Genomic DNA, 57671 nt, shown 5'->3' with positions numbered 1-57671 from the left:
GTGCGGGCCACCTCGGCGCTGCGCGAGCGGGTCGCCGGCATGCGGCACAAGCTCGGCATGATCGCCGCAGGCCCGTACGAACGCACCGAGCTGGAGGTGCTCATCCGCCTGCAGGAGGAGGCGGTGGAGCGGGTGGCGAAGGCACCGGCGCTCACCCCGATCGAGGTCTCGGACCGCGAGGATCTCATCGGCGACTGGCTGGACGAACGCGACATCGGCGACGCCTGGGACGTCGCGCCGATCTTCGTGCAGGCCGGCCTGGACGTCGCCTGGCTCGACCACGTGGCCGGCTCGGTGCCGGCGGGTGTGCTCGACGGCGCCGTGCGCTGGCTGACCTACACCGTCGAGAGCGAAATGCTCATGCGGGAGATCGAGGACTCCACCACCCGGATCTCGACCCTGGTCACCGCCGCCAAGCAGTACTCCCAGATGGACCGGGCGCCGTACCAGACCGTCGACATCCACGAGCTGCTCGACAGCACCCTGATCATGCTGGGCCGCAAGATCGGCGACGACGTCGAGATCCGCCGGGACTACGACCGCTCCCTGCCCGCGATCCCCGCCTACGCCGCCGAGCTCAACCAGGTCTGGACGAACCTGATCGACAACGCCGTCGCGGCGATGGACCACCGCGGCACGCTGACGGTGCGGACCTTCGCGGACCACGACTTCGGCGTCGTCGAGATCGGCGACTCCGGTCCCGGCATCGACCCCGCCATCCGGGACCGGATCTTCGAGCCGTTCTTCACGACGAAGGCCGTCGGCGAGGGCACCGGCCTCGGTCTGGACATCTCCTGGCGCATCGTGGTGAAGAAGCACCACGGCGACCTGCGGGTCACCTCCACCCCCGGCGACACCCGCTTCCAGGTCCGCCTCCCCCTCACCCCCACCCCCACCGCCACCGCCGCCACCGCCACCGACGGACCACCCGAGGGCCCGCCCGCCAGCCCGCCACAGTCCAAGCAGACTTGAATCCGCCCACCAAGATTTCAAGTTTCCGGCCCTAAACTGGACGCACCTACCAGGCCGCGAGCAACGCGATCGGCAAGCTGGCGGAACTCGCCATCCTTCGGGAGCGAACCGGCCGGCAGTACGGGCGGATCTTCGAGGCCCCCGAGGTGATGGCAGTCCTGCAACGTGTGACGTGATGACCCGGCCGGTCAGGGTCGGGTGGGAAGGCGCTCGGTCCGGTTGGGGCCGCGAGGGAATCGTCCGCGAGTGGGTTGGGGCGGCAGGAGGGTGCCGAGCCGGGTGTCGCTGGTCGACGTGGCCGCGTCCGCGAGCTGCTCCAGCAGGTCGGCGGCCTTCTCCTCACGGCCGGCGCGCGCGATCTCGGCCTGCAGGCGGCGCGCCCCCGTCGCATAGCGGGGGTCGGCGAGCACCTGACGGACGGCCGTGCGGATCTGCTGCGCGGTCGGCGTCTGGGTACGCAGGTCGATGCCGACACCGGACCACGCCACCCGGGTGTTGACCTCGTTCTTGTCCTCGGTGCGACCGGCGCCGACGATCGGCACGCCGTGCGAGAGCGCGAGCTGCGTCCCGCCGTAGCCGCCGTTGGTGAGGAAGACGTCGACGTGCGGCAGAAGCTCCTCGAAGGGGATGAAGCGTTCGACCCGGGCGTTGCCCGGCAGCGTCCCGAGCCCGGCCGGGTCGGCGCCGCCGGTCACGGCGACCACCAGGACGTCCGCGCCGGCGAGCGCCTCCAGTGCGGGGCGGATCAGCTGATCCGCGTCGGTCGCGACGGTGCCCTGGTTGACCAGCACGACCCGGCGGGCCGCCGTCAGTTCGGGCCACCAGGCCGGCGGCTGCCAGGCCGGGTCGGCCAGCGGGCGCGGCGGCCCGACAAAGCGCACCTGGGGCGGCAGATCCGAGACGGGATACTCGAAGCCGGGCGGGCTGAACTGCAGGTAGGTCTGGCAGACCAGCGGATACTCGAACACCATCTGGGCGGTGGGCGCCAGGCCGAGCTGCCGGCGGACGTCGTTGACCGCGGCGGTCATCGGCCGGTACACGACCCGGCGCATCAGCTGGTCGAGCGCGCGGTTGCGCAGCCGTCCGAGCGGGCCGGCGGACGGGGCGAGCCCGAGGCCGAAGGGCGCCAACTCCCGGCTCGGAAAGCCGAGCACGGTGATGCCGAACCCGGCGAACNCCGGGCCGCCGAGTTCCTGGATCAGCGCGGCGGCGAGGAAGGCGGTGTCGCCGACGATGACGTCCGCGGGTTCCCGCTCCAGCAGCGCGCGCAGATCCCGGACGTGTCCGGGCAGGGGAAGGGCGAACCCATGAACCATCTCGAACTGCAGCCTGCGCAGTCCGGTGCGCCTCTGGTGGCCGGGGAACCGCTCGTTCAGGTCGAGGACGCTGAAGTCGTTGTGGTGTTCGCTGATGGGATGAAAGGCGGCGCCGGTGGCCGTGATGGCGTCGGCGAATGCCGCACCGCCGTACCACCGGACGCTGTGGCCGCGTCCCACCAGAGCCCGGGCGACCGGGTAGGCCGGGGCGGTATGGCCTACGCCGGGAGTGGTGGCGAACAGAAAACGGGCCACGGAGGTTCACCTTTCGGATGGACCGTCAGGCGACCGGGCTCAGGCCACCGTCGAGGTTGACGGCCGTGCCGGTGATGTAGGCGGNCCGCGCGGAGAGCAGGAAGGCGACGAGGTCGGCGAACTCCTGCGCCCGGCCCACCCGGCCCAGCGGGATGTTGGAGTCGCGGCCCATCCGCGCGTAGAGCTCGTCGATCCCGATGCCCTGCGCGGCCGCAGCCCGGTCCCACTGACCGCTCTCGACCATGCCGATGAGGATCGCGTTGACCCGCACGTTGTCCGGGCCGAACTCCTTGGACAGGGCCTTGGTGAGCGCGAGCCCGGCGGCCCGGGTGACCGACGTCGGCATGGAGCCCGCCCCCGGCGTCCGGGCGGTGATCGACAGCGAGTTCACGATGCTGCCGCCGCCCGCCCGGCGCAGGTGCGGCAGCACGAGCCGGGACGCCCGGACCGCCGCGTGCAGCTTCAGGTCGAGGTCGCCCTGCCAGACCTCGTCGGTCTGGCGTTCGAACGGCCCCGCGGAGCTGGCCCCGGCGTTGTTGACCAGGGCGTCGACGGCGTCCCACCGCTCGGTGGCGGCGGCGACGAACCGTTCGAGGTCGGCCGGTTCGCGGACGTCGGCGACCACCGGCAGGACCTCCCCGCCCGCACCGCCCGCACGGCCAGCATCGCCCGCCGCCTCGGCGACCGACCGCAGCCGCGCCTCGTCCCGACCGCAGAAGGCCACCCTGGCCCCCTCGGCGGCCAGCGTCCGCACCAGGGCGGCGCCGAGGCCGTCCGAGCCGCCGGTCACCAGCACGACCCGGNCCGCAAGCTGCAGATCCATCCCGCTCCTCTGTTCGCGGCCGCCGTCCTGCCAGCCACCCCGCTGACGCCGGCCGTCCCGCTGACGCCGGCCGCCGACGAAGACCGCCGTCCCTCTGTCCCTACTGAAGGTAGTGCTCGACCTGGGAGACGCTGCCCGGCTCGGCGCCCTGCGGATCCTGGCCGGCGTCGCGCCGGGCGCGGCGGCGGCGCAGCAGATCCCAGCACTGGTCCAGCGCCTGCTCGAGGCGCTCGAGGCGCTCGTGCTCGGTCTCGGCGTCGATCTCGCCGCGGGCGCGGCGGCCCCGCAGCTCGTGCTCCTCGGCCACGAGGGCGCTGACCTGGGCGTAGATCCGCTCGTCGTCCACCCGCCCACTCAATCACGCCGACCCGAGGCCGTGGGACCGGACCACAAAGCGGACGACCTTCGCGGAACGTGATTCTCGGAATGTGAGCTGGCATACTGCTCGCGTGGAAATCGCGAGGATGCGAGCCGCGGTGTGTCATCGGCTGGGCACACCGGACGAGATCACGACCGAGCTGGTACCCAGGCCCGAACCGGGGCCTGGCGAGGCGTTGATCAGGGTACACGCGGCGGCGGTGAACCTGCCCGACGTGCTCATCGCCGCCGGCCGCTACCAGGTGCCGGTGCCGCCGCCGTTCACCCCCGGCAGCGAGTTCGCGGGCGTCGTCGTCGGCGTCGGGCCACAGGTGACGGGCGTCCGGGTCGGTGACCGGGTGGCCGGCGCGGCGATGAGCGGCGCGTTCGCCGAGTACGTCGCCGCCCCGGCGGAGTCGCTCATCCCGGTGCCGGCCGGGGTGGATCTCGCCACCGCCGCGGCGAGCTGGGTCTGCCACCTCACCGCCTACCACGCGCTGCGCTCGATCGCAGCCATCGCGCCCGGCGAGCGGCTGGTCGTGCTGGGGGCCGCCGGCGGCGTCGGGCTCGCCACGGTGGAGCTGGGCGCGCTGCTCGGCGCACGGGTGATCGCCGCGGCGTCCAGCCCGGAGAAGCTCGCGGCCTGCAAGGAGCGCGGCGCCGAGCACCTGATCGACTACGAGCGCACGCCGTTGCGCGACGCGATCCGGGCGGCGGCCGGCGGCGCGGACGTGGTCGTCGACCCCGTCGGCGGACGCTTCGCCGAGGCGGCGCTGCGCACCCTGGGCTGGGGCGGGCGGTTCATCACGGTCGGCTATGCCAGCGGGGAGATCCCGCGCATCCCCCTCAATCTGCTGCTGTTGAAGGGCATGATCGTGCGCGGCTTCGAGCTGCGCACCTTNCCCCGGTTCGAGCCGGAGCTCGCGGCGCGGGACCGGGCCGAGCTCGCCGAGCTGCTCGACACCGGCCGGGTCGCCCCGCTTATCGGCGCCCGCTTCCCGCTGGCCGACACCGGCGCCGCCCTGACCCACGTCGCCGAACGGCAGGCGATCGGAAAGGTCGTCCTGGAGATGACGGCCGGCGACGACACCGGGGACGACACCGCCGGCGAAGACCAGGACCGGCGGCCGGGGTCGGCGGGCGAGATCGATGGCTGAGGCGGCCGTCGCCGCGGCGTCCGACCAGGTTGACCGAACCGGCCAGCCCGGCCAGCCCGGCCAGCCCGGCCAGCCCGGCCCGCCCGGGGACGTCACGCAGGCGCAGGTGCGGCGGCTACTCGACGCGGGGCTCACCCTGCTGATCGATCGGGGCACCTCGGAGGCGGTGCGGGTCGCGGACATCGTCGCGGCCGCGGGACTGTCCAACAGGGCGTTCTACCGCTACTTCGCCAGCAAGGACGACCTGGTCGCCGCGATCGTGGACGACGGGATGCGGCGAGCCGAGTCCTACCTGCGGCATCTGATGGACCGGGAGACCTCGCCGGAACGCCGGCTCCGGGCGATGATCGCGGGCTTTCTCCGCCAGGCGACGGACCCCGTCATCGGCGCGGCGACGCGGGCCGTGCTGGCGCAGTCGGAGCGGTCCCGGGACGTCGCCGGCAGCGCCGCGCGGGCCGCACTGGACATGATCGCCGGACTGGCGGCCGACCCGCTGGCCGAGCTGGGCGTGGAGCGTCCGCGGGACAAGNCTCGGCTGGTCGCCATCACGCTGTCCGGTGCCGTGCAGGACGTGCTCTGGGGTCGCCACGAGCGGTCGTCGCGGGCGGAGGAGGTCGCCGCCTACTGCCTGGCCGGGGTACGGGCGCCGGTCGACGCCCGCTGAGGCCACGACCACCTCCCGTCACTGCGGAGCAGACGACCACGTTGCGTCACCATTCGCTGGTGGCGGCACCGCATGGGGGCGCGGCCGCCCGGGTATGGACAAGGCCGGGCCGCAGGGGTGGGTCGGGCCGCACGGGGTGGGTGAGGAGTCTTGGTACAGGAGCGTGCGGACCTCTTCGAGCTCCTGAACCTTGCGGTGACCGTGACGGATCTTCGCACCGGACGCCTGCGCCGGGCCAACGCGGCGGCCTGCGACCTGCTCGGCCGTTCCGAGGACGAGCTGGTCGGCACGTACTGGCAGGACGTCACGGTGCCCGAGGAGCGGGCGCTGTGGCACGAGGAGATCCACCGGCCCGGACGGCACGACCCGCCGTCCCGGCGGCTGGTCCGCCTGTGGCGCCCNGACCACAGCACCGTGCACGTCCTCGTCACCTCGGCGACGGTGCCCGGACCGGCGGGACGGCAGATCCTCAGCCAGCTTCAGGACGTCTCCGACGAGATCACCGCGAACGACCGGCTGCGCCTGATCCTGGACAACACGCCGGTGTCGATGTTCCTCGTGGACCGGTCGGGATTCGTGCTCGCCAGCGAGGGCCTCATGGACGCGACGCTGTCGCGTCTCGCCGAGCACCCCGACGTCTCGGTGTTCACGCTCTTCGAGGACCTGCCCGACGCCCTCGGCCTGCTGCAGGCCGCGCTCGCCGGGCGTCCNCTGCACCACGTCATCGAGGCGTTCGGCCGCTGCTTCGACCTGCACCTCATGCCGATCGAGGGGCCCGAGGGCGAGGTGAGCTACCTGACCTGCGTGGCGACGGACGTCACCGAACACCAGCAGGCGCTGGCCACCCTGCGGACCCGCTCGGTCGAACAGGCCATGGTGGCCGACCTGGGCCAACAGGCGCTGGAGAGCCGCGACGCCGCCTCCATGTGGACCCGCGCCGCCCGGACCCTCGCCGAACACCTCGCGGCCGGCACCGTCAGGATTCACGAACTCGACGACGCCGGCCGGCGCACCCGCACCCTCGCCGACGTCTCCCCGGACGGCGTCTCCCCCGACGGCGTCTCCGTCGACGACCCGGCCCAAGCCGGCGGCGGGGCCGACGAGGCATCGTGCCCGTCACAGATTTCTGCCGGGACCGTCATGGGCGGTCACGAGCTCGTCGTCGCGGCCGGCCGGGGTGATCGTCCGTCGGCGGTGATCGAGGTGAGCCGCCGCCCACCCGCACCGGCGTTCAGCGAGCAGGACGTGCAGTTCGTCCGCTCGGTCGGCGCCGTGCTGGGAGCGGCGGCGGTGCGCCTGCGGATGGAGGACGAGATCCGCCGTCGGTCCCTGCACGACGGGCTCACCGGGCTACCCAACCGGACGGCGCTGCTCGACCGGCTGGACCGGGCACTGCGGCGGGCGCGCGGGGACGGGACCCGCATCGGCGTGCTGTTCATCGACCTCGACGGCTTCAAGACGATCAACGACACCCTGGGCCACCAGGCCGGCGACCACCTGCTGCGACTGACGGCGGACCGGCTCGAGCACGCCGTGCGGCCCGCCGACGTCGTCGGGCGGCTCTCCGGCGACGAGTTCGCCGTGCTCTGCGAGGACGTCGACTCCCCCGCGGCCATCGAGGCGATCGCCGACCGGGTGCTCGCCACCCTGGACACCCCCTGCGTGCTGCGCGAACGCACGGTCCTGCTGTCAGCCAGCGTCGGCATCGCCCTGTCCGAGCCGGAGACCGCCGACGGCGAGGATCTGCTCAACGCCGCCGACATCGCGATGTACGCCGCGAAGCGCCGCGGGCCGGGGCGGCGGCTGGCGTTCGACGAGGTGATGCGCACCCGGCTGATGGCCCAGATCACTGAGAACGACGAGCTGCGCCGGGCCGTGACCGCCGACGAGCTGGTCATGCGCTACCAGCCGATCCAGGACCTCGACCGGCTGATGGCCGGCGCGGAGGCGCTGCCGCACTGGCGACATCCACGCCGGGGGCTGGTGCCGCCCGCACAGTTCCTGCCCGATCCCGCGCAGGTCGGCCTGCGGGTGCCGATCGACCGCTGGGCCGTGGGCCGGGCCTGCCGCGCCGCCGCCGCCGCGTGGGCGGACGGACGCCCTGACGGCACGCCGCCGCCGCTGCTGACCGTGGCCGTCTCCAGCCGCTGCCTCGTCGAGGCGCGGTTCGTTCCCGAGCTGGACGTGCTGCTGGCCGCCACCGGTGCCGACCGCCGCTACCGGCTGTGCCTCCAGATCACCGAACGGGAGGTCGCCGATGACGAGACGGCGCTGTCGGCGGCCTTCGGCGAGCTGCGCCGGCTGGGAGTCGACCTCTGCGTCGACGACTACGGGTCGGCCCGGACGATGGCCTCCGCCATGAACCGGGTGCCCTTCGGCTACATCCGGCTCAACGGGACGTTCGTCGACGGCGTCGACTCCAGCCCGGTGCGCCACGCCGCCTCGGGCGCCCTCATGCACTTCGCGCACGCGCTCGGCATCCGGGCGATGGCCGGCGACGTCGGGACGGCCTCGCAGCTGGACGCACTCCGGGCGCTGCGCTGCGACCTCTTTCTCGGCCCGGTGATCGGCCCGAGCACGGCGCGGCTGCCCCGGCTGGCCGGACGCGGGGACGCGCCGGACCTCGCCCACCGCCCCGCGCCCCCGTCGCGCGAACGGTGACGACCTCGCCCGGCGGCCGACTCCCAGCGGTGACGGCCAGCGACCACCACCCCGGCAAGGTGGTGACGATGCTGTCAGACCTGCCTCGGTCACGGGGCGCCGCGAGCAGCCCGGCGTCACCTGCTCGCCCGCCGCGACGACCGCCGCGGCACGCTGCGAGGACCTCCCACCCGACGGATCCGGCGGATCACCGGCGGCGCCGGGCCGGCGTCCGGCGGGGGCGGCCGCGCGCCGCGGCGGCCCGACGGCCTCGCCACGGCGGGCAGAACCGGACCGGGCAGCAGGTGATGGCCGTTCCGGCCGGGCGCCGGCGCATCGGCTGCCCCCAGTCCGAATCTGAGGTTCAATGAGCGATGAAACGTCTAACTTCGCACATGAGATGTACGGCCGGGTTCCGGCACGACCGGGATCACGCCGCGGACATACACCTGCAAACGGGGCCTGCCCACACCCGGCGTCACGTGACATCGTTGTTAGAAATCGAGGTAGCCTCGTATGCTTGGGTGAGACGTCGCCGCGTGCGGGCAGCCGCCCCGGCGGCGGCTGCGGTGGCCGGCATGGGCGTGCTCGCCCGGCGGCCGTCGGCCGACCGGCCCGCGGGCGAGATCCCGCCGGGGCCCGTCGGCGTTCACCTCGATCCACGTATGGGCGGCGATGTCGCTTCCGCCCGGGGCGGTGGCGCCTCATCCCCCCGGGCAGTAGAAATCAGGAAAGGCGTGGCTCCCTCCGCTCCGCGAGAGGAACACGCGCGAGCGAGGAGGTCGAGAACGTGAGCCTTGTCACCAAGCCCGGTACCCGCTACCGGTCCGCCGTCGACCAGACGGAGATCATCGTGGTGAAACCCGCGAAGGGACCGATCGATCTGCGGTGTGGCGGCCATCCGGTCGTGGCGATCGGCACCGAGGCCCCCACCGGGCTCACCCTGGACCCCGCCTTCTCCGCCGGNACGCCGCTGGGCAAGCGGTTCGCCGACACCGACACCGGCCTCGAGCTGCTGTGCACCAAGGGCGGCACCGGTTCCCTGTCCATCGGGGAGGTCATCCTCGCCCAGAAGGACGCCAAGCCCCTGCCCTCCTCTGACTGACGGGTAGCCACGATGCACCTCGGGATGCTTCTCGAAATGGCCGCGGACGGCATGGCCGACCGGGTCGCGCTCGGCCCGTTGGCCTCCGGTCTGACGTTCGCCGAGCTGGCCAGCCGGGCCCGGCGCCTGGGTGCCGCGCTCGAGGCGCGGCCGGGCGAGCGGGTCGGGCTGATCGACCTGAACTCCCCCGCGGTTCCCCTGACCCTGTTCGGCTCGGCGATCGCCGGCAAGCCGTTCGTGCCGATCAACTACCGCCTGGCGGATCCGCAGCTGCGCGCCATCGTCGCCCGCACCGCCCCGGCGACGATCATCGTGGGTGAGGGTGTCGTCGAGCGGGTCGGGCCAGTCGACGGCGTCGAGTTCCTCAGCCGGGCCGAGGCCCTGGCGCTCGCGGAGGACCCCGAGGGCAAGGAGAAGGACGNCTGGGGCGGCGACGCCGACGACATCGCCGTCCTGCTGTTCACCAGCGGCACCACGGGCGAGCCGAAGGCCGCCGTGCTGCGGCACAGCAACCTGACCGAGTACATCATCTCCACCGTCGAGTACGCCGGCTCGGCCGAGGACGAGGCCGCGATCGTCAGCGTGCCGCCATACCACATCGCGGGCATCTCGGCGGTGCTGTCGTCGACCNATTCCGGGCGCCGGGTGGTCCAGCTCGAGGCGTTCGACCCGACCGCCTGGGTCACCATCGTCCGGGAGGAGTCGATCACCCACGCGATGGTCGTCCCGACGATGCTCGGCCGCATCCTGGACATCGTGGAGGCCGACGGCCTGGGTCTGCCGTCGTTGCGCTCGCTGTCCTACGGCGGCGGCCCGATGCCCCTGCCGGTCATCGAGCGCGCGGTCGGCCTGCTGCCGAACGTCGGGTTCGTCAACGCCTACGGCCTGACCGAGACCTCCAGCACCATCGCGGTGCTGGGTCCCGACGACCACCAGGCGGCGTTCGCCAGCGACGACCCGGCGGTCCGCGCCCGGCTCGCCTCCGTCGGCAAGCCGCTGCCGACGCTCGAGGTGTCGATCCGCGACGCGGTCGGCATCGAGGTGCCCGTCGGCGAGCGCGGAGAGATCTACGTGCGCGGCGGCCAGGTGTCCGGCGAGTACCTCGGCCGGGNCACGACGCTGGACTCCGACGGCTGGTTCCCGACCCGCGACGAGGGCCACCTCGACGAGGCCGGTTACCTGTTCGTCCACGGCCGGCTCGACGACGTGATCGTGCGCGGCGGCGAGAACCTGTCGCCGGGCGAGATCGAGGCGGTGCTGCTGGAGCACCCGGGCGTGCTCGAGGCCGCGGTCGTCGGGATCCCGAACAAGGAGTGGGGCGAGCAGGTCGTCGCCGCCGTCGTCACCTCCGGTGGGGTGACGGAGGAGGACCTCAAGGCGCACGTCCGCACCCGGCTGCGCTCCAGCCGGACGCCAGACCACATCCAGTTCCGCGAGGAGCTGCCGTTCAACGAGAGCGGCAAGCTGCTGCGCCGGGTGCTTCGGACCGAGCTGTCCGAGGCCTTCACCTGATCGGTTCCGCATCGCGCGCCCGCCGGTCGGCTGCGACCGGCGGGCGCGGGACGCGGACGGGGCGCGCGGCCGCGTCCCGTCAGCTTGCGGGCCTGCCACGGACGGCCGGCCCCTCGGGCGTGCCGGGGACTGACCGCTGTTCGGTGACGCGCGCCGGCGAGGACGACGAGGCGAGGATGAGCTGATCATGACTGTCGTTCCCACCGGCCCCGGTCCCGTCGGGGAGCCGGCCCTCGGCGCCCCGTCCGCCGCCGCGGCCGCCGATGTCGCCCTGCCGCTGCAGGATGTTCTCGGGGTCCGGGAGTCCGAGCCGGACGTGTTCGTCGGTGCCCGGGGGGCGCGCGCCCGCGCCGGCATCTTCGGCGGGCAGCTCGCCGGCCAGGCACTCGCGGCGGCCCAGCAGACCGCCGAGTTCCCGGCGCACTCGCTGCACGGCTACTTCCTGCAGTCCGGCGACCCGGAGATCCCGGTGAGCTACCACGTCGAACGCCTGCGCGACGGTCGCTCGTCGGCGGTGCGCCGGGTGGTCGCCCGCCAGCAGGACCGCCGGCTGTTCGAGGTGATGGCGTCGTTCACGATCCCCCGGGACGGGCTCGACCACGCCGATCCGGCCCCGCCCGACGTGCCCGATCCCGAGTCGGTCGCCGACCTGCCCAGCCATCTCGCCGCCTGGGGTTTCGGCGGCCCGCTGCCCCCGCACTTCGCGGTGCTGGACTTCCGGCCGGTCAGTGTCGTGTCTCCGCTCGCGCCGCGGGCGTATCCCCCCAGCCAGCAGGTCTGGTTCCGGGTCAGGACCGCGCTGGGAGACGATCCCCGCGTCCACCTGCAGGCGATCACCTACGCATCCGATCTGTATCTGCTGGCCACCTCGCTGCGACCGCACGGCATCGCGTCGGCGAGCCCCGGGGTGTCGTTCGCCAGCCTCGACCACGCGATCTGGTTCCACCGCCCGTTCCGCGCCGACGAGTGGCTGCTGCACGACCAGCACTCCCCGACCGCCTCCGCCGGCCGCGGGTACTCGACCGGAAAGATCTTCCGGCGGGACGGCACCCTGGTCGCGACGACCGCCCAGCAGGGCTTCATCCGCCCGCCAGCCGGCGCCGTCGGCGAGCAGCGCCCGCCGACGCGCTAGGACTGCCCCGCGCGTCAGGCGTCCGGGCCGTCCTCGTGGTCGTCGGCGGCGGTCTCGAGTTCGTGGATCCGCGCGTAGGCGCGGTTGCGCAGCCGCAGCACCACCGTCGCCAGCAGGGCGGCGGTGACCGAAGCGGTCAGCACCCCCACCTTGACGTGATCGTCGCGGGCGCTGCCGGGCCCGAACGCCAGCTCCCCGATGAGCAGCGACACCGTGAACCCGACCCCGCCGAGCAGCGCGAGCCCGGCGACGTCGACCCAGGCCAGGCCGCGCTCGAGGCTCGCCCCGGTGAAGCGGGCGACGAACCAGGTCGTCGCGAAGATCCCGATCGCCTTGCCGACGACCAGGCCGACGACGACGCCGAGGGCGGCCCGGTCGGACAGCGCGTCGCCGAGTCCGCCGAGCCCGCCGACCGTCACCCCCGCCGAGCAGAAGGCGAACACCGGCACGGCCACGGCCGCCGACAGNGGCCGCCACCGGTGCTCGAAATGCTCCGCGAGCCCCGGTCCCGCCTGCGGTCCCCCGGCCCCCTCGCTGCGCAGCACCGGCACGGCGAAGGCGAGCAGCACCCCGGCGACCGTGGCATGCACCCCGGAGGCGTGTACGAGCGCCCAGGTGAGGACCGCGAGCGGCAGCAGCAGCCACCACGCCCGCACCCGCCGCTGCACCAGCAGCGTGAACGCCGCCAACGGGACGACGGCGGCGACCAGCGGCACCACGGACAGCTCACCCGTGTAGGCGACGGCAATGATCACGATGGCCAGCAGGTCGTCGACCACGGCGAGGGTCAACAGGAAGGTGCGCAGCGCCGTGGGCAGGCACCGGCCGACGACAGCGAGCACCGACAGGGCGAAGGCGATGTCGGTGGCGGTCGGGATCGCCCATCCCCGCAACGCCCCGCTGTGCAGGTTCAGCAGCGAGTACAGCACGGCCGGGACGGCGACTCCGCCCGCGGCGGCGGCCACCGGCACCACCGCGCGGCTCGGGTCGCGCAGGTCTCCGGCGACGAACTCACGCTTGAGTTCGAGACCGGCGACGAAGAAGAAGATCGCCAGCAGCCCGTCGGCCGCCCACTGCTGGACCGAGAGGTCCAGGTGCAGCGCCGCCGGGCCGAAGTCGGTGGCCAACAGCGAATCGTAGGTGCCCGACCAGGGTGAGTTCGCCCAGCCGAGGNCAAGGACGGTGGCGGCGAGCAGCAGCGCCCCGCTGATCGTCTCGTCGCGCAGGATCCCCGCGATCCGCCGGNTCTCCGCCCAGGAACCGCGGGCGAACAGGCGGACACGTCGCGTCTGCGGGTTCAGCACGGTCTCCCAGCGTCCCGGGTCGGGCCGATCATCGCCGACCAGACTTCCCGGCACACCATGGTCGACCGTAGCCGAGCGNCGCTCACCTGGCCGCGTGCCGCCTGGCGGCCCACCCACGCACAGCCGCCGCCCCCGCGCTGACCATCGCGAGCATCATCGGCTGCCCGCACCGCCACCAGCCGTCCTCCCCCGCACTCCCGACATCGACGCTCCCAGCACCGACCCAGCCGACCAGCGCCGTGGCCACGGCCGTGAACCCGGCCAGCCGGGCCGCGGCTCGCCCGGGCAGCATCGGCCCGATCAGCACCGCGGGCAGCGAATCGGAGCGAGTGTCCCCCAGCGGTCGCCACATTCCACGGCGAGCAGAGCGGCGACGAAGGTCGCGCCCACGGCCACGCGCAGCAGGACCGACACCGTCCCCGCCGCCGAACCGCCCGGCCCGCCGCGCACCGGCCTCACCGACCGGGTGTTCCCGCCATCGTCAGAAATGCGCCCGAATCGTTGCGCCCGTCCCGGCCGTTCCGCTCCTCCCGGCCGTTCCGCTCCCTCCGGCCGGCGAGGTTGACTGCGGGCGCCACCCCCTCCCGGTAGGCCGCACCGTCAGGTCCGTAACGGACGGGTCGGCACAGCGCCGACGCCCCGAAACGGCGCCGGTCCCGGACCTGGTCATGCCAGATCACCAGGGCGGGCAGGAGGAACATCACGGTCAACAATGCGACGGCGAGAAGTATTCGATCCCATTCGAACTCGGATTCCACCGGTTACCCCTTCGGTCGATGAGCGTCTTCCGGCGAGCAGTCTCCGAAAAGCCCGAACTCCGAGGCCGGTCCTCTGCCGCCACCGCAGCGCCACCGGGAGCCGCATCCACCGGACGGATGTCCGAAAACGCCGAAGGCGGCCAACGAGTGCGGACCAGCGGGTGCAGCGAGAACGCGTGCCAGCGGGCACGCACCACTAGCGGCCTTCCGCGCCGCCGGCGCAGGTCCGCAGGTGGGCAGGTGGGCAGCCGCCCTGCCGGCTCGCGAAACGCGACACGGCGGGTGGCCGATTTGGGGCGCGCGTCCCCGCGGCGTCAGCGCGCGGAACACCTGTCCCCGGCCAACCCGGCACTCGGCCGCGGCCCCGGGCCGATCCCAGGACGACCGGTGGCAACAAGACCGAGGTCTCGCAGACGCCGGTCGGTCGCTGCACAGGCGTCGCGAACACCAGGCAGTCGCTGCACAGGCCTCGCAAGCGCCAAACAGGCGCGCCGCGGGCTCAGCGGGCGCCGGGCGGTCCCCGGCGCGGGCCTACCTCGAGAGTGGGCGGGACGGCCGCGGCGGGCCGCGAGCGGTCCGGCGCTCGGCGGGGCCGTCGGGACGGCCGCTGCGGCGCATGGTGCGCCGCCAGCGGCCAAACCGAGGAAGGGCGAGGGCGACGGCGGCCGCGGCGAGGACGAAGGTGCTGGGATGGCCCGCCGACCAGGGCCCCGTCACCAGGGCTCGCGCATCCTGGCGGGGGGAGGTGGTCTCCGCGGGACCGACCGGGACGGCAACCGCGGTGACCGCCGGCAGCGCCCGCTCAGCCGCCTGCAGGCCCGCCGGCCGACCGCCGACGCCGGAGGTGAGGAGGCCCGTGAGCAACAGCAGCGGGGCCACCCAGGCGGCGCGCAGGCGCCGGTGCTCGAGGGTGGCCATGCGCACAGGCTAGACCAGCGGGAAGGCCCGGGCCGACCGGACCGTGAGGTGAACACCACCGCGGTCCGTCGGGGGTGTTCGCCCGGGTCGTCAGCCGGCCGGNGCCACCCGTGGAATCGACCAGGGGCCGGGTCCCCTGGAAACGGAAGCTGGCCGCCGTCGTGGCGATGCGCGTCCGCTCGAACCCGGCTGCGGCGAGCCGGTCGGGCAACCGACCTGGGTCGACCGTGACCGAGGTGTCGCCGAGGTGGATGAGGCGGAAGCCGAGGCTCGTCAGGCTGTCGCTGCCCGCGAAGACCCCGCCCGGCCGCAGCACCCGGAAGGTCTCGGCGAAGAGCTGATCCTGTTTCGCCGGTGAGGGCACGTGATGCAGCATCGTGAAGGCCACCACCGTGTCGAAGGAGCAGTCCTCCGCCGGAATCCGGGTGGCGTCACCGTGCAGGATGCGCACCCGCTCGCCGAGGCTGCCGTCGAGCAGGCGCGCCGACTTCTCGTCTATCTCCAGCGCGGTCAGCGACGGCGTGAGGTTCACGAGCACTCGGGTGGTCGCGCCGAAACCGGGCCCGAGTTCCAGCACGTCCTTTCCCAGGGAGACGTCCTCAAGCGCCTACGGGAGGAATTCTTCGCCGCCGCGTCGGCCCATCGTCCGGACGCGCACAGCTTTCGGTGCACCAGATTCATCGCCATGTTCGGACCCTAGATCCGCCCGTTCGCGACGGCCATCCACTAGCCTGCCAATGTATGTGGAGCAGCGGTCACCTTCCCGGGATCACCGACGGCCGGCTTCACGGCGGCGGCCCTGGTGCCGTCGCGATCGCGGACTTTCAGATGTCGCCGAGGCACCGATTCGNCCAGCATCGCCATCTCGTCCATCAACTGGTCTGGGCGCGTCGCGGGGTGCTGACGGTCCAGGTCGAGGCGGAGGCGTGGTTCCTGCCGCCGACGCTCGCCCTGTGGATCCCCGCCGGGCTGGCCCACCTGACACGCAGCGCGGACGACGCCTGGATGCGCAGTCCGTACTTCCTGCCCACGCGCTGCCCGATCCCCTGGTCGTCGGCGACGGTGGTCGCCGTCGGGCCGCTGCTGCGCGAACTCCTCGACCATCTCGCCGTGTCCGATCAGCACCGCCGCCCGCCGCGCCGGCTATGCGACCCCGAGCGCCTTCGTCGCCGCCTTCCGCCGCACGATCGGCGTCCCGCCCGGCGTCTACTTCGCCCACCACCCCGCCCGGCNCCACCCGCCCGGCAAACACGACGACCAGCCCACCTGACCCACGCCACCCGCATCCCCGGGGACCCGCCCTCGGGGTTCGGGGAGCTCAGCCCCACACACAACAATGAAGACGACCCGTTTCTCCGCCCAGCGCAGACGGGAGGATCTCGGGCTCTCCGGGCGAACGGCAGGAGTATTCGGTCTTTCCCCTGCGACCTCCGGTGACAGCAGCCCCGGAATGCCGCAGGGCCCCCGACCGTGAAACACGGCCGGGGGCCCTGTGCACTCTCAGGGCGGAATCGGAGGTCAGAAGCCGACGAGCTCGTAGAGGGTCGGTGAGACGCTGGCGGTGAAACCGGTGGTACCGATGTAGATCGCCTTGATCCGGTGTAGGCCTGCGGTGAGGGGGGCGGTGAACGCCGCGTGGCCGGTGTTGTCGAGGGTGGCGACGTTGCGAAGCGCGGGCCCGTCGACGAACGCGACGAGGCCGGTGGGGACGGTTGTGCCGGTGCCGGCCACGACGGTGGCGGTGAAGGTGACGGGCTGCGCCGTCGGGGCAGGGTTGCGGGTGGAGACGAGGCCGGTGGTGGTGCTGACGGGGCCCTGGACGCCGACCGGGCGGGTGATCGTGTCGGTGTCGAGGGTGACTGNGCCGTTGCGGGCCAGAATGCGGCCGTCCACGGTCACGCCGGTGGTGACGGTGATGGAGGTGAGGGCGAGGACGGTGCCCCTGAGAATGGAGTAGGTGCCAAGGGTCGCGGAGCTGCCGACCACCCAGAAGACGTTGGATGACTGGGCGCCGTTGAGGAGGGTCACATTGCTGGCGGATGCGGTTATCAGGGTGGACGCGGCCTTGAAGATGAAGACGGCGTTCGGGTCGCCCTGGGCATCGAGGGTCAGGGTTCCGGTGATGCCGAACGTGCCGGCCGGGGAATCGTACACACCGGGGGTTTCAGTGGTCCCGCCGAGTTCCACGGGAATCGTGGCGGTGGTGGGGGTCGCCGCGGCGGCGTCGTAGGCGGCAGCGAGGTCGTTCTTGGCCTGGATCGCGGCGCTGTCGGCGGCGTGAACGGTGCCGGTTACCCGGCCGGGCGGGAATCCGGTGACCGCGGTGCCCGGACTGAGCCCGAGATCGCCGTCGACGGTGGTGATGCCGGTGTTCGTGATCGTGGACCCAGCGAGAGTCGCGTAGCCGGCGGCGGTGCCGAGGTTGACCGTCGGGGTGGCCGCGTGGGCACCCGTGGCGCCGACCAGCCCGATCAGGATGGTTGTCGCGCCGACGACGGTGAGGGTCTTGGTGTACCGGGATCGGGCGGTCTTGCGGTGGGTTGTGGCTCGGTGGGTGGTAGCGCGGTGGATGGCGCCTGGGAGGCGGGTAGTCACCATGGGTTTCCTTAGGAAGGCCTACAGCATGGCCGATCTTTCGACCGCTCCGTAGCTTAGGGCATCCATATGGATACTTTAGGTAAGCTGTTGTAGTTTCCCAGTCGCCTGTCCTCGCGCGCAGCGGTCGTTCCCCGGGGTTCGCTGGCGCGCGGCCTACCGGCGTCGAACTCCACGGGGGCGATCAGGAAATGTACGCCGAAATGTCCAGGAGTCGGCTGTGACGACTCAGGTTGTCGGACCGAAATCGGCTGGTACGGGGCTGTGGGACTGTCTCCGCGAGTCTCAGCACACCCCGCGCGTCACCCGCGATCATGACTGCTTGGCCGCTGGGAAGAGTCACACCAGTTGTTGCGTATTCCGTGTCCGGCGAGCCGGCCCTGCCGGCTGTCGCGGGAACACTGCCGCGACAGCCTCGGCGCCGTCAGCGTGGTAAAGGCGATCGGCTTCCGACAGTGCCGCCGCGCAGGTCTGCCTCCCGCACCTCACCCGAGGGCTGTCCGGCGTAGGACGTGAAGCGTTTCGATCCGGGCACTTCCGCCCTGTTCAGTCTCACGAATCGTGGAGACACCGAGGTCGGCCGCTTTCCGCACGTGCTTCCTGGGTCAGGCCCCGCCGCCGGCGCAGGCTCTGGAGAGTGACGCCCGGTGCCGGCTCGTCCACCGCCGCACCCTCTTCTCGCCCCAAGCGCGAAAGGTCACCCACCCCCACTCACCCCACCCACGGGCAAGTTCGTGGGGGGGTTTCGGGGGGGCTCGGCCCCCCCGACAAAATAAAGAGGCGCCCTGTTTCTCCCCAGAAAGGGAGAAAACAAGACGCCCAAAGTCTCGTGGAGCTGAGGGGATTCGAACCCCTGACCCTCACACTGCCAGTGTGATGCGCTACCAGACTGCGCCACAGCCCCAACTGCTGTTCATTTATATCAGACCGAGTGGACCTCGGTGTGTTGCCCCCCTGGCACCGATACCGCCGCGCCTGGTGGGCTACTTCGGCAAGTGTACAGGCTCCGTGTCGGACTCCGTCGGGGCCCCCTGGCTCGGCAGGAGGGACTCGGACAGACCCGATCCGGCGACGCCGACCTTACCAGTCAGCAGCGGACCCGCGTTGTGCTCGGCGAGCCGGTACCCGCCCTCGACCTGGCGCAGGACCGACCACCGGCAGTTCGCCAGCGGCCCGAAGTGCCACCACAGCTCCGGCGGCAGGCCGAGCACGTGGCCGATCAGCGAGCGCGCCGTGCCGCCGTGCAGCACGAACACGACGAGACCCGCCGGCCCGGACGGCTGCCCTTCGGCGCGGATCTCGTCGAAGACCTCCCCGGCGCGCCGGGCGACCTCGCGGTAGGTCTCACCGCCGCCGCGGCGGACGTCGTCGCCCCGGCGCCAGGCCCGGTCCTCCTCGGGGAAGCGGTCGGCCGCCTCGGCACCGGTGAGTCCGGACCACAACCCGAGATCGATTTCGCGCAGGCGTGCGTCGGAGCGAAACGGCAGGTCGAGCCCGGCCGCGGTGTCCCGACAGCGCTGCAGATCGGACGAGACGACCAACTCCGNACGCATCGCCCGGATGATCGGGGCCACGGCGGCGACCTGGGCCCGGCCGGTGGCGTCCAGGGGCGGATCCGCATGCCCCTGGAAGCGGCCGACGTCGTTCCAGGTGGTCCGACCGTGCCGCCAGAGCAGCAGCCTCACAGGGCGTTCGCCGGGCCGCCACCGAGCGGGCCGGACGCCGAGGAGGCCCCGGCCGCCGAGGTTCCCGCCCCGGCCGCGACCCCGACGGTCGCGTCGGTGAACGGAATCACCGGGCAGTCCTTCCACAGCCGTTCCAGGGCGTAGAAGACGCGCTCTTCGTCGCGCTGGACGTNCACGACGACGTCGNCGAAGTCGAGNAGGACCCAGTGGCCCTCTCGCTCTCCCTCGCGCCGGACGGGCTTGGCCCCGAGCCGGCGCAGCTTCTCCTCCACCTCGTCGACGATGCCCTTGACCTGCCGCTCGTTGCCCGCGGAGGCGATGACGAAGCAGTCGGTGATGGCCAGCCGCTCACTCACGTCGAGGATGAGCAGGTCGTGGCCGAGCTTGTCGGCCGCCGCCTGGGCAGCGGCGAGGGCAAGTTCGACGGCTCGCGGGGAAGCGGTCACGCTGAGGGTCTCCAGGGTGGCGACGTCCGCGGGACGGCCACCACCGGTCGCCCCGCGCGCCGCCCGGGGTCGGGCGGCTTAGTCCAGCGTGACACATCCCCGCCCGGTCAGGGCAGCCATCAGGCCGGCGACGGNCCGAAAATCGTGATATTGCCGGACCACCACGGTTCGGGACGGTCCCGCACCGCGTCAGGCCGACGGCCTTCGTCGTCGTTGGCATCTACCGGCCGGGCACCGGTGGGTGCACCGGAGCGTCGGGGCCGTCGTCAGGCCGTCGTCAGGCCCTCGACTGGTAGAGGTGCCGCTTGGCGATGTAGCGCACCACGCCGTCCGGCGTGAGGTACCAGATCGGGGCGCCGCGGCCGACCCGCTGACGGATGTCGGAGGACGAGATCGCCAGCGCCGGCACCTCCAGCAGGCTCACCGAGTTCGCCGGCAGCGCGGCGTCCAGGGCGAGCTGGTAGCCGGGGCGGCTGACGCCGACGAAGTGCGCCAGCTCGAACAGCTCACGATGGTCCCGCCAGGTGAAGATCTGGGCGAGGGCGTCGGCGCCGGTGATGAAGAACAGCTCGTCGTCCGGTCGGGCTCCGCGCAGATCGCGCAGGGTGTCGATGGTGTAGGTCGCCCCACCCCGGTCGATCTCGACCCGGCTGACGGTGAACTGCGGGTTCTCCGCGGTGGCGAGGAACGTCATCAGGTAGCGGTCCTCGGGGTCCGAGACCACGCGGTGGACCTTCTGCCAGGGCTGCCCGCTCGGCACGAAGACGACCTCGTCGAGGTCGAACAGGGCGGCCACCTCGCTCGCGGCGANGAGGTGCCCGTTGTGGACGGGATCGAAGGTCCCACCCATCACGCCGAGACGCACGACGCCGACAGTAACGCCGCAGGCCCGGCACACGCGCGCGGCGCCGGGCCGGACGGGAGATGTCCCACAAAGCCCCCCACCAGAGGTGCGGTGCGCTGTGCCCGGTTCTGGGGCCCGGAGCGTGCACAGCGCACCGCAGTCGAGCCTGGGACGAACCAGCCCCGCGGGGGACGACCCGACTAGGCTGACGGCAGGCCGCCGGCCACCCCCGTCCCACCGCGAGGAGGCGCCGCCCATGCCGATCAGCCCACGCGCGGGCCAGCCCGCCGCCCCCGAGGACCTCATCGACGTCGACGCTCTGCTCGCCGCGTACCAGGACGTCCATCCCGATCCCGCGGACCCCGCTCAGCGGGTGTCGTTCGGGACCTCCGGGCACCGCGGATCGGCGCTGCGCGGCTCCTTCAACGCCGACCACATCCTCGCCACCACCCAGGCGATCTGCGACTTCCGGGCCGCGGCGGGGGTCGACGGCCCGCTGTTCCTCGGGATCGACACCCACGCCCTGTCCGCCCCCGCGCTGGCCAGCGCCCTGGAGGTGCTCGTCGCGAACGGCGTGGCAGTGCGCATCGCGCCGGACGGCGAGGCGACGCCGACCCCGGTGATCTCGCACGCCATCCTGGGGCACAACCGTGACCGTGGCGCCACCGCGGCGGGCGGGGCGTCCGGGCGCGGGCTCGCCGACGGGATCGTGGTGACGCCGTCGCACAACCCGCCGGCCGACGGCGGCTTCAAGTACAACCCGACCCACGGCGGACCGGCCGACACCGCCGTCACCAAGGTCATCCAGGACCGGGCGAACGCGCTGCTCGAAGCGGGTCTCGCCGGCGTCGCCCGGGTGCCCTACGCGCAGGCGCGGGCGGCCGCGGCGGTGCACGACTACGTCGGCGCGTACGTCGCCGACCTGGGCGACGTCGTCGACCTCGACGCGATCCGCGCCGCCGGCGTCCGCATCGGCGTCGATCCGCTCGGCGGCGCGAGCCTGGTCTACTGGNAGGCCCTCGCCGAGCGGTACAAGCTCGATCTGGACGTGGTCAACACCACCGTCGATCCGACCTTCTCGTTCATGACGACGGACTGGGACGGCAAGATCCGGATGGACCCGTCGTCGCCCTACGCGATGGCCTCCCTGCTGCGCCACGCCGGCTCCTTCGACGTGGCGGTGGCCAACGACGCCGACGCCGACCGGCACGGCATCGTCACCCCCGGCGCCGGGCTGCTGAACCCGAACCACTACCTGTCCGCGGCGATCGCCTACCTGTTCGGCCACCGCACCGGTTGGCCCGCGGGCACGGCGATCGGCAAGACCCTGGNGAGCTCCAGCATGATCGACCGGGTCGGTGCGGGCATCGGCCGCGCCGTCGTCGAGGTACCGGTCGGCTTCAAGTGGTTCGTCGACGGCCTCACCGACGGCACCCTCGGCTTCGGCGGGGAGGAGAGCGCGGGCGCGTCGTTCCTGCGCCGCGGCGGCGGGGTGTGGACGACGGACAAGGACGGCCTCATCGCCTGCCTGCTCGCCGCGGAGATGACGGCGGTGACCGGCCGCGATCCCGGGGCGCTCTACCAGGAGCTGACCGAGCTGCACGGCGCGCCGGCGTACCGGCGGGTCGACGCGCCCGCCACGGCGGCGCAGAAGAAGATCCTGGCCGCCCTCACCCCGGCGAGCCTGGCCGCGACCACGCTGGCCGGTTCCCCGGTGACCGCCGCGCTCGCACAGGCGCCCGGCAACGGCGCGGCGATCGGCGGGGNGAAGGNCGTCACCGCCGACGCCTGGTTCGCGGCCCGCCCGTCCGGCACCGAGGACGTCTACAAGATCTACGCGGAGAGCTTCCGCGGGCCGGAGCACCTCGAGGAGGTGATCACACAGGCCCAGGCGATCGTGGACGCCGCCCTCCTTCGCGGGTGACCCGGCTCCACCCCCAGGACCCCGGCGGGACCCCCAGGATCCCGGCGGGACCGCTAATGCCCGCCAAGGCCCCCGAGGTCGGCCCGCCAGGACCTCATCCGGTACCGATCCGGCAAAGGTGACCGCGCTCCCCCTCCGCGGACGACTACCGTGCAACGGTGCTCAGCGCACTCGCCGTGTGGATCCTTGGGGGGAGACCATGACGCCCACACCCGAGAACGCCCCGCCGGACAACACCTCCGCGGCCCCGCCCGGTACGGGGGACGAAGCCTCCACCGCCTTACCGCCCGCCACGGCGAAGCCGCACAACCCCGCCCTCGACGGGCTGCGGGCGATCGCCGTGNTGGCCGTCTTCGTCCATCACATGGGCCTGCTGCCGGGCGGGTACCTGGGCGTCGACCTGTTCCTCGTCCTCAGCGGCTTTCTCATCACCGGCCTGCTGCTCGCCGAACGCGACCGCACCGGCCGGATCTCGCTGCGCGCCTTCTGGGGACGGCGCGCCTTCCGGCTGCTACCCGCCTTCTACGTCTTCGCCGTCGTCGGCGTGCCGCTGGTACTGCTGCTCAAGAGCCACAGCGACCAGGTCCAGTTCCTCTGGAACGGGCTGGCCTCGGTGTTCTACGTGGCGAACATCCAGCGGACGTTCGACCCACCCGGCGGCGACTCGTGGTTCGGCCACACCTGGACGCTGTCCATGGAGGAGCAGTTCTACCTGCTCTGGCCGCTGGCGCTGGTGGTGATCTGCGGCCGTTCTCGGCTGCGGCGACGGCTGCCGACCCTGCTGATCGGCGCGATCCTGCTGGTGGTGATCTGGCGGGAGATCCTCATCGTGGACGGTCAGGAGAACCTGCGCATCTACTTCGGGCCCGACGGTCGCGTCGACTCGTTGCTGGTCGGCTGCCTGCTCGGGGTGTGGCGGCATCAGGCCGTCGCGCCCCCGGCGCTGGGCTGGAGCTCCCGCGGCCCCCGCCAGGCGGCGATCCTGCGCGACGTCGCCCGGCTGGGACCGGCGGCGCTGATGGCCCTGGTCGCCCTGTTCGTGTTCGGCCCGGACCTGCACGGCCGGCCGAACTGGCTGGCCTACGGGGGCTACACGGCGGTCGCCGCGGTCGCCGCCGTCGCGGTCCTCGCCGCGGACCAGCAGCGCCCCGCCTGGCTCGCCGGTTTCCTCAGCACCCGGGTGATGAGCTGGATCGGCCGGATCTCCTACAGCTTCTACTTGTGGCACTTCCCGGTCACCGGGACGGCCCTGGACAAGCTGATGCCCCGGGTCGGGCGGGTGCCCGCGGCGGGCGTGGCGCTCGTCATCAGCATGGGTCTGGCGAGCGCGTCGTACTACCTCGTCGAACGGCCGGTGCAACGGCGCCGGCCCGCCTGGACGAACCCGGGGACGGGCCGCGTCCCGCGCCAACGCACCGACGCGGCGCCCGCCGGCGGCGTGGGTGTCGCCGGCGTCCCCGGCGCCGTCATGCCGGCCACCGCGACCCCCACGGGCCCCGTCGGCGGCATCGCACCCGTCCCCGCCGACTGACCCCGGTCCGGCCCCGACCGGCCGCCGAACCGCGCCGCGGGACGGCCGCCGCGTCGGGCTCTGCTTATCCAGAGGGTTCCGCGCCCGATTTATCCCTCTGGATAAGCAGCCGGGACCTCGACGGCGACAGCCGGGGCTAACGGGTCAGGAGGGCAGGAGGCGCTCGATGAAGACCTGGAGCTGGTCGATGTTGCGGCACTCGACCATCTCGTCGACCAGCTCGGCGTAGACGTCGGTCGCCGAGTCGCCGGAGCCCCAGTAGGTGCGCGGCTCCGGGTTGAGCCAGTAGGAGTGCCGGGCCTGCGCGCACAGCCGCCGGAACACCGTCGCCGACGTCGGCCGGTAGTTGTTGCGCGCGTCGCCGAGGATGAGCAGCGACGTCTTCGGGCCCACCGCCTCCGGGTACTTCTCGGCGAAGACCTCGATGGCGTGGCCGTAGTCGCTGTGCCCNTCAAACCAGACCAGGTCGGCCTCGCCGGAGATCCGCGCCATCATGTCGCCGAGGTCGAGGCCGCGCAGGAAGCGGGTCACCTCGTCGGTGGTGTCGATGAAGGCGAACGCGCGAACCTTGGAGAACTGCTCGCGCAGCGCGTGGGTCAGCATCAGGGTGAAGTGGGCGAACGACGCGACCGAACCGGAGACGTCGCACAGCACGACGAGCTCGGGCTTGTGCGGCTTGTGCGGACGGTGCTTGGTGTCGACCGGCACGCCACCGGTGGCCAGCGAGGCGCGGACGGTGCGCCGGAAGTCCAGCCGGNCGGTGCGGCCGAGGCGGCGCCGCGCGGTCAGCCGGGTCGCGAGGCGGCGGGCGAGCGGGTGAACCTGCCGGCGCAGCTCGACGAGGTCACGCTGGGAGGCGCGCAGGAACTCGACCTGGTCGCTGAGCGGCTTGACCGCGCTGCGCTCGACGGCCTCGATGCCGCGCTCCTCGGCCATCCGGCGGCGCACCTCCGCGCCCACCAGCTCCTCGAACTCGCGGATCCGGTCGGTGATGGTCTGCCGGGCGGCCCGTTCGGCGAGGCCCCCGCGTTCCTGCTCGCCCAGCAGCGCCGAGAGCAGGTCGGAGATGAGCGTCTCCGCGGACATCGCGCGCAGCACCCGGTACAGGAACCAGGAGCGCCCGGCGCTGCCCCGTGCCGACCCGAACGCGCTCACCGCCTGGCGGGCGAGCTGACGCAGCGCCTCGTCGTCGCCGTCGCGCAGGGCGTCGAGCAGCTTGTCGCGCAGCGCCTGGCGCAGCGCCTCGAGCTCCTCCGGCGTCAGGTCGCCGGGATCCGGCTCGCCGTCGCCGGCCGCGCCGTCGCCGGCGGCCGCCGGGTCGTCAGCGAGGTCGTCCAGCGAGACGCCGTCACCGATGCGCGGCGGGAAGTACAGGTCGAACAGGGTGTCGAAGGCGGGCCGGTACACCGGTCGTTTGCACAGGGTCGCGGCGAACGACGCCCGCACGCCGTCGCGGTCGGCCCAGCCGAGGGCCCCGACGGCGCGGGCCGCGTCCACCGTCTCGGCGCTGCTGACCGGGACGCCGGCCCGGCGCAGGGCGGCGGTGAACTCGACGGTGCGGTCCAGCAGGTTCATGCCGGCGCCCCCTTAGTTCGCGGTGAGCTTGAGGTGGCCGATGGCGCGGGCCTGGTCGCTGGCGTGCTTGAGCACCACGCCGAGGGTGGAGGCGACGGCCGCCTCGTCGAAGGTGTCGAACCCGAGCGCGAGCACCGTCTGCGCCCAGTCGATGGTCTCGGCGATGGACGGTGCCTTCTTCAGCTCCATCGCGCGCAGCGCGCGCACGATCCGAACCAGCGACTCGGCGAGCTGCTCCGGNAGCTCCGGGACCCGGGAGAGCACGATCTCCTTCTCCCGCTCGGCCGAGGGATAGTCCAGGTTCAGGTAGAGGCAGCGCCGCTTGAGCGCCTCGGACAGCTCCCGGGTCGCGTTCGAGGTGAGGATGACGAACGGGCGCTGGGTCGCGCTGATCGTCCCGAGCTCGGGAATCGTCACCTGGAAGTCCGACAGCACCTCCAGCAGCAGGCCCTCCACCTCGACGTCGGCCTTGTCGGTCTCGTCGATGAGCAGCACCGTCGGCTCCTCGCGACGGATCGCCGTCAGCAATGGCCGGGAGAGCAGGAACTCCTCGCTGAAGATGTCGTCGTGGGCCTGCTGCCAGCCCTCCGTGCCGCCGTCGCCGGAACCGGCCTGGATGCGCAGCAGCTGCTTCTTGTAGTTCCATTCGTACAGGGCGCGGGCCTCGTCGAGGCCCTCGTAGCACTGCAGGCGGATCAGCTCGGCACCGACGGAGGTGGCCAGGGCCTTGGCGAGTTCGGTCTTGCCGACCCCCGCGGGGCCCTCCACGAGCAGCGGCTTACGCAGCCGGTCGGCAAGGAAGACCGTGGTGGCGATCGCCTCGTCCGCGAGGTATCCGGTCCCGCGGAGGCGTTCCCGCACGTCCGCGACGTCGGCGAAAGCGTGTTCCTGAAGCGACATGGCCACCTTCCGTCCCCGTGTCAAGCATCGCCACGTCCATAGTGCCAGGATGAAGCCCCAGACGGGCGACTACGCCCCGCCCGCGGCTTTGGTCCGGCCCTGACGGGCGATACCGTGCGTGCGCACCGGGGCCGCAGCACCCCCGGCCGCCGCCGGGATCGCCTNAGCTCACGAGATGACCGTCGCCGACGCCGACCCACGTCGTCGAGGTCAGCTCGGGCAGGCCCATCGGCCCCCGCGCGTGCAGCTTCTGGGTGGAGATGCCGATCTCGGCGCCCATGCCGAACCGCTCCCCGTCGGTGAACCGGGTCGAGGCGTTCACCATCACCGCGGCCGAGTCGCAGCTCGTGATGAAGCGCCGGGACGCGCCGAGCGAGCGGGTGACGATCGCCTCGGTGTGCCCACTGCCCCACCGGCGGATGTGCGCCACCGCGTCGTCGAGCGAGTCCACGACGCGCACGGCCATGTCGAGCGACAGGTACTCGGCCGCCCAGTCGTCGTCGGTGGCGGGCACGGCACGCGGGTCCACCGCGCACACGGCCTCGTCGCCGTGCACGGCGACGCCGGCGTCGTGCAGCGCGGCCAGCACCCGCGGCAGGAACCGCTGCGCCACCCCACGGTGCACCAGCAGCGTCTCCGCCGCGTTGCAGACCGAGACCCGGTGGGTCTTGGCGTTGACGGTGATCGCGAGCGCCTGGTCGAGATCGGCGTCGACGTCGACGTAGACGTGGCAGTTGCCGACCCCGGTCTCGATCACCGGCACGGTCGACTCCTCCACCACCGCCCGGATGAGCCCGGCTCCGCCGCGGGGGATGAGCACGTCGACGAGACCCCGCAGCCGCATCAGGTGCTTGACGGAATCGTGGTCGAGGCCGGGGACGAGCTGGACCACGTCGGCCGGCAGACCGCCCGCCGCGGCGACGTCGCGCAGGACCTCCACCAGAGCGGTGTTGGACCGCACCGCGGAGGCGCTGCCGCGCAGCAGCACCGCGTTGCCGCTTTTGAGACACAGGCCCGCGGCATCGACGGTGACGTTCGGTCGCGCCTCGTAGATGATCCCCACGACGCCGAGCGGGACGCGGACCTGCCGCAGCTCCATGCCGTTGGGCAGCACCCGCCCGCGCACGACCTCGCCGACCGGGTCGTCCAGCGTGGCGACCTGACGCAGACCGTCGGCCATGCCCGCCAGGCGGGCCTCGGTGAGGGTGAGCCGGTCGACCATGGCACCGGGCGTTCCCGCCGCCCTTGCCGCCGCGACGTCCTCGGCGTTGGCCGCGAGAATCCCCGCGGACCGGGCCAGGAGCGCCTCGGCCATCGCGAGCAGCACCCGGTCCTTCTCGCCGCGGCTGACCGGGGCCAGCAGGGCCGCCGCCGCCTTCGCGCGCACTGCCACGTCTCGGACAGCCTCCGCAGAGGTGATCATTTCCGGATCCTCCGTATGTGCGGGCGCCGCGGCGCAACCCACTGTCCCGAGGCTACCGGCGCCGGGCGACACTCGCGGCCGCTCGCGCCGAGCGGGTGACGATTCGGNGTTCTGGCTACCCACCGGCTCGGTGCCACGACCACGCCGGACCCCCGTGCCGAGCGGCCGCGGGCGCCTGCCTACCGTGCTCACATGCTCGCCCTGCACACCTCCGACTGGCATCTCGNCCGCGGCCTGCACGGCCACGACCTGCTGCCGGCCCAGGCCGCGTTCGTCGACCATCTCGTCGAGGTCGTCCGGGCGGAGTCCGTCGACGTGGTCCTCGTCGGCGGCGACGTGCATGACCGCGCCATCCCGCCGGTGCGCGCGCTGGAACTGTTCGACGAGGCGCTGTCCCGGCTGCGCGACGCGGGCACCCGGGTCGTGGCCATCAGCGGCAACCACGACGCCGCCCGCCGCCTGGGGGACAAGTCCGGCCTGCTCGACCCGCGGATCCGGCTCAGGACGGACCCGGCCGCGGTGGGCGTCCCCGTCGTCGTCGAGGACGGCGACGGCCCCGTGCGGATCTACGCGATCCCCTATCTGGAGCCGACGACCGCCAACGCCCTGCTGCCGGCACCGCAGGCCGGCAAGCCCACCGACGCGAACCCGGACACGGACCCGTACGGCGCAGACAGGGCCGGCGCAGACACGGCCGGCGCGGCGGCGTACTCGCAGGCCGCGACGATGCGCCGCGCGATGCGCGCCGTGCGGGCGGACCTCGCCGGCCACCCGGGCGCCCGCAGCGTCGTGCTCGCGCACGCCTGGGTCACCGGCGGCGCGGGCAGCGACAGCGAACGCGACATCTCCGTCGGCGGGGTCGGCAATGTGCCGTCGAGCCTGTTCGACGGCATCACGTACACCGCGCTCGGTCATCTGCACCGCCCCCAGGCGATCACCCCGGCCGTGCGCTACAGCGGCTCGCCGCTGGCCTTCTCCTTCTCGGAGGCCGCCGACCGCAAGACCTCCCTGCTGGTGGACATCGGCCGCGACGGGATCCGGACGGTCCGCGACGTGGAGGTGCCCACCGAACGGCGGATGGCGGTGCTGCGCGGCACCCTGCACGAGCTGCTGACCGCCGCGGCCTTCGCCGCCCACGAACGGGACTTCGTCGCGGCGGTGCTGACCGATCCGGTGCGGCCGGGTGACGCGATGGCGACGCTGCAACGGCGCTTCCCCCACGCGCTGCGCCTCGCCCACGAACCGCCGGCCGGCGCGGCCGACGAGCGCAGCTTCGGCGAACGGACCCGCGGCCGGAGCGACCTGGAGATCGCCACGGCGTTCGTGGCGCACGTGCGCAGCGATCCGTCGCCGCGGGAGCGGACGCTGCTCGCCGAGGCCCTCGACGCGGCCCGGATCGCCGAGGAGGCGGCCTGATGCGCCCCCACCGGCTGCGCCTGGCGGCGTTCGGGGCCTTCCCCGGGCAGGTCGACGTCGATGTCGACCGGGTGAGCGGCGGCGGCCTGCTGCTGCTGTGCGGCGAGACCGGCGGGGGCAAGACGACGCTGCTCGACGCGATCGGCTTCGCGCTGTTCGGCGAGGTCCCCGGCCTGCGGGGAAAGATCGCCGGCGGCCCGGACCTGCGGTCCCATCACGCCGACGCCTCGGCCCGACCGGAGGTGAGCCTGGAGTTCTCGGTCTCGGCCGGGCGCTACCGCATCACCCGCAGCCCGGCCTGGGACCGGCCCAGGCGCGGCGGCGGCACCACCCGGACCCATCCCACCGCCCGGCTGGACCGGCACACCGCCGACGGCTGGGACACCCTCGCCACCCGCCCCCAGGACGTCGGCCACGAGATCGGCCTGCTGCTGGGGATGACCCACGACCAGTTCTTCCAGGTCATCATGCTGCCGCAGGGACGATTCGCCGACTTCCTCCAGGCCGGGCACGACGACCGGGAGAAGCTGCTCAAGACCCTGTTCGGCGTCGGCCNCTTCGAGTTCACCGAGCAGTGGCTGCGCGACCGGGCCAAGACCGGCCGCGACGGGCTGGCGGTCGCCACGGCCGAGCTCGGTCGGGTGGCCGCGCGAATCGCCCAGGTCGCCGGGGTGGCCGAGCCCACCGACCCGACGCACGACCCCGGCTGGGCCACCGAGCTGGCCCGCCAGGCAGACGCGTCGGCTGCCGCGGCCGAGGCCGCGCACCGGACGGCCGGCCAGGCCCGCGCCGCCGCCGACGCCGCGCTCGCCGACGCCCGCGATCTCGTCCGCCGCATCGACCGGCGCCGGGCGCTCACGGCGCGCCGCGACGAGCTGGACGACCGCCGGGTCGCCGTCGATCGGCTCGCCGACGACGCCGACGCGGCTCGGCGGGCCGCGGTCGTCTCCCCCGCGCTGACCGAGCTGCGCCGGCGCACCGCAACCGCCCAGCAGACCCGGGCGGCCGCCGACGCCGCCCGGCAGCGCCTGGCCGAGCACCCCCCGGGCCTGCTCCCCGCCGGCACCCTCGCTGCCGGCACCCTCGCTGCCGGCACGCTGCCCGCCGGCACGCTCCCCGCCCATCAGCGCGACGATCCGAGGGAGCCCGAAGGCGTCGAGGAGCTCGCCGGCCTCATTCGGCTCGCCCACGTCGAGGTCGGCCGGCTGGAAGGTCTGACGCGGACCCTGGCGGAGGCCGAGGACGACGACGCGGCCGCGAGGGAGGCCGAGCGCGAGGCCGAGGAGCATCGGCGCGACGCCGAGGCGCTCACCGGCCGGATCGACGCGCAGCTGCCGGCGGTCCGGGCGGCGGCCGAGTCCCGGGTGGCCACGGCACGCCGCGCCGGCGCCGCGCTGCCGGCCCTGACCGAACGGGCCCGGTGGACCCGCGAACTGGCCGACGCGGTCGCCGAGCAGCACCGCGCCCGTGCCGACGCCGACGCCGCCCGCGACCGCGCCGCCGCAGCCCGGGCGCACGCCGGGGACGTGCGTCGGCAGCGCTTCGACGCAATCACCGCGGAACTCGCCGCCGCGCTCGTCGACGACACGCCCTGTCCGGTCTGCGGCGCGTGCGAACACCCCGATCCGGCGGAGGTCCGTGCCGATCATGTGAGCAAGGACGAGGAGACCGCCGCCGAGCAGGCGGCGGACCGCCTCGGCGCCGACGCGGCGGCCGCGCTGCGCGCCGCCGACCGGTGGGAGACGCAGATCCGCACGCTGCATGCCGAGCTGGCCCGCGAGCCGTCCGACTCCGTGGAACCGCCAGTCCCGCCAGTCCCGCCGGTCCCGCCGGTCCCGCCGGTCCCGCCCGGCGCAGGCGCGGACGAACCGCCCGACCCGCTGTCACAGGTCCGGCGCTTCCAGGTCGTGGAACTGCTCGACGACCGGGCGCCCGCGTCCGCACACCGGCTCGCCGAGCTCGCCGCCCGAGTGGACGACCTGGTGGCGGCCCGCACCCGGGCCACCGCGGATCTGACCCCCGCCGAGGCCGCGACGCTCGCCGTGTACGAGGAGGAGAAGGACGCCGCCGCCCGCCTGGCGGCCGCTCGGTCCAGCGAGCAGGCGGCCCGGTTGCGCGCCGCGCAGATGCGCCGGCTGGCCGCGACGAGGCTTACCGCGGTTCCCGCCGACCTGCGCGACGCCGAGGCCCTGGCGGCCCGGCTGAACGCGGTGACGACGCTCGCCGCCGACCAGGAGGCCACGCACGAGGCGGAGCTGGCGGCCGAACGGGCCCGCGCGGAGCACGTCCGGGCTGGCCTCACCGCGCTCGACCTCGTGCGCCAGGCCGGCTTCGTCGACCTGGACGACGCCGCCGCCGCCGTCCGCGACGAGCCCTGGAGACGCACCGCCGAGCAGGAGGTCCTGGAGTACCGGGAGGAGACCGCCGCGGTCGCCGCGGCGCTGGCCGGTGACGATCTCGCCGTCGACCCCGACATCACGGTGCCCCTCGCCGAGCACGCCGCGGCCGCCGAGGAGGCTCGCCAGGCACACGAGTCCGCCGTCGCGACGCTCGCGCGGGCGAGCGGGCGGGNCGCCGAGCTCGCCGCCCTCCACACCACCTTCACCGCGGATCTCACCGCGCTGGGTCCCCTGCGCGCCGAGGCCGACGAGCTGCATCAGCTCGCCGAGCTCGCCGCGGGCCGCGGCGGCAACACCGAGGGAATGCCGCTGTCGAGCTTCGTGCTCGCGGCCCGGCTGGAGGAGGTGGCGGCCGCGGCCAGCCGGCGGTTCGCCGCGATGAGCGGCGGGCGCTTCACCCTCGTCCACGACACCGAGGAGCGACGCGACCGGCGTCGACGGGCGGGGCTGGGTCTGCTCGTCGAGGACGCGTGGACGGGCCGGCGGCGCAACACCAGGACGCTGTCCGGCGGCGAGACCTTCCAGGCCGCNCTGTCGCTGGCCCTCGGCCTCGCCGACGTCGTGACCGCCGAGGCCGGCGGGCGGCGGATGGACGCGCTGTTCATCGACGAGGGCTTCGGGACGCTGGATCCCGACAGCCTGGACGAGGTGATGGGCGTGCTCGACGAGCTGCGCTCCGGCGGCCGGCTCGTCGGGGTCGTCAGCCACGTCGCCGACCTGCGCCAGCGCATCCCGAACCAGATCCAGGTCGTCAAGGGCACGAACGGCAGCCGGGTCGAGACCACCCCCTGACCCGAANCCCCCGCCCCCCGCCCCGACGGCCCGACGGCGCGACCGCGCGGACCGCGGTGCGTTCTGCGCGGTCCGCGGGCCGACACCGTCCAGAACGCACCGCAGGGGCTCGCCACGGCGGCGAGGGAACGAGGGGGCGGTAGGGACGGCGGGTACGAAGGGGCGGCGAGGAAGATCAGCGGGTCGGCAGCAGCAGGACGAGGTCGTCCCGGTGCACGATCTCCCGTTCGTAGGAGGGGCCCAGTTCGGCGGCGAGCTCGGCGGTGGACCGCCCCAGCATCGCCGGCAGCTCCGCCGCGTCGAACGCCACCAGCCCCCTGGCCACCGGGCGACCGCCCGGATCGACGAGATCGACGGGGTCGCCCGCGGAGAAGTCGCCCTCGATGCCGGTGACCCCGGCCGGCAGCAACGACGCCCGCCGCCGCACGACGGCCGCGACGGCTCCGTCGTCCAGGCGCAGCAGCCCCTCCGGCGCGGTGGCGTGCGCCAGCCACAGCAGCCGGGAGGCCCGGCGCGGGCCGGTGGGGTGGAACACCGTCCCGACCTCCTCGCCGCGCAGCACCGGCGCGGCGTTCGCCGCCGAGGTGATGATTGCGGTGACGCCGCCGGACGCGGCCATCCGGGCAGCCTCGATCTTGGTGGCCATGCCGCCGACGCCGACGCCGGCGGTACCCGTCCCGCGGGCGGTGAGCCCGGCGAGATCCGCATCCGAGCGGACCTCGCGCAGCAGGTTCGCCGGCCCGTGGCGGGGGTTGGCGTCGTAGAGGCCGTCCACGTCCGACAGCAGCACCAGCAGGTCGGCGGACACCAGGTGGGCGACGATCGCGGCGAGGCGGTCGTTGTCGCCGAAGCGGATCTCCTGGGTTGCCACCGCGTCGTTCTCGTTGACGATCGGCACGACGCCGAGCTCGAGGAGCCGGTCGAGCGCGGTCCGCGCGTTGCGGTAGTGGGTGCGGCGGATGACGTCGGTGGCGGTCAGCAGCACCTGGCCGACGCGGAAGCCCGCCCGGCCGAAGGCCGCGGCGTAGCTGTGGACCAGGGAGCTCTGCCCCACGCTGGCCGCGGCCTGCTGGGTGGCGAGGTCACGCGGCCGGCGGGCCAACCCCAGCGGGGCGAGACCGGCGGCGATCGCCCCGGAGGAGACGAGCACGAGCTGCCCCGCCCGGGGCAGCAGCGCGGACACGAGCCCCTCCAGGCGGGCGACGTCGAGTCCGCCCGCCGCCGTCGTCAGCGACGACGACCCGACCTTGACGACGACCCGTTGCGCGTCGGCCACGAACGCCCGCATGCCGACGCCTACGCGTCCGCGTCGACGGCGCCGCCCGTCCGGGCGTCGGCGCCCGAGGCGTCGATGTCGGCGTCGGCGTCGGCGTCGGACAGGCGGGCGCGCCGCGCCCGGGCCATCCGCTCGGCCCGGGTGAGCCGGACCGAGCCGCTGAGCCGGTCGTCGCTGCCCCGGGGCCCCAGGGAGGCCGTCGCGGCCACCGCGCGACCCGCGGGACGCGGCGGCGCGGCCGTCGGGACGCCCGGGCTCCGCTCCCCCGCCGCGGCGGCCTGGGCACCCGCTCCCGGCTCGTCGGCGCCGAGAAGATCCACGGCGGTGCCATCGCCGGCCAGCCCAGCGCCGCCCAGCCCGCCGCCGCTGAGGGTCGGCTCCCACTCGAAGGTGACGTCGCCGATCGTGACCTCGACGCCCGCGGTCGCGCCGAGGCGGGCGAGCTCCTTCTCCACCCCGAGCCGGGCGAGCCGGTCGGCGAGGAAGCCGATGGCCTCGTCGTTGGTGAAGTCGGTCTGGCGCACCCACCGCTGCGGCTTCGCCCCGGAGATGAGGAAACCATCGCCGTGCGACGTCACGGTGAAGTCGGGTTCGTTCACCGCCCGCGGGCGCAGGACGACGCGGGTCGCCGCGCGGCTCGGCGCCGCCGCCCGCAGCGCCGCGACCCGCTCCGCCAACGCCAGCGACAGCGCGTGCACCCCCCGCCGGGTGGCGCTGCTCACCGCGAACACGTCGAGCCCACGGGCTCGCAGATCGGCGGTGACCAGGTCGGCGAGGTCGGCGGCGTCGGGCACGTCGATCTTGTTGAGGACGACGAGCCGGGGACGGTCGGACAGATCGGCGGAGTACGCCGCGAGCTCGGCCTCGATGACGTCGAGATCGGTCAGCGGGTCGCGTCCCGGTTCGAGGGTCGCGCAGTCCAGCACGTGCACGATCAGCGAGCAGCGCTCGATGTGCCGGAGGAACTCCAGGCCCAGGCCACGCCCCTCGCTCGCGCCGGGAATGAGACCCGGGACGTCCGCCACCGTGTACGGCGGATGATCCCCCGCCCGGGCCACTCCGAGGTTGGGCACGAGGGTGGTGAAGGGGTAGTCGGCGATCTTGGGCTTGGCGGCGCTCAGCACCGACACCAGGGACGACTTCCCCGCGCTGGGGAAGCCGACGAGCGCGACGTCGGCCACCGTCTTGAGCTCCAGGACGGCGTCGAGCAACTCGCCGGGCTCGCCGAGCTCGGCGAATCCGGGGGCCTTGCGCCGGGCGGAGGCCAGCGCCGCGTTCCCCCGACCACCGCGACCGCCTCGGGCGAGGACGAACGCGCTGCCCGCCCCGACCAGGTCGATGAGCTGCTCGCCGTCGCCGGTGAGGACGACCGTGCCGTCGGGCACGGGGAGGATGAGGTCCTCCCCGTCCGCGCCGCTGCGGTTCGAGCCCTGCCCGGGCCGGCCGCGCGAGGCCCGCTGGTGCGGATGGAAGTGGAAGTCGAGCAGCGTGGTGACGCTCGGGTCCACGACGAGGCGCACGTCGCCGCCGCGGCCGCCGTCACCGCCGTCCGGACCGCCCAGCGGCTTGAACTTCTCCCGGTGGATGGAGGCACAGCCGTGGCCGCCGTCGCCGGCCGCCGCGTGCAACACCACCCGGTCGACGAAGGTCGGCATCGCTGCCCCCTCTTCCCTGGTCCGTCTCGTACGGTCCGCGTGCCGCCGTCAGCCGGCGGCCCGCCTCATCCCCGTCGTGCGTACGTACATGCCAAAACCGCGCGCACCAAACCCAGGCGGGATGATGCGCGCGGCTGTGTGCGTGGCGTCGGGGCGGCGCTGTGGTGGNGGAGCCAGGTCTGGCTCCGCCGGCCGGCATCACCGCCCGGGCAAGTCAGGCGGCGGGCGCCGCCACCTGCTCGACCACGTTCACGACGCGGCGGCCGCGCCGGTGGCCGAACTGCACGTGCCCGGCCGACAGTGCGAACAGCGTGTCGTCCTTGCCTCGGCCGACCAGCTCACCGGGGTGGAAGTGGGTGCCGCGCTGGCGGACGATGATCTCGCCGGCCTTGACGAACTGCCCACCGAAACGCTTCACGCCCAGCCGCTGGGCGTTGGAGTCCCGACCGTTGCGCGAGGAGCTCGCGCCCTTCTTATGCGCCATCTCGCTCAGGCCTTCCCGGTCTCGATGCNGGTCACCTTGAGACGCGTCAGCTTCTGGCGGTGGCCCTGACGCTTGTGGTAGCCGGTCTTGTTCTTGAACTTGTGGATCCGGATCTTCGGACCCTTGACGACGCCGACCACCTCGGCGGTCACCTCGACGGACGCAAGCGCGCCGGCTTCGTGGGTGACCGAGTCGCCGTCGACGAGCAGGAGCGCCGGAAGGTTCACGGCCGCGCCCGGCTTCCCGGAAAGGAGTTCGACGTCGACGACATCGCCGACGGCGACCCTGTGCTGCTTGCCGCCGCTGGCAACGACCGCGTACACCAGATCTCCCTGCTGTTGTTGAACCGCTGTGACCGCACGGAACCACGTTCCCCGCGGAGCTTTGGGTGCGCCCCCCGCCGCCGCCGGCCGCACAGCAGCCGTCGAGCGGCTCCTCCGGTGGGCCGGGCCCAGTCCGGATGAACGCGCGGACTCCACCTTACAGGTCATCGCCGCGGGGGTGACGATCGGGAGCCGCGCCGGTGGTCCCCGCCGACGGCCGCCCGGGGCGACGACAGACGCCGAGGCGTGCGCCAGACGCCGAGGCGGGCGCCAGCCGGCCGGGACCCGCCGAACCGCAGGCGGACCGGTCACCCCCGGTCGCGTCCCGCTGTCCCCCCGCATGCGGGCCATATCTCCGGATGACCCGGACGGGCCATGGTGGAGCCGGCCGGGGAAGGAGAAGCATGGAACGTCCACATGGCGCAGTTCCACGATGGATCGTGAGGCTTCGACGCCGCAGACAGCATCGTGGGAAGCAACGTCGCGTCGGGGGTGATGGGGATGGTCTGGCAACTGCTCGTCTGGACCGCGGGCGCCGGGACCGCCATGGCGCTCGTCGTGGNATGCCGCCCAGCGGCCGAGGCGGCCCGCCGCCACGGCTCGGTTCCCGGTACGGTGCCGGCCGCGACCGGCGCGCTGGCAGCCCTGGTCGTGGTCGGCCTGGCCCTGACGGCCTTCGCCGGTGTGCCGCCGTGGGCGGGCGCCTGCTGGCTCGTGGGGACCGCGATGGCGGCGGGATGGATCGCCCTGCGGCGTCGGGATCCGGCCGCCTGGGGGGTGCCCGCGACGCAGCCGGTGAGCGGGGATGCGGGGCAGGACGGTTCGCCGCGTCAGCGGATGAGCCCGGACCTCGCCGATCAGGACGATCTCGTCCAGTCGCTGACGATCGCGTCATACGCGTTGCAGATGGGCGACGCGGGGCGGGCCCACCAGGCCGTCGAGGTCGCGCTGTCGCGCTCCCGGGCCACCCTGGACCTGCTGATGCGCGAGAACCCGGGCCGCGGGTTCGTCCGCTCCGGCCCGGCCACGTCGCAGACTCCGGCCGGTCCGACCGCCGCCTGAGGCCGCCTCAGCCCGACCGCGCCTCCCGGTCGGCCGCCCCCCCCCCGTCCCGTCCGAAGGAATCCGGACGGGACGGGGCGACCTACCTGGGCTCGCGTGCCCGCGCCGCTCGGCGCGGCGGGCACGCGCAGTGCCTGCCGCGGCCGGTCAGGCGCCGGTGGACTCCGCCGAGGGCGGCACGGACTCCAGCGACTCGGCTGGCTTCGACACCGGACGGGACGCCCGGCGCCGCCGGCTCCGGACGGGCTTGCCGGCGGCCCCACCGCTGTCGGCGGTGGCGAGGCTGTCGGGGTCGTCGGTATTCGCGTACACAGGCGGTGTCGCGGCCCCACCACCGCTCTGTGCGAGGGGGGCCGCCGGGGCGGCCACCGTCACCGCTCCCGCGGGAACGTGGCCGTTGCCGTTCGCCGTCACGATCGGTCCGACAGCGCTGGCGTCCGCCACCGCGCCGGTGGGCGCCGACGGCGAGTCGGGGGCACCCCCGGCAGCGCCGGCCACCACGCCGGCGTCGTCGTCGCCCGCCGCGGCCGGCTGGCCGAGGTCCGCCGCCGACACGACGCCGTCTGCCACCTCGGCGGCCCCGACGGCAGCACCGACCGAGGCGGCCGCGACGAGCGCGGGGCCCCCGGCGGCACGGGTGGCGGCGCCGCGCGAGCGCCGGCCCGACCCGCCGGACCCGGATCCGACCGCGGCCGGTTCGGACTGGCCCGCGCCGGAGCCGGCGGAGGCGGCGGAGGCGGCCGGCTGGTGGGCGTGCCCGCCGCCGTTGAGGTGGATGAGCACGCCGCGGCCGTTGCAGTGCACGCACGGCTCGCTGTATGCCTCCAGCAGGCCCTGGCCCACCCGCTTGCGGGTCATCTGGACCAGCCCGAGGCTCGTCACCTCCGCGACCTGGTGGCGCGTGCGGTCGCGCCCGAGGCACTCGGTGAGCCGGCGCAGGACCAGCTCCCGGTTGCTCTCCAGGACCATGTCGATGAAGTCGATGACGATGATCCCGCCGATGTCCCGCAGCCGGAGCTGGCGGACGATCTCCTCCGCGGCCTCCAGGTTGTTCTTGGTGACGGTCTCCTCGAGGTTGCCGCCCTTGCCGGTGAACTTGCCGGTGTTGACGTCGATGACCGTCATCGCCTCGGTGCGGTCGATGACCAGCGATCCGCCCGACGGCAGCCAGACCTTGCGGTCCAGCGCCTTGGCGAGCTGCTCGTCCACCCGGTAGTCGACGAAGACGTCCCCGGACCCGGTGTAGCGGCGGATGCGCGGGCGCAGGTCGGGGGCGACGGCGTCGATGTACTCCTCGATCGTCGCGGCCTCGCCGGAGCCCTGGACGACCAACTCGGTGAAGTCCTCGTTGAAGATGTCGCGGATCACGCGCACGACGAGGTCCGGCTCGCCGTAGAGCAGCGACGGCGCGGATGCCTTCTTGGCGCGGNGCTGGATGTCCTCCCACTGCGCGGCAAGCCGTTCGATGTCACGCTCGAGCTCGGCCTCGCTGGCACCCTCGGCGGCGGTACGCACGATGACGCCGCCGTCCTCGGGTGTGATCTTCTTGAGGATGCTCTTGAGCCGCGCCCGCTCGGTGTCGGGCAGCTTGCGGCTGATGCCGGCGTTCTGCCCGTCCGGGACGTACACGAGGTAGCGCCCCGGCAGGCTGATCTGGCTGGTGAGCCGGGCGCCCTTGTGGCCGATCGGGTCCTTGGAGACCTGGACCAGGACCGACTGCCCCGACTTGAGCACCTGCTCGATCTTGNGGGGACGGCCGTCGAGCCCGGAGGCGTCGTAGTTGACCTCGCCGGCGTACAGGACGGCGTTGCGGCCCTTGCCGATGTCGACGAACGCCGCCTCCATGCTGGCCAGCACGTTCTGCACCCGGCCGAGGTAGACGTTGCCCGCGTACGACGCCGAGCTCGCCCGGGTGACGAAGTGTTCGACCAGCACGCTGTCCTCGAGGACGGCGATCTGGGTGCGGTCGCCGGCGTGGCGCACGATCATGCGACGCTCGACCGCCTCGCGGCGGGCGAGGAACTCGGCCTCGGTGACGATCGGCGGGCGGCGCCGGCCGCTGTCGCGGCCCTCACGGCGCCGCTGGCGCTTGGCCTCCAGCCGGGTCGAGCCGCTCAGGCCGCGGACCAGGTCCTCGTCCCGGCGGACCTCCCGAACGTGCACGACCGTGTTCGGCGGGTCGTCGACCACCGCCGGCTCGTCGCCGCCGGCACGCCGACGCCGCCGCCGACGCCGGCGGGAACCGCCCGCGCGATCGTCCTCGTCGTCGTCGTCGCCGTCCTCGGCGCGCTCCGCCGCCTCGCCGCCGTCCGCGGCGGCGGGCTCCAGCTCGCCGCCCCGCCCGGGACGATCGGCGGCGTCCGCGGCCGCCGCGGCGTGCGGGGCCTCGTCGGTCTCGCCGGCGCCGTCCTCGACGTCGGTCTCGGTGCCGTCCTCGTCGCCGCGGGCCCGGCCACGACCCCGCCGGCCACGCCGCCGGCGGCGGGTGGAACCCGACCCGCCGGCCTGGTCATCCTCGTCGAACTCGCCGTCCTCGTCGACGGCGGCGAGTTCCTCGACGACGGTGTCGATGTCGATGTCATCGTCGGCAGGCTCCGCCTCGACGGGCCGCTCGGCGGCGGCGGTCGGCGCCGGCTCGACGGCGGGTCCCGCCTCGTCCGCACCGACGGCGTCGGCACGCCGCCAGCGCGGCGCCTCGGCGGCCGCCGGCTCCGGCGCCTGGAAGGTCACCATCGCCACCGGACGGCGGGCCGCCGGGCGAGAGACGGGCTCGGCGGGCGGCTCGTCGCCGATGCCGGCCCAGGTCGGGGCGGTGACCCGCCGGGTCCTCGTCCGGGTGCGGGTGCCGGCCGGCGCCGATTCGGCGGCGGCCGGTTCGGGCTGCGCCGGCTCGTCCTCGGCCGGTGCCTGTCCCTCGGCGGGTGCCTGTCCCTCGGCGGGTGCAGAACCTGTGGCGGGTGTGGACACGGGAGCCGAACCGAACGGCGTGCCCGTGGCCGGGGCCTCGAAGACCCCGAGCGGCTGGACGGCGTCGACGACGGACGGCTGGACGGCGGACGGCTGGACGGCGGGCGACTCGACTGCGGGTGGCTCGGCGACGGCCGACGATCCAGCGACCGCGGACGGCTCGGCGACGGCGACCGTGGGGTTCTCCTCGGCCGAAACCTCGCTCGTCGGGACCGGGCCGGGGGGAACGTCGGCAGCCGAAGATCCGGCGACCGGCGCCTCCGCCGCCGGCGCGGAACCGGATGCGGCCTCGGGGGCGCCCTTCGCGGCCGTCGCGCGACGCCTGGTGGTCCGGGTACGGGTGGCTCGAGTCCTGGTGGGCTCCCCGCTTCCGGCCTCGGTGGGCTCGGTGGCGGCCACCGGCGCCGGTTCGGCAGCCGACGGCTCGGAGGCAGGGGCCTCGGCCGCCGCGGATTCCGTGGCAGCGCCAGGGGCGGCGGGTTCCGTCGCAGCGGCGGTGGCCTCGGCTGCGGGGGGTACGGCAGGTGCCGTCACCGGGCCGGACGTGGCCCGCCGGGCACGGGTCCGCTTGGGCTTCGGCGTGTCCTCGACAGGCGGCGTGGCCGCGGTCTCCCTGGACGGCGCTCCGGCGACAGGCAGAGCTGTCGCGTCGGCTTCGGCCACGGGTTCGGCCGGGGTCGGGATCTCCGGGGTCGGGATCTCCGCCGCGGCGACGTCACGGACGGCGCGGCGGCTGCGGGTCGCCCGGGTACGACGGGCCGGCGCGGCCGGCTCGGCACCCTCGCCGGTGACGTCACCGGCAGCGGCGCTGCCACCGGCGGGCGTGGCGGTCTCGGACGAGGCGGTGACGGCCGGCAGCGTGACGGCCGGCGACGTGACGCCAGACGACGTGGCCGGGTCGTCGGGCGGGACGGCCCCGGAGACGGCCGGCTCGGCCGTGGCAGCCACCTGCGCCTCGGTCGGGTCGGAGGTGGCCGCAACGCTCGTGTCGGCCGCCTTCGCCCGGGTCGAGCGGGTGCGCGTCGTGGAGCTGGTCCTCGTTCGCCGGCGGGCGGGCGCTGCGTCGGCGGACGCCGGCTCGCCGGGCGGTACGGCGTCGTCGCCGGAACCGGCCGCGGGGGCCGGGGAGCCGGCCGCGTCGCTGGTCACGCTCGGGGCGGCGATTGCCACGGCGCCGTCGGGAGCGGACCCGTCCGGGTGCTCGGGGGGCGGACCGGCGGCCCGCCCTGCGGCCCTGCGCCGACGCGGCGCTGGGCGAGTGGATTCGGATTCGGTCTGAGTGGTCAGATCATCGTCGGGCACGGGTTAAGAAGCCTCTCGGGCTCCCGGGCGCGCTGCCTCGTGCAGTCGCGGCCGCGCAGAAGCCAATGTCTCGGTCCGGCTAGGGTGCCACCGGGAAAGCCTGCGACGCCCTGCATCACGCTGATGACCGACCTGCCAGCCGGCCAGCGTCGTTGCGGTCCGGCGCCAGCGGGTCCGCCAGCGTCCTATCCTCGCGCAGTCGGCCCTGCTCCAGCCGGGTTGGCTCGGGCGGCACCGACGGGCGCAGACCGGCTACCACGCCAAGGGCGGTCANCACGTCGTCTNGTCGCACAGCGGGCGTCGTGTGCCGCACGACCATCTCCAGTATCGCACACGTGTCGTTCTCTGCACGACAAACGGCCAAGACCATGGCCGCACGCACATCGAATCGGCGCCGGCCGTCCTTGGTCGCGCGCTCGACCTCGACGACATCACGGCGCAGCAACTCGGCCACCGCGCCGCGCAGCTCGGGCTCCGCGACCCCCGGCAGCCGCACCACCCACCGGGAGGCGTCGATCCGCTCGGCGAGTCCGGCGCCCTCGGCCGCCACGGCGCCCACCACGTCCAGTCCGGGCGGCAGCGCCGCGTCCAGGGCGGCCCGCAGCAGCGCCGGCTCCACCGTCACGGCCAGCGCCAGCTCGACGTACTCGGCCTCGCTCGCGGCGCCGGTGGGCGCGGCACCCACCCAGGAGATCCGGGGATGCGGGCTGAAACCCGCCGAATACGCCATCGGCACCGCCGCCCGGCGCAGCCCCCGCTCGAAGGTACGGGCCACATCCCGATGTGACAGGAATCGCAGCCTGCCTCGCTTCGCAAAGCGCAGGCGAACCCGCTGGACCACCGGCGGGGGCGGCGGCCCCTCAGGCCGGCGTGCCACTACCCACCGCAGCGGGGTCGAGCCGGACGTCGCCGGCCGGCCCGTCGCCGGCACCGCTGCCGGCCCCGGCCGACTCGGCCGAGTCGGCCGACTCGACGACCTCGGCGACCTCGACCCGGGAGGCGACCACCGGCGAACCCGCCGACACGCCCACCACCGGCAGCAACGACCGGCCGGTCGGGCCGATCTGGGTGTCCGTCCCCATCGTGGGGCAGACGCCGCAGTCGTAGCAGGGGGTCCACCGGCAGTCGTCGAGCTCGGTCTCGCGCAGCGCCTCCTGCCAGTCGGCCCACAGCCAGTCCCGGTCGAGGCCCGCGTCGAGGTGGTCCCACGCCAGCACCTCGCGCTCGTCGCGCTCGCGGGTCGTGAACCAGTCGAGGGAGACCCCGAGCGGTTCGAGCTCGGCGGCGCACGCCGACTCCCAGCGTTCGAACGAGAAGTGCTCGTTCCAGCCGTCGAAGCGACCGCCCTCGCGCCAGACCCGCTCGATCACCGCNCCGACCCGACGGTCGCCGCGGGCCAGCAGGCCCTCGATGATGCCGGGACGGCCGTCGTGGTAGCGGAACCCGACGGCGCGGGCGATCTCCTTGTCGGCCCGCACGGTGTCCCGCAGCAGCTTCAAGCGCGCGTCGGTGACCTCGTGCGACGCCTGACCCACCCACTGGAACGGGGTGTGCGGCTTCGGGACGAAGCCGCCGATCGAGACCGTGCAGCGGATGTCGCGGTGGCCGCTGGCGCGTCGACCGGCCCGGATCACCTCCCGGGCAAGATCGGCAATCTCCAGCACGTCCTGGTCGGTCTCGGTCGGCAGGCCGCACATGAAGTAGAGCTTCACCTGGCGCCAGCCGTGGGCGTAGGCCGTGCTGACGGTGCGCACCAGGTCCTCGGCGCTGACCATCTTGTTGATGACCTTGCGCAGCCGCTCGGAACCGCCCTCCGGGGCGAACGTCAGCCCGCTGCGCCGGCCGTTGCGGGAGAACTCGTTGGCGAGCGTCACGTTGAAGGCGTCGACCCGGGTCGAGGGCAGGCTCAGCGAGACGTTGCCGCCGTCGTAGCGGTCGGCGAGGCCGGTCGCGATCTCCCCGATCTCGGTGTGGTCGGCGCTGGACAGCGACAACAGGCCGACCTCGTTGAAGCCGGTGGCCCGCAGCCCCGCCTCGACCATGGCGCCGATGGTCTCGATGTTCCGTTCCCGCACCGGCCTGGTGATCATCCCGGCCTGGCAGAACCGGCAGCCCCTGGTGCAACCGCGGAAGATCTCCACGCTCATCCGCTCGTGCACCGTCTCGGCGAGCGGGACCAGCGGCGCCTTCGGGTACGGCCAGGAGTCGAGGTCAGACAGTGTGTGCTTGGTCGGCCGGGCCGGGATGTCGTCGCGGTTGGCGGTGACCGCCTGGATGCGGCCGTCGGGCCGGTAGGCGACGTCATAGAACGCCGGCACGTAGACCAGCCGCCGCCGGGCGAGCCGGGCGAGCAGCTCGGTGCGCCCGCCGGGGGCGCCGGCCGCCTTCCAGGCGCGGATCACGTCGGTGATGCCGAGCACGGCCTGCTCGCCGTCGCCGAGCACCACGGCGTCGACGAACCCGGCGATGGGCTCGGGGTTGAACGCGGCGTGCCCGCCGGCGACGACCAGCGGGTCGGACTCGCCACGGCGCTCGGCGTACAGCGGGATCCCGGCGAGGTCGAGCGCGGTGAGCATGTTGGTGTAGCCGAGCTCGGTGGAGAAGCTGACGCCGAGCACGTCGAAGTCGCCGACCGGCCGGTGGCCGTCCACGGTGAACTGCGGCAGGCCGTGCTCGCGCAGCAGCGCCTCCAGGTCGGGCCACACCGAGTAGGTCCGCTCGGCGAGCACGTCCGGCTGCTCGTTGAGGATCTCGTAGAGGATCTNCAGCCCCTGGTTGGGCAGGCCGACCTCGTAGGCGTCCGGATACATCAGGGCCCAGCGCACCGCGGCGGCGTCCCAGGGTTTGACGATGGAGTTCCCCTCGCCACCGACGTATTGCACGGGCCTTCGCACCCGCGGGAGCAGCGGCTCCAGGCGAGCGAACAGCGACTGTCCGGACATGCAGGCGAGCCTACGGCACGGGCGCACCCCACCAGGCGTCCGAGCGATCAGCCGAACCTCGGGACACTCCCGACCATCCACGCCCACCGCCCGCCCGACCCGTCCCTCCAGGTGAGGCTCCCTGCTTGTCCNGAGGCTTCCGCGCCCGATTCATCCCTCTGGACAAGCAGGGGAGGCCGGGCGGCGGCTACAGGGCGTAGGGGTCGGAGCGCGAGCGTAGGCGGACGTTCTGAAGCAGTCCGACGGCGATCATGTTGGCGAACATCGACGAGCCGCCGTAGGACAGAAACGGCAGCGGCAAGCCGGTGACCGGCATGATCCCCAGGCACATGCCGACGTTGACGAACGACTGGAAGGTGAACCAACAGACCACGCCGGTCGCGATCAGCGCGCCGAAGGAGTCCTGGGAGGCGAAACCGATCGACAGCGCCCGCCACAGCACCACGCCGAGCAGCACGATGATCCCGCCCGCGCCGAGATAGCCCAGCTCCTCGCCGGCCACACTGAACACGAAGTCGGTCTGCTGCTCGGGGACGAACTGCCCCTGGGTCTGCTGGCCGTGCAGCAGGCCGCGGCCGGTCACGCCGCCGTTGGCAATCGCGATCATGGCCTGGGCGACGTTGTAGCCGGTGCCGGAGGAGGCCTTGTTCTCGGAGACGAACGAGGTGAGCCGGGCCTCCTGGTACGGCTGGAGCAGATGGAACTGCAGGATCGCGCTGCCGAACAGCACCCCGCAGAGGATCAGCCCCAGCACCCACCGCCGCGGCGCCCCGCTGACCGCCAGCATGCCGAGGGTGGTGAAGACCAGCACCATGACCGTGCCGAAGTCCGNCTGAAGCATGATCAGCGCAATCGGGACCACGGTCAGTCCGAGCACGAGCAGGACGTCGCCGTGGCCGGGGGCGCTGCGCCGGATCCCGGTCTGGCGGTCCTCGTGCTGCTCCCCCAGGANCATCGCCGCGCCGACGACCAGCGCCACCTTGGCGAACTCCGACGGCTGCAGCTGGAAGCCGGCCGGCAGCACGATCCACGAGTGCGCGCCATTGATCGTCGATCCGAACAGCAGCACCGCCACGAGCCCGACGAGCGAGCCGAGGTAGACGAACGGCGCGTACGCGCGCAGCACCCGGTAGTCGACGACGGTCGCGATGGCACCGAGCACCAGCCCGATGGCGAGGTTCAGCAGATGGCGCTTGAGGAACGTCTGCGGATCAGCGCCGGCCTCGCCGAGGCGCTGGCGGGTCGCCGACCACACCAGCAACGCGCCCACGACGGACAGGCCGATGACGCAGAGCTGCAACGTCCAGTCGAGCCGCCGCAGCGGCGAGTGGCGCCCGGAGGCGCGGTCCCGCAGCTGCCCGATCCGCCCTCGGACGGGTACCGGGGACGAACGCAGCGCGGTCGGTCNCGCCTCCTGGTTCACCACGCCTCCTCCCACACGTCGCCTTCATCGCCCGGCCGGCACGGGGCCGGCCGGACATCACCGGACCGGGGACGTCGTGCTCCTGAACATCGGCCCGGCCGTCCGTGCGCGCCCGGGACCACGCCGACACCGGGTGGTCCGGCGGGGCGGGTCACGGGCGCGGGGTGCCCGCGGGCGGGGCCCGGCTCGGCGCCGACGACAGGACGCCGACGGCGGCGGGCGGCCCCGCGATCCCGGCCGGCCGGTGCCAGCCGGCCGGGCCGGTCCCACCGGTCGCCACTGCGGGGCCGGTGCGGGCGGCGTCGACGGCCGTCGACAGCGCGGGCAGCACCGCAAGCGGACCACCGACCGGCGCTCCGGCGACCGGCCCCCGTCCCGGCGCCGACACCGGCTGCGCCACGACGGTCCCGACCGGCGGCGCCGCCTGCGACGCCGCCTGCGACGCCGGCACGGATCCCGCCGGGGACGGGATGATCGACGGGAACGCCGCCGCGGCGGACGTCGCCGCGATCGTCCCGTCCCGGTTGATCTTCGGCAGGGCGCCCGGGGGCTGGCCGCCCGGCATCGCCGCCGCCTGCCCGACGCCGTAGATGGCCTGGTAGATCCGTTTGGCGACCGGGGCGGCGTACTCGGCGCCGGTGCCGGAATCCGGGATCGTCACCACGACGGCGAAGCGTGGGTCGTTCGCCGGGGCGAAGGAGGCGAACCAGGATGTGTCGCCCTTGCCCTCGACCTCGGCGGTGCCCGTCTTGGCGGCGATCGGGACGATGGTGCTCGGCCAGTCCGCGAAGACGCCGGTCGCCGTGCCGCCGCCCTCGGTGGTGACGCCGGCCAGGCCGCCGCGGATGTAGGCGAGGATCTCCGGGGAGACCGGCAGCGTCCCGGCCTTGCGCGGCGGGAAGGTCTGCACCACCCGGCCGTCCGGGGCGACCGCAGCCTTGGCCAGCGTGGGCTTCCACAGGGTGCCGCCGTTGGCGATCGCGGCGTAGGCCGTGGCGAGCTGCAGCGGGCTCAGCGACAGGTACTGCCCCTGGCCGATCGCGAACTGGGTGGCCGCGCCGGCGTTGTAGAGGTAGCCGTCCACGCACGCCTCGGCCGCGTACTTGCGGAACCGCTCCGCCTTGACCGGGTCGTGCTCCTCCGGGTAGCCGTTCTTCGCCCGCCGGCAGTAGGAGTCCTTCAGCTCCTCCCAGATCGCCTTCGCGCCGGCGCGGTCGACCACGGACCCCTTGGCCTCCCCGGGCAGGTCCAGGCCGGTGGCCTTGCCGAAGCCCATGGCCTGGGCCATCCGGACGAAGTACTCCTTCGGCGGCGCGTAGGGCCCACGGCCGTTGCNCAGGCCGCCGTCGGCGAGCCACGAATCGTAGGCGAACTGGTCGAAGATGACGTCACAGGAGATGACGAGCGCCTGGTGCAGGGTGATCGGCCCGGCCGACTCGCCGTCGAAGTTGTGGAAGACCTGGTCGCCGATCTGCAGCGCCGGGGCACAGTCGAAGCGCTGGTCGCCCCTGGCGCCCAGGTTCTGCATCGCGACGGCGGTGGAGACGGCCTTGAACGTCGAGCCGGCCGCCCCCGAGCCCTGGTAGGCCCGCGAGAGCAGGGGGATGCCGTTGGCCGGGTCCGACAGGGCCCGGTAGTCCTGCTCGGAAACGCCGCCGACGAACACCGACGGGTTGTACGACGGCAGGCTGGCCATCGCGACGACGCCGCCGGTGCGCACGTCGAGCACGACCGCCGAGGCGGTCCGGTTGCCGCCGCCGAGCTGGTTGATGGTGTCCTGCAGTGCCTGCTCGGTCGCCTGCTGGACGCCGAGGTCGAGGTTGAGCACGAGGTGGTCGCCGCTGATCGGCGCCGTGGTCGACGCGGTGCCGGCCACCCGGCCGAAGCGGTCCACCTCCAGGCGCTCCACCCCGTCGGTGCCGCGCAGCTCGTCGTCGTAGGTGCTCTCCAGACCGGCGACGCCGATCAGGCTGTTGAGGTGGTAGCCCTTCTCGTCGCCCTGCTTGTCGAGCTGGTCCTGGGTGACCGGGGCGAGGTACCCCAGCTCGTGCGCGGCCAGCGAGCCGTGCGGGTACTCGCGCACGGCCTGCAGATCCGCCGACACGCCGGGGAAGCGGTCAGGATGCTCGATGACGGCGAGCGCCTGCTGGGGGCTGACGTCCTTGGCGACCGGAACCGGTTGGTAGGGCGAGCCGTTCCAGCACGGCGGCTTCACCTGGGCGGTGCAGAACCTGATCCGCCTGGTCAGCTCGTCGGCCGGGGTGTTGATCNCCCCGGCGAGCCGGGCGAGGACCGCCTTGCCGTGGTCGGCCTGCCGGTCCGTCGCGGACCGGTTCACCGAGATGACCAGCGAGGTGCGGTTGCGGACCAGGGGCTGGCCACGGTCGTCGAGGATCATCCCGCGGGTCGCGGGGGTCACCACCTCGCGCACCCGGTTCGTCTCGGCGACCTGGCGGTAGTGGTCCCCGTCGAGAACCTGCAGCACCCACAGCCGCGCACCCAGGGTCGCCAGCAGCGACAGGACCAGCACCCGCAGCAGCAGGACGCGGATGCGCATCCGATCGTTCATCGGCCGCCCCGCCGGGAGCGGCCGGACAACCGCCGGGAGCCCGCGGCCAGCAACGGGAACAGGAACGGGGTCAGCAGCACCGCGTAGACGCCGGCGGCCAGCGCGCGGACGACCGCCTCTCCGCCGGTCAGCGCCGCCTCACCAAAGATCGAGGTCGTCGCCGCGTAGCCCAGGGTGCCCGCCACGCAGGCTCCGGCGATCACCGCGAGGGGCACCGCCACCGACCGCTCCGCCGCATCCATCACCAGGCCAACAGCGTAACCGACCAGACACATAACGAGAGCAGACTGGCCGAGAACGTGACTTGACGCCAGATCGGCCAACACCCCGACCACAAACCCGCTGACCGCTCCGACCAGCGGACCCTCCAGCAGCGAGATCNCGGCCAGCAGGATGAGCACGAGGTCCAGCCGGCCGCCGGGCAGGCCCAACCGGGCGACGATCGAGACCTGCACGACGAGCGCGACCGACAGCAGCGCGACTGCGGCGACGAAGGTGNGGGCGCGCAGGGTGTCCGCGGAGCCGGNGATGTCCCACATGCCCAGTCAGCCCGCCCCGCCCTGGCCGGGCTGGATCGTCCCGGAGGTGGTCGTGCCGGGCCCGGTCGTGCCGGAGGTCGTCGTGCCGGAGGTCGTCGTGCCGGGACTGGCCGGGCCGGACGCGGGCGGCTGCGCGGCCGGCGGGGTCGGCACCGGCTGCGGCGCCAGCAGACGGTCACCCGGGTCCGTCGCCGGCCGGCCGACGACCACGCCGACGAGGTCGAGCGTCCCGACCGACACGTACGGCCTGACCTCCGCCGTCCGGGACAGGCCGCCGACGTCGGTGACCTTGGTGACGACGCCGATGGGCACGCCGGCGACGTAGTCCATGCTGCCGAAGGTCACCAGCCGGTCGCCCTTCTGCACCCGATAGGAGGCGTCGTACAGGGTGAAGGTCAGCGTGCTCGGCCCCTGGCCGCCGGCCACGGCGCCGAGCAGCTGGGTGCGTTCCAGGCGGGCGCCGACCCGGCTGCCCGGGTCGCAGGCGAGGCGGACCACGGCGGTGTGGGCCGTGGCCGAGGAGACGGTGCCGACGAGCCCGTCGGCGTTGAGGACGGTCTTGTCGACGTCGACGCCGTCGTCCCGGCCGGCGTTGATGGTGACGGTCCAGTCCGTGCCCGTCACGTCGCCGACCGCGATGACCTTGGCCGGCACGATCGAGTACCGGCCCTTGTCCGCGATCAGCCGCAGGTCGCCGAGCTGCTTGGACATCCGGCCGATCTCGGCGTTGTCGGCGAGCTGGCGGCGCAGCCCGGCGTTCTCCTGGGCCAGCCGGTCGGCACGGTCGTGGTAACGGTTCGGATGGCCCAGCGACGAGGCGGTCCGGCCGATCGGCCGGGTCACCGCGGTCACGCCGTCCTCGACGCCGCCGAGGACGGAGTGCACGACCCCGCGGGCTCCGCTGGCGGAGCGGCCGGTCTTGTAGTCGAGGGTGATCAGGGTGAAGGCGGCGATGAGCAAGGCGACGATCACCAGGCGGGATCGCCTCGTGTCACGCCCCACAGCAGCCTCCGAACAAGCTCTCAGGCCCCGCGCCGCCGCACGGCAGGCGCCGGGCGGCACGGGGCACCTGCCCGCTCACCGCGGGGCGGGCACGGCACCGGCCGGGTGGCGACGGGCCGGCGGCGCCGGCCGGAGCCGGCCGCCGCGCGCGGTCCGTCGCTGAGGTCGGACGATCCACATCGCCGCGACGTTCCCGGATCTGACACGAAACTCCCCACCGGTGGGGACGTCCTGGACAGCGCCCGCAGGGACGCGCCGGGGGGTGCGACCGCGGCCCGTTACCGCCGCGGCTCCGAGATCAGTACCTGCTGGAGCGCCTCGAACTCCTCGACGCACTTGCCCGAGCCCATGGCCACCGAGTGCAGCGGGTTCTCGGCGATGTGAATGGGCATGCCGGTCTCGTGCCGCAACCGCTCGTCGAGCCCGCGCAGCAGGGCACCGCCGCCGGTCAGGACGATGCCGCGGTCCATGATGTCGCCGGACAGCTCCGGCGGGNAGCGGTCCAGCGTCACCTTCACCGCGTCGATCACGGCGTTGACCGGCTCCTCGATCGCCTTGCGGATCTCCTCCGCGGTCACCACGATCGTCTTGGGCAGGCCGGTGACGAGGTCGCGCCCGCGGATCTCGGCGCTGGGCTCGTCGGGCACCTTGTGCGCCGAGCCGATCGCCATCTTGATCTCCTCGGCGGTGCGCTCNCCGAGCATCAGCGAGTACTCCTTCTTCACATAGGAGATGATCGCGACGTCCAGCTCGTCGCCGGCGGTGCGGATCGACTGGCTGGTGACGATGCCCCCCAGCGAGATCACGGCGACCTCGGTCGTCCCGCCGCNGATGTCGACGACCATGTTGCCGGTCGGCTCGTGCACCGGCAGGCCCGCGCCGATGGCGGCGGCCATCGGCTCCTCGATGATGTACACCTTGCGGGCGCCGGCCTGGTAGCCGGCGTCCTTGACGGCCCGCTGCTCCACCCCGGTGATCCCCGACGGCACGCAGACGACCAGCCGCGGCTTGGCGAAATGGCGCCGCCGGTGCACCTTCTGGATGAAGTACCGCAGCATCCGCTCGGTGGTCTCGAAGTCGGCGATNACGCCGTCCTTCAGGGGGCGCACGGCCACGACGTTCCCCGGGGTTCGGCCGATCATCCGCTTGGCGTCCGTACCGACCGCGAGGATGCCGGAGGTCGTGGTGTTGATGGCGACCACGCTCGGCTCGTTGAGCACGATCCCGCGGCCGCGCACGTACACCAGGGTGTTGGNGGTACCGAGATCGACGGCCATGTCACGACCGAGGAACGACAGCGAACTGGACATCGTCGGGTACCGACCTTCCCGGGGNGATGCGGTCCTGGCCGCCTCCGGCGCGGCCGACGGCACGGCCAGCCAGGGAGCCGGAGAAGCGCGTGGAACACGTACAGGGTTCGTAGATCGGGCAGGACGACCCGGAGCGCCCCACGCGGAAACGACCGCGGCAACCAACCGTCACAGCCGGTCACTGCGACCCACCGGACACGCTCCGGGCAAGTACTTGAAGGGTAGACCGCCGGGCAGCCCCCCGCCGCCCCGGCCGGTCACGGGACGGCTCGTGTCACCCTTGGGTCAGACCGACCCAACGACCATCAACGGGTGACAGCCCCCCTACGCAACGCGTCTCAACGAGGCCCCGACGGANGGACGAAGACGCGATGCAGGCACGAAACAGCCGGCTGCGATCAGCAGAGTGCGTCCACAGCTGCGCGGACGAGGACTCCCGGGGGCCACGTGGCGCCGGGGAACTCACCCGAATCCGGTGAGCGCACGGCGTCGTCCGGTCCGCCCAGGACCACGCCGCGACCACTCACCCATCCGTGCCAGCGGGGATGGGTGCCCGTCCGTCCGCACCCGCCGAACGGACGAGGACGGACGAGCCGGCGCAGGTCAGCTCAGGCCGGGGAAGAACAGGTCGATCTCGCGCTTGGCGGACTCCGGCGAGTCGGAGCCGTGCACGAGGTTCTGGCCGATTTCCAGCGCGTAGTCGCCGCGCAGCGAGCCGGGGGCGGCCTTCACCNGGTCGGTGGCGCCGATCAGCCCACGCGACGCCTCGACGGCCCGCGGACCCTCGGCGACCAGCGCGACCAGCGGGCCGGAGACGATGAAGTCGACCAGCTCGCCGAAGAAGGGCTTGCTGGCGTGTTCGCCATAGTGCGTCTCGGCGACGGAGCGCTCCAGCGTACGCAGCTCCAGGGCCACCAGGGTGAGCCCCTTGCGCTCCAGCCGGCCGACCACCTCACCGACGAGGCCACGGCTGACGCCATCGGGCTTGACCAGGATGAGGGTGCGCTCGGCGGACACGGTACTCCTTCTCGATCATCGACTTCGTCGTCCTCGACGGGCCCGCGGGCCCGGTGTCAACTTACAGGGTGCCCGCGCCATCACCATGGCCGAACCGGGCCACCTCAGGACCGCAGCAACGCCCGCGCCCGACCCACAACGGGGGCCGAACCCGTCACCAGCACCCCGGCTCCGCCGAGGTCGGCGTCCTCCTCGGCGAGCCGCACCGCGTCGTCGACCGCGTCGTCGAGCCGGGGGGCGACCTCGACCCGGTCGGCGCCGAACACACCCGTCGCCACGGCCGCGAGATCGTCGACGCCCAGCGCCGCCGCCGTCGCCCCGCTCGTGACGACCACGTGGGCGAGGACCGGCTCGAGCGCGGCCAGGATCCGGGCGGCGAGCGCCTCGTCGCCGTCGACGGCGACCACGCCGACGAGCACGTCGAAGCCGAACGCCTCCTCGACCGCGCCCGCGAGGGCCGCCGCGCCGAGCGGGTCCTGGGCGACGTCGAGCACGATCGTCGGTGAGCGGCGCACGACCTCCAGCCGGCCCCGGACGTCGACCTGGGCGAGCCCCGCCCGGACGGCGTCGAGGTCGAGCGCGCTGCGGCCGCCGCCCAGGAACGCCTCGACCGCGGCGAGGGCGACCGCCGCGTCATGCGCCTGATGGGCGCCGTGCAGAGGCAGGAAGAGCTCGTCGTACGTGCCGCCGAGCCCCTTCAGCGTGATCACCTGCCCGCCGACGGCGATGCGGCGGCCGAGCACGCCGAACTCCATGCCCTCCCGGGCCACCGTCGCCCCGCTGCCGGCCGCCCGCCGCAGCAGCGCCTGCGCGGCCGGCAGGGCCTGCTGGGCGAGCACGACGAGGGTGTCCGCCCGGATGGCCGAGCCGACCCGCGCGGCGATCCGGGCGAGCTCCGCCTCGGCGGCGTCGGTGTCCCCGGCGAGCACGGCGGCGTCGACGGCGTCGGCCGCGCTGCCGAAGGCGTCGACGGCGTCGAGCGGGTTCACCCCGGCGACGCCGTCCGGGCCGGTGACCGCCACCGGGGTGATCGCGGCCACGGGCGCGTCGAGCAGGTCGGCCAGGTCGCCGAGGACCACCGAACCGTCCCAGCCCGACTCGACGACGGCCACGTCGACCGGGGCGTCCGCGAACGCGGCGAAGGCCACGGCGGCGAGCAGCTCGACGGCGCTCAGCGGGCCGTCATCCTCGATCAGCGGCAGGTACGGCGCGATGTCGTCGAAGGCCGCCCCGAGCACGTCGGGCGAGATCGCCGCGCCGGCCAGGCCCACCTGCTGGGCGCTGCCGAGCCAGCCGGGCGAGCGCAGGCAGCCCGCGCGGATGCCGAAGGCGTCGAGCAGCGCGCTGATGGCGGCCACGGTGGAGCTCTTCCCCACGGACCCCGCGACCACGATGCTGGGGAAGGCCCGCTGCGGCTGACCGAGCAGGTCCAGCAGGCGGCGCAGCCGCGCCAGCCCCGGCGGGACCGCGACGGCGGCACGCTGCGCGTACGCGGCCGCGAACGGGGCGGGACCCGCCCAGGCGTCACCGCCGGATGCCGATCCCGACGTCGATCTGGATGTNGATCCCGATGTCGATCCGGATGTCGAGGTGGTGCCGGCGTTCGCCGCGGCGCCTGTCACGGCCCCGATCCTACGAGTCCGGACGACCGGCGGTCCCCGGGCACCGCGGCGGCCCGCCGACCTGCCCGTCGACCGCCGCCGGCAGCACGGCCGACTCGTCCGGGTTGCGCGGGTCGCTACTGTCGAGCTCGGGTGAAGGAGGCGGGAACAGCAGGTGACGTGGACCTATGAGGCGGCATGCGCCGCGCTGGCCAGCTCGGTGGACCTGGAGAAGCAGGCGATCACGGCCGAGCCGCCGGTGCCGAGCCTGGACCGGATGCGGGAGCTGGCCCGCCGNCTCGGCGACCCGCAGAACCGGGCCGCGATGATCCATCTGACCGGCACGAACGGCAAGACGTCGACGGCGCGGATCACCTCGGCCCTGCTCGGCGCCGCGGGCCTGCGGGTCGGCCAGTACACCAGCCCGCACCTGGAGCGGACGAACGAGCGGCTGGTCGTCGACGGCCGGCCGATCGACGACGCCGAGTTCGCCCGCTGCGTCGGCGCGGCGGTGGACGCGGCCGCGCCGATGGCGGACCGGCCGACCTTCTTCGAACTGCTGACGGCCGCGGCGTTTTACTGGTTCGCCGACCGGGCCGTCGACGCCGCGGTGGTCGAGGTCGGGCTGCTCGGCCGGTGGGACGCCACGAACATCGCCGACGGCCGCGTCGCGGTCGTCACCGGCATCGGCGCGGACCATCTCGACTACGCGGGAAGCCTGGCCGGGGTGGCCCGGGAGAAGGCCGGCATCGTCAAGCCCGGCGCGGACCTCGTGCTCGGCGAGGTCGACGCCCGCTTCGACGACGTCTTCACGCGGACGCCGGCGGCCCGGGTCCTGCGCCTGGGCCGGGACTTCGCCATGTCCGGCGGCCGTCCCGACCCCGCGGGGCGCCGCGGCGATCTGCGCACCCCCGCCGGCCGTCACGACGACGTCCTGCTGTCCCTGCACGGCGCCTACCAGGAGGCCAACGCCGCGTGCGCGCTGGCGGCGGTGGAGGCGTTCCTCGGCCGGCCGCTGCCCGCCGAGGCGGTCCGGGCCGGGCTCGGCTCGGTGCGGGCGCCCGGCCGGCTGGAGATCGTCGGGACGGCTCCGCTGCGCGTGCTCGACGGCGCCCACAACCCGGCGGCGGCGGCGGCGCTGGCCCGCTCGCTCGCCGAGGAGTTCCCGGGGCGGCGTTGGACGCTCGTCTACGGCGCGCTGCGCGGCCACGACTTCGCCGCCACCCTGGCGGAGCTGCGCGGCCAGCCGATCGACTCGCTGGTGGCGTGCGAACCGGCGTCCCCTCGGGCGATCCCGGCCGAGCAGGTCGTCGAGGCGGCGCGTCGGTGGGCGATCCCCGCGCAGAGCGCCCCGGGGGTCGCGGCCGCGGTACGGCTCGCCCGGCGACGGGCGGGGACGACCGGCGCGATCCTGGTGACCGGGTCGTTCTACCACCTCACCGAGGCGCGACGGGCGCTGGCGGAGTAGCCGGGGAGCTGATTCGGAGCCGGGACGGGGCGGGGCGGAGCGGGCAGTGGGATCCCGTCCCGCCCCGGCCCGGCTGCGGCCTCAGGCCGACTTCTCCTGGCGGGGCGCCCGCTTCGAGGCGACGTCCCGCGGCACGAGCGTGGGGTTGACGTGCTCCAGGACGACCTCGCGGGTGACGACGACCCGGGCGACGTCCTTGCGGCTCGGGATGTCGTACATCACCGACAGCAGCACCTCCTCCATGATCGCCCGCAGGCCGCGGGCGCNGGTGCCGCGCAGGATCGCCTGGTCGGCGATGGCCTCCAGCGCGTCGGAGGTGAAGTCGAGATCGACGCTGTCCAGCTCGAACAGCCGCTTGTACTGCCGGACCAGGGCGTTCTTCGGCTCGGTGAGGATCCGGATCAGCGCCTCGCGGTCCAGGTTGGACACGCTGGTGATGACCGGCAGCCGGCCGATGAACTCCGGGATCATGCCGTACTTGAGCAGGTCCTCGGGCATGATGTCGCCGAACACGTCGGAGGCGTCCGGGTCGTCCTTGCCGTGCAGCACGGNACGGAAGCCCAGCGACTNCTTGCCGATCCGCGACTCGATGATCCGGTCCAGCCCGGCGAAGGCCCCGCCCACGATGAACAGGACGTTCGTCGTGTCGATCTGGATGAACTCCTGGTGCGGGTGCTTGCNCCCACCCTGCGGCGGCACGCTCGCGGTGGTGCCCTCCAGGATCTTCAGCAGGGCCTGCTGGACGCCCTCGCCGGACACGTCCCGGGTGATGCTGGGATTCTCCGACTTGCGGGCGATCTTGTCGACCTCGTCGATATAGATAATCCCGGTTTCGGCCTTTTTGACGTCGTAGTCGGCGGCCTGGATCANCTTGAGCAGAATGTTCTCGACGTCCTCGCCGACGTAGCCCGCCTCGGTCAGCGCGGTCGCGTCGGCGATGGCGAACGGGACGTTGAGCATCCGCGCCAGCGTCTGGGCCAGCAGCGTCTTGCCACAGCCGGTCGGGCCGAGCAGCAGGATGTTGCTCTTGGCGAGCTCGACCTCGGCCTTGGCGCCCTCGGCACCACCGCCCCCGCCCGAGCCACCGGCCTGCACCCGCTTGTAGTGGTTGTAGACCGCGACGGAGAGGGTCTTCTTCGCCGTCTCCTGCCCCACCACGTAGCTGTCGAGGAACTCGTAGATCTCGCGAGGCTTGGGGAGCTCGTCCCACTTGAGCTCGGAGGACTCGGAGAGCTCCTCCTCGATGATCTCGTTACACAGATCGATGCACTCGTCACAGATGTAGACGCCAGGGCCGGCGATGAGCTTTTTCACCTGCTTCTGCGNCTTACCGCAGAACGAGCACTTGAGCAGGTCACCNCCATCACCGATGCGTGCCACCGAGGACTCAGTCCCTTCGTCCAGACGATGGTGTCGCCTGCGTGTCAGGGGCGGTTGACACCGCCCGGTCGTCGCGTGTCTGCCTGCAACCATCCCCGTGGGGACGGTACCCCGCCGAGCGGCCCGGTGAGTGCCCTATCGCTCGGCTCATACCGGTCAGCCTACGGTCACCATGGCCGTCCTCGCGCGTCCGCGCAGTCCCATAAGGCCAACGCGTCACGGACATCGAGCGGCCGACCACTTTCGACCCGTCGGCGCGTCGCGCAGGCCGGCCCCCGACCGCCCCGCGCCGCGCCGGCGACCTCGCGCGGCATCGTGCCGCGCGAGGCGTCGGCCGCGGGGCGCGCGAGGCACCCGACCGGCGCCCCGACCTGCGCCGGGAGTCCGGTGAGTGCCCGTCGTCCGGCCTGTCGTCCGGCACCGCGTCCGGGACCCNCCGCTAGCGCGTGGTCGCGAGNCGGGAGGACTTGCGGGTCTTGATGACCTCGTCGATCAGGCCGTACTCCTTGGCCTCGTCGGCGCTGAAGATCTTGTCCCGCTCGATGTCCTTGCGGATGTCCTCTTCCTTCCTGCCGGTGTGGGTGGCAAGCATCCGCTCCAGCAGCGACCGCATCCGCAGGATCTCGCGGGCCTGGATCTCGATGTCGCTGGACTGGCCCNCCCCCTGCGCCGACGGCTGGTGGATCAGGATCCGGCTGTTCTCCAGCGCGAACCGCTTGCCCGGCGTCCCCGCCGCCAGCAGCACCGCCGCCGCCGACGCCGCCTGCCCCATGCAGATCGTCGAGATGTCCGGCCGCACGAACTGCATCGTGTCGTAGATCGCCGTCAACGACGTGAACGACCCACCCGGCGAGTTGATGTAGATCGAGATGTCCCGGTCCGGATCCTCCGACTCCAGGAACAGCAAC

General features: G+C 73.5%; 32 protein-coding genes, 1 tRNA gene and 49 pseudogenes (1 of these 82 running past the window's edge). 23 read left to right on the top strand and 59 right to left on the bottom strand.

What is annotated here, in order from left to right; genetic code table 11:
• On the top strand, window positions 1-972 hold part of the coding region annotated (locus UK94_RS18050; RefSeq protein ID WP_235488489.1) for an ATP-binding protein (this coding region is incomplete at its 5' end). Its footprint begins 377 nt before the window's first position; 972 of 1349 annotated nt are visible.
• A gap of 188 nt (window positions 973-1160) precedes the next feature.
• Here UK94_RS18050 and UK94_RS18045 read toward each other — a convergent pair.
• The 5 genes and pseudogenes from UK94_RS18045 to UK94_RS18035 all read right to left on the bottom strand — a co-directional run.
• Window positions 1161-2148, bottom strand: a pseudogene (locus tag UK94_RS18045) (glycosyl transferase); the annotation flags it as partial.
• 1 nt (window position 2149) lies between these two features.
• Window positions 2150-2543: pseudogene (locus UK94_RS56675) on the bottom strand (glycosyl transferase); the annotation flags it as partial.
• A 25-nt stretch (window positions 2544-2568) separates the two neighbouring features.
• A pseudogene (locus UK94_RS74240) lies at window positions 2569-2627 on the bottom strand (hypothetical protein); the annotation flags it as partial.
• A gap of 1 nt (window position 2628) precedes the next feature.
• Window positions 2629-3333 (bottom strand): SDR family oxidoreductase (locus UK94_RS18040; RefSeq protein WP_268761437.1); only part of this gene is annotated, 705 nt, incomplete at its 3' end.
• Window positions 3334-3466: 133 nt separating this feature from the next.
• Window positions 3467-3712 (bottom strand): DUF2630 family protein, encoded by a 246-nt coding sequence (locus tag UK94_RS18035; protein ID WP_041939026.1) that lies wholly within the window; start codon window positions 3710-3712, stop codon window positions 3467-3469.
• Window positions 3713-3830: 118 nt separating this feature from the next.
• Here UK94_RS18035 and UK94_RS18030 point away from each other — a divergent pair.
• From UK94_RS18030 to UK94_RS18005, 11 genes and pseudogenes are all read left to right on the top strand, one after another.
• Window positions 3831-4624 (top strand): annotated as a pseudogene (locus UK94_RS18030) (NADPH:quinone oxidoreductase family protein); the annotation flags it as partial.
• Between the two features lies 1 nt (window position 4625).
• A partial coding sequence (locus UK94_RS56670) for a zinc-binding dehydrogenase (RefSeq protein ID WP_235488487.1) occupies window positions 4626-4880 on the top strand: 255 nt, incomplete at its 5' end.
• Window positions 4873-5409 (top strand): annotated as a pseudogene (locus tag UK94_RS18025) (helix-turn-helix domain-containing protein); the annotation flags it as partial. The gene UK94_RS56670 and the pseudogene UK94_RS18025, both read left to right, overlap by 8 nt.
• Window positions 5410-5694: 285 nt before the next feature.
• Window positions 5695-5945: pseudogene (locus tag UK94_RS56665) on the top strand (PAS domain-containing protein); the annotation flags it as partial.
• A gap of 1 nt (window position 5946) precedes the next feature.
• A pseudogene (locus UK94_RS56660) lies at window positions 5947-6254 on the top strand (diguanylate cyclase); the annotation flags it as partial.
• A 1-nt stretch (window position 6255) separates the two neighbouring features.
• Window positions 6256-8205, top strand: a 1950-nt coding sequence (locus UK94_RS18020; protein WP_235488485.1) for a diguanylate cyclase, incomplete at its 5' end; no start/stop codon positions are given.
• A gap of 1096 nt (window positions 8206-9301) precedes the next feature.
• Window positions 9302-9710 (top strand): annotated as a pseudogene (locus UK94_RS56655) (AMP-binding protein); the annotation flags it as partial.
• Window position 9711: 1 nt separating this feature from the next.
• A pseudogene (locus UK94_RS56650) lies at window positions 9712-9919 on the top strand (AMP-binding protein); the annotation flags it as partial.
• Between the two features lies 1 nt (window position 9920).
• Window positions 9921-10400: pseudogene (locus UK94_RS56645) on the top strand (AMP-binding protein); the annotation flags it as partial.
• A 1-nt stretch (window position 10401) separates the two neighbouring features.
• A partial coding sequence (locus UK94_RS56640; RefSeq protein ID WP_235488483.1) for a fatty acid--CoA ligase family protein occupies window positions 10402-10801 on the top strand: 400 nt, incomplete at its 5' end.
• Between the two features lie 187 nt (window positions 10802-10988).
• Window positions 10989-11933, top strand: a complete 945-nt coding sequence (locus UK94_RS18005; RefSeq protein WP_011603122.1) for a thioesterase family protein — start codon at window positions 10989-10991, stop codon at window positions 11931-11933.
• A gap of 14 nt (window positions 11934-11947) precedes the next feature.
• Here UK94_RS18005 and UK94_RS56635 read toward each other — a convergent pair whose 3' ends face one another.
• The 13 genes and pseudogenes from UK94_RS56635 to nadD all read right to left on the bottom strand — a co-directional run.
• Entirely contained in the window at window positions 11948-12400 is a 453-nt protein-coding gene (locus UK94_RS56635) for a Na+/H+ antiporter NhaA (protein ID WP_313949540.1), read from the bottom strand.
• A gap of 1 nt (window position 12401) precedes the next feature.
• Window positions 12402-13106, bottom strand: a pseudogene (locus UK94_RS56630) (Na+/H+ antiporter NhaA); the annotation flags it as partial.
• Between the two features lie 213 nt (window positions 13107-13319).
• Window positions 13320-13544 (bottom strand): hypothetical protein, encoded by a 225-nt coding sequence (locus UK94_RS17995; RefSeq protein ID WP_041939025.1) that lies wholly within the window; start codon window positions 13542-13544, stop codon window positions 13320-13322.
• 148 nt (window positions 13545-13692) lie between these two features.
• Window positions 13693-13995 (bottom strand): hypothetical protein, encoded by a 303-nt coding sequence (locus tag UK94_RS17990; protein WP_055750773.1) that lies wholly within the window; start codon window positions 13993-13995, stop codon window positions 13693-13695.
• A gap of 531 nt (window positions 13996-14526) precedes the next feature.
• Window positions 14527-14913 (bottom strand): hypothetical protein, encoded by a 387-nt coding sequence (locus UK94_RS56625; protein WP_041939024.1) that lies wholly within the window; start codon window positions 14911-14913, stop codon window positions 14527-14529.
• A 103-nt stretch (window positions 14914-15016) separates the two neighbouring features.
• Window positions 15017-15490: class I SAM-dependent methyltransferase (locus UK94_RS32780; RefSeq protein WP_235488481.1), on the bottom strand; the 474-nt coding region annotated here is incomplete at its 3' end.
• 1286 nt (window positions 15491-16776) lie between these two features.
• A partial coding sequence (locus tag UK94_RS17975) for an ice-binding family protein (RefSeq protein WP_235488479.1) occupies window positions 16777-17508 on the bottom strand: 732 nt, incomplete at its 3' end.
• 830 nt (window positions 17509-18338) lie between these two features.
• Window positions 18339-18412, bottom strand: a tRNA-Ala gene (locus UK94_RS17970).
• Window positions 18413-18491: 79 nt separating this feature from the next.
• Window positions 18492-19054 (bottom strand): annotated as a pseudogene (locus tag UK94_RS17965) (histidine phosphatase family protein); the annotation flags it as partial.
• Window position 19055: 1 nt separating this feature from the next.
• On the bottom strand, window positions 19056-19193 hold a 138-nt coding region (locus tag UK94_RS56620), incomplete at its 3' end, for a histidine phosphatase family protein (protein ID WP_235488554.1).
• A pseudogene (locus tag UK94_RS56615) lies at window positions 19190-19365 on the bottom strand (ribosome silencing factor); the annotation flags it as partial. The gene UK94_RS56620 and the pseudogene UK94_RS56615, both read right to left, overlap by 4 nt.
• 26 nt (window positions 19366-19391) lie before the next feature.
• On the bottom strand, window positions 19392-19639 hold a 248-nt coding region (gene rsfS, locus UK94_RS56610), incomplete at its 3' end, for a ribosome silencing factor (RefSeq protein WP_235488476.1).
• Between the two features lie 277 nt (window positions 19640-19916).
• Window positions 19917-20449, bottom strand: a pseudogene (gene nadD, locus UK94_RS17955) (nicotinate-nucleotide adenylyltransferase); the annotation flags it as partial.
• A 290-nt stretch (window positions 20450-20739) separates the two neighbouring features.
• Between nadD and UK94_RS56605 the strand changes: the two are divergent.
• The 5 genes and pseudogenes from UK94_RS56605 to UK94_RS17945 all read left to right on the top strand — a co-directional run.
• Window positions 20740-21495, top strand: a pseudogene (locus UK94_RS56605) (phosphoglucomutase, alpha-D-glucose phosphate-specific); the annotation flags it as partial.
• A gap of 1 nt (window position 21496) precedes the next feature.
• A pseudogene (locus UK94_RS56600) lies at window positions 21497-21814 on the top strand (phosphoglucomutase, alpha-D-glucose phosphate-specific); the annotation flags it as partial.
• Between the two features lies 1 nt (window position 21815).
• Window positions 21816-22249, top strand: a pseudogene (locus UK94_RS56595) (phosphoglucomutase, alpha-D-glucose phosphate-specific); the annotation flags it as partial.
• 7 nt (window positions 22250-22256) lie between these two features.
• The coding region (locus UK94_RS56590) for a hypothetical protein (RefSeq protein WP_235488551.1) at window positions 22257-22407 on the top strand (151 nt) is incomplete at its 5' end.
• Between the two features lie 364 nt (window positions 22408-22771).
• Window positions 22772-23938: an acyltransferase gene (locus tag UK94_RS17945; protein ID WP_235488550.1), complete on the top strand. Its 1167-nt coding sequence runs from the start codon at window positions 22772-22774 to the stop codon at window positions 23936-23938.
• A gap of 144 nt (window positions 23939-24082) precedes the next feature.
• Here UK94_RS17945 and UK94_RS56585 read toward each other — a convergent pair.
• From UK94_RS56585 to UK94_RS17930, 6 genes and pseudogenes are all read right to left on the bottom strand, one after another.
• Window positions 24083-24388: pseudogene (locus tag UK94_RS56585) on the bottom strand (VWA domain-containing protein); the annotation flags it as partial.
• A gap of 1 nt (window position 24389) precedes the next feature.
• Window positions 24390-24695, bottom strand: a pseudogene (locus tag UK94_RS56580) (VWA domain-containing protein); the annotation flags it as partial.
• A 1-nt stretch (window position 24696) separates the two neighbouring features.
• A pseudogene (locus tag UK94_RS76205) lies at window positions 24697-25513 on the bottom strand (hypothetical protein); the annotation flags it as partial.
• 12 nt (window positions 25514-25525) lie between these two features.
• Window positions 25526-25753: pseudogene (locus UK94_RS56570) on the bottom strand (MoxR family ATPase); the annotation flags it as partial.
• 1 nt (window position 25754) lies between these two features.
• Window positions 25755-26413 (bottom strand): MoxR family ATPase (locus tag UK94_RS17935; protein ID WP_235488474.1); only part of this gene is annotated, 659 nt, incomplete at its 3' end.
• Between the two features lie 165 nt (window positions 26414-26578).
• A partial coding sequence (locus tag UK94_RS17930) for a glutamate-5-semialdehyde dehydrogenase (protein ID WP_041939022.1) occupies window positions 26579-27836 on the bottom strand: 1258 nt, incomplete at its 3' end.
• Window positions 27837-28063: 227 nt separating this feature from the next.
• Between UK94_RS17930 and UK94_RS17925 the strand changes: the two genes are divergently transcribed.
• The 4 genes and pseudogenes from UK94_RS17925 to UK94_RS56560 all read left to right on the top strand — a co-directional run.
• A partial coding sequence (locus UK94_RS17925; protein ID WP_268761422.1) for an exonuclease SbcCD subunit D C-terminal domain-containing protein occupies window positions 28064-29252 on the top strand: 1189 nt, incomplete at its 5' end.
• Window positions 29252-29807, top strand: a pseudogene (locus tag UK94_RS56565) (SMC family ATPase); the annotation flags it as partial. The gene UK94_RS17925 and the pseudogene UK94_RS56565, both read left to right, overlap by 1 nt.
• Before the next feature lie 2147 nt (window positions 29808-31954).
• Window positions 31955-32181: pseudogene (locus UK94_RS74235) on the top strand (hypothetical protein); the annotation flags it as partial.
• A 1-nt stretch (window position 32182) separates the two neighbouring features.
• Window positions 32183-32443, top strand: a 261-nt coding sequence (locus UK94_RS56560) for a hypothetical protein (RefSeq protein ID WP_235488472.1), incomplete at its 5' end; no start/stop codon positions are given.
• A gap of 175 nt (window positions 32444-32618) precedes the next feature.
• Here UK94_RS56560 and proB read toward each other — a convergent pair.
• The 28 genes and pseudogenes from proB to UK94_RS17850 form a co-directional block, all read right to left on the bottom strand.
• Complete coding sequence (gene proB, locus UK94_RS17915) at window positions 32619-33731, bottom strand: glutamate 5-kinase (RefSeq protein ID WP_041939021.1); 1113 nt, start codon at window positions 33729-33731, stop codon at window positions 32619-32621.
• Window positions 33732-33739: 8 nt separating this feature from the next.
• Window positions 33740-35374: a GTPase ObgE gene (obgE, locus tag UK94_RS17910; protein ID WP_011603100.1), complete on the bottom strand. Its 1635-nt coding sequence runs from the start codon at window positions 35372-35374 to the stop codon at window positions 33740-33742.
• Between the two features lie 214 nt (window positions 35375-35588).
• Window positions 35589-35858 carry a 50S ribosomal protein L27 gene (rpmA, locus tag UK94_RS17905; protein ID WP_009739808.1) on the bottom strand — a complete coding sequence of 90 codons (270 nt, stop codon included), beginning with the start codon at window positions 35856-35858 and terminating at the stop codon, window positions 35589-35591.
• Window positions 35859-35887: 29 nt separating this feature from the next.
• On the bottom strand, window positions 35888-36181 hold a 294-nt coding region (rplU, locus tag UK94_RS17900), incomplete at its 3' end, for a 50S ribosomal protein L21 (RefSeq protein ID WP_235488471.1).
• A 1209-nt stretch (window positions 36182-37390) separates the two neighbouring features.
• A pseudogene (locus UK94_RS56555) lies at window positions 37391-38672 on the bottom strand (ribonuclease E/G); the annotation flags it as partial.
• A gap of 1 nt (window position 38673) precedes the next feature.
• Window positions 38674-38990: pseudogene (locus tag UK94_RS56550) on the bottom strand (ribonuclease E/G); the annotation flags it as partial.
• Window position 38991: 1 nt separating this feature from the next.
• Window positions 38992-41512 (bottom strand): annotated as a pseudogene (locus UK94_RS56545) (ribonuclease E/G); the annotation flags it as partial.
• A 115-nt stretch (window positions 41513-41627) separates the two neighbouring features.
• Window positions 41628-41785 (bottom strand): annotated as a pseudogene (locus tag UK94_RS56540) (radical SAM protein); the annotation flags it as partial.
• A gap of 12 nt (window positions 41786-41797) precedes the next feature.
• Window positions 41798-42389: TIGR03936 family radical SAM-associated protein (locus UK94_RS17885; RefSeq protein ID WP_235488469.1), on the bottom strand; the 592-nt coding region annotated here is incomplete at its 3' end.
• Window positions 42373-42885 (bottom strand): annotated as a pseudogene (locus UK94_RS56535) (B12-binding domain-containing radical SAM protein); the annotation flags it as partial. The pseudogene UK94_RS56535 and the gene UK94_RS17885, both read right to left, overlap by 17 nt.
• Before the next feature lies 1 nt (window position 42886).
• Window positions 42887-44276, bottom strand: a pseudogene (locus UK94_RS17880) (TIGR03960 family B12-binding radical SAM protein); the annotation flags it as partial.
• A gap of 1 nt (window position 44277) precedes the next feature.
• Window positions 44278-44454: hypothetical protein (locus UK94_RS56530; protein ID WP_235488547.1), on the bottom strand; the 177-nt coding region annotated here is incomplete at its 3' end.
• A gap of 187 nt (window positions 44455-44641) precedes the next feature.
• Window positions 44642-45285, bottom strand: a pseudogene (locus UK94_RS56525) (FtsW/RodA/SpoVE family cell cycle protein); the annotation flags it as partial.
• A 1-nt stretch (window position 45286) separates the two neighbouring features.
• Window positions 45287-45405 (bottom strand): annotated as a pseudogene (locus UK94_RS56520) (hypothetical protein); the annotation flags it as partial.
• Between the two features lies 1 nt (window position 45406).
• Window positions 45407-45861 (bottom strand): annotated as a pseudogene (locus UK94_RS56515) (FtsW/RodA/SpoVE family cell cycle protein); the annotation flags it as partial.
• 167 nt (window positions 45862-46028) lie between these two features.
• Window positions 46029-47212, bottom strand: a pseudogene (locus tag UK94_RS56510) (penicillin-binding transpeptidase domain-containing protein); the annotation flags it as partial.
• 1 nt (window position 47213) lies between these two features.
• Window positions 47214-48147 (bottom strand): annotated as a pseudogene (locus UK94_RS56505) (penicillin-binding transpeptidase domain-containing protein); the annotation flags it as partial.
• 1 nt (window position 48148) lies between these two features.
• A pseudogene (locus tag UK94_RS56500) lies at window positions 48149-48446 on the bottom strand (penicillin-binding protein 2); the annotation flags it as partial.
• Window positions 48443-48827, bottom strand: a pseudogene (mreD, locus tag UK94_RS17865) (rod shape-determining protein MreD); the annotation flags it as partial. The pseudogenes UK94_RS56500 and mreD, both read right to left, overlap by 4 nt.
• Window position 48828: 1 nt before the next feature.
• Window positions 48829-48944: pseudogene (locus tag UK94_RS56495) on the bottom strand (rod shape-determining protein MreD); the annotation flags it as partial.
• Window positions 48945-48991: 47 nt separating this feature from the next.
• Window positions 48992-49987 (bottom strand): rod shape-determining protein MreC, encoded by a 996-nt coding sequence (mreC, locus tag UK94_RS17860; RefSeq protein WP_055750757.1) that lies wholly within the window; start codon window positions 49985-49987, stop codon window positions 48992-48994.
• A 278-nt stretch (window positions 49988-50265) separates the two neighbouring features.
• Window positions 50266-50482: pseudogene (locus tag UK94_RS56490) on the bottom strand (rod shape-determining protein); the annotation flags it as partial.
• A 1-nt stretch (window position 50483) separates the two neighbouring features.
• A pseudogene (locus UK94_RS56485) lies at window positions 50484-50682 on the bottom strand (rod shape-determining protein); the annotation flags it as partial.
• Window position 50683: 1 nt separating this feature from the next.
• Window positions 50684-50816: pseudogene (locus UK94_RS56480) on the bottom strand (rod shape-determining protein); the annotation flags it as partial.
• Between the two features lies 1 nt (window position 50817).
• A pseudogene (locus tag UK94_RS56475) lies at window positions 50818-51072 on the bottom strand (rod shape-determining protein); the annotation flags it as partial.
• A 1-nt stretch (window position 51073) separates the two neighbouring features.
• Window positions 51074-51242, bottom strand: a pseudogene (locus tag UK94_RS56470) (rod shape-determining protein); the annotation flags it as partial.
• A 658-nt stretch (window positions 51243-51900) separates the two neighbouring features.
• Window positions 51901-52030 (bottom strand): annotated as a pseudogene (locus UK94_RS56465) (nucleoside-diphosphate kinase); the annotation flags it as partial.
• A 1-nt stretch (window position 52031) separates the two neighbouring features.
• Window positions 52032-52314, bottom strand: a 283-nt coding sequence (locus UK94_RS17850; RefSeq protein ID WP_235488467.1) for a nucleoside-diphosphate kinase, incomplete at its 3' end; no start/stop codon positions are given.
• A gap of 1563 nt (window positions 52315-53877) precedes the next feature.
• Between UK94_RS17850 and UK94_RS56460 the strand changes: the two genes are divergently transcribed.
• Together UK94_RS56460 and UK94_RS17840 are read left to right on the top strand one after the other, a co-directional pair.
• Window positions 53878-54072 (top strand): hypothetical protein (locus UK94_RS56460; RefSeq protein ID WP_235488465.1); only part of this gene is annotated, 195 nt, incomplete at its 5' end.
• Window positions 54073-54213: 141 nt separating this feature from the next.
• A partial coding sequence (locus UK94_RS17840) for a Mur ligase family protein (protein WP_235488463.1) occupies window positions 54214-55383 on the top strand: 1170 nt, incomplete at its 5' end.
• 81 nt (window positions 55384-55464) lie between these two features.
• Here the strand turns inward: UK94_RS17840 and UK94_RS56455 are convergent.
• The 7 genes and pseudogenes from UK94_RS56455 to UK94_RS56420 form a co-directional block, all read right to left on the bottom strand.
• Window positions 55465-55649 (bottom strand): annotated as a pseudogene (locus UK94_RS56455) (ATP-dependent Clp protease ATP-binding subunit ClpX); the annotation flags it as partial.
• Window position 55650: 1 nt separating this feature from the next.
• Window positions 55651-55934, bottom strand: a pseudogene (locus tag UK94_RS56450) (ATP-dependent Clp protease ATP-binding subunit ClpX); the annotation flags it as partial.
• A gap of 19 nt (window positions 55935-55953) precedes the next feature.
• Window positions 55954-56063 (bottom strand): annotated as a pseudogene (locus UK94_RS56440) (hypothetical protein); the annotation flags it as partial.
• Window position 56064: 1 nt separating this feature from the next.
• Window positions 56065-56252: pseudogene (locus UK94_RS56435) on the bottom strand (AAA family ATPase); the annotation flags it as partial.
• Window position 56253: 1 nt separating this feature from the next.
• A pseudogene (locus UK94_RS56430) lies at window positions 56254-56708 on the bottom strand (ClpX C4-type zinc finger protein); the annotation flags it as partial.
• 513 nt (window positions 56709-57221) lie between these two features.
• A pseudogene (locus UK94_RS56425) lies at window positions 57222-57422 on the bottom strand (ATP-dependent Clp protease proteolytic subunit); the annotation flags it as partial.
• A gap of 1 nt (window position 57423) precedes the next feature.
• Window positions 57424-57671, bottom strand: a 248-nt coding sequence (locus UK94_RS56420; protein WP_235488461.1) for an ATP-dependent Clp protease proteolytic subunit, incomplete at both ends; no start/stop codon positions are given.

It is taken from the genome of Frankia sp. AvcI1 (assembly GCF_001420875.1).
Lineage (GTDB): Bacteria > Actinomycetota > Actinomycetes > Frankiales > Frankiaceae > Frankia > Frankia alni.
This window is presented reverse-complemented; position numbering and strand designations above follow the sequence as displayed.

Coding starts and splice junctions, on each gene's coding strand:
- UK94_RS18005 (WP_011603122.1), top strand. CDS start 10,989: ATGACTGTCGTTCCCACCGGCCCCGGTCCCGTCGGGGAGCCGGCCCTC.
- UK94_RS56625 (WP_041939024.1), bottom strand. CDS start 14,913: ATGGCCACCCTCGAGCACCGGCGCCTGCGCGCCGCCTGGGTGGCCCCG.
- UK94_RS17945 (WP_235488550.1), top strand. CDS start 22,772: ATGGGCCTGCTGCCGGGCGGGTACCTGGGCGTCGACCTGTTCCTCGTC.
- proB (WP_041939021.1), bottom strand. CDS start 33,731: ATGCGGGCGTTCGTGGCCGACGCGCAACGGGTCGTCGTCAAGGTCGGG.
- obgE (WP_011603100.1), bottom strand. CDS start 35,374: ATGCCGACCTTCGTCGACCGGGTGGTGTTGCACGCGGCGGCCGGCGAC.
- rpmA (WP_009739808.1), bottom strand. CDS start 35,858: ATGGCGCATAAGAAGGGCGCGAGCTCCTCGCGCAACGGTCGGGACTCC.